At 65.6% G+C, this 57,671-nt stretch carries 53 protein-coding genes and 1 pseudogene; 14 read left to right on the top strand and 40 right to left on the bottom strand.

What is annotated here, in order from left to right; all coding sequences use genetic code 11:
- Positions 1–63 precede the first annotated feature (63 nt).
- Together ftrA and HLH36_RS16230 are read left to right on the top strand one after the other, a co-directional pair.
- Positions 64–1,065, top strand: coding sequence for a transcriptional regulator FtrA (ftrA, locus tag HLH36_RS16235; RefSeq protein ID WP_220792893.1), 1,002 nt, complete (start codon positions 64–66; stop codon positions 1,063–1,065).
- Entirely contained in the window at positions 1,059–1,526 is a 468-nt protein-coding gene (locus HLH36_RS16230; RefSeq protein WP_182987364.1) for a GH32 C-terminal domain-containing protein, read from the top strand. Before ftrA ends, HLH36_RS16230 begins: the two co-directional genes overlap by 7 nt.
- A 6-nt stretch (positions 1,527–1,532) precedes the next feature.
- Here the strand turns inward: HLH36_RS16230 and HLH36_RS16225 are convergent, their stop codons facing one another.
- The 21 genes from HLH36_RS16225 to HLH36_RS16125 all read right to left on the bottom strand — a co-directional run bounded on the left by HLH36_RS16225 (position 1,533) and on the right by HLH36_RS16125 (position 20,863).
- A complete protein-coding gene (locus tag HLH36_RS16225) occupies positions 1,533–2,792 on the bottom strand; it encodes a class I SAM-dependent methyltransferase (protein ID WP_182987363.1) in 1,260 nt (419 codons plus the stop codon).
- A gap of 51 nt (positions 2,793–2,843) precedes the next feature.
- On the bottom strand, positions 2,844–3,497 hold the full coding sequence (gene nfsB, locus HLH36_RS16220) for an oxygen-insensitive NAD(P)H nitroreductase (RefSeq protein WP_246376961.1): 654 nt from the start codon (positions 3,495–3,497) through the stop codon (positions 2,844–2,846).
- Between the two features lie 122 nt (positions 3,498–3,619).
- The gene (locus HLH36_RS16215) at positions 3,620–4,225 is read right to left on the bottom strand and encodes a hypothetical protein (RefSeq protein ID WP_182987362.1); all 606 of its coding nucleotides are present in this window, start codon (positions 4,223–4,225) and stop codon (positions 3,620–3,622) included.
- A complete protein-coding gene (locus HLH36_RS16210) occupies positions 4,222–4,680 on the bottom strand; it encodes a hypothetical protein (RefSeq protein WP_182987361.1) in 459 nt (152 codons plus the stop codon). The genes HLH36_RS16215 and HLH36_RS16210 overlap by 4 nt, the downstream gene beginning before the upstream one ends.
- On the bottom strand, positions 4,680–5,303 hold the full coding sequence (locus HLH36_RS16205) for a hypothetical protein (RefSeq protein ID WP_182987360.1): 624 nt from the start codon (positions 5,301–5,303) through the stop codon (positions 4,680–4,682). The genes HLH36_RS16210 and HLH36_RS16205 overlap by 1 nt, the downstream gene beginning before the upstream one ends.
- A complete protein-coding gene (locus HLH36_RS20120) occupies positions 5,303–8,923 on the bottom strand; it encodes a packaged DNA stabilization protein (protein WP_182987359.1) in 3,621 nt (1,206 codons plus the stop codon). Before HLH36_RS20120 ends, HLH36_RS16205 begins: the two co-directional genes overlap by 1 nt.
- A 5-nt stretch (positions 8,924–8,928) precedes the next feature.
- Positions 8,929–10,815, bottom strand: coding sequence for a hypothetical protein (locus HLH36_RS16195; protein WP_182987358.1), 1,887 nt, complete (start codon positions 10,813–10,815; stop codon positions 8,929–8,931).
- A gap of 10 nt (positions 10,816–10,825) precedes the next feature.
- Entirely contained in the window at positions 10,826–11,350 is a 525-nt protein-coding gene (locus tag HLH36_RS16190) for a hypothetical protein (RefSeq protein WP_182987357.1), read from the bottom strand.
- 13 nt (positions 11,351–11,363) lie between these two features.
- The gene (locus tag HLH36_RS16185) at positions 11,364–11,771 is read right to left on the bottom strand and encodes a hypothetical protein (protein ID WP_182987356.1); all 408 of its coding nucleotides are present in this window, start codon (positions 11,769–11,771) and stop codon (positions 11,364–11,366) included.
- Positions 11,772–11,825: 54 nt separating this feature from the next.
- Positions 11,826–11,975 carry a hypothetical protein gene (locus HLH36_RS16180; protein ID WP_182987355.1) on the bottom strand — a complete coding sequence of 50 codons (150 nt, stop codon included), beginning with the start codon at positions 11,973–11,975 and terminating at the stop codon, positions 11,826–11,828.
- Positions 11,976–12,127: 152 nt separating this feature from the next.
- A complete protein-coding gene (locus HLH36_RS16175; RefSeq protein ID WP_182967457.1) occupies positions 12,128–13,036 on the bottom strand; it encodes a phage major capsid protein in 909 nt (302 codons plus the stop codon).
- A 12-nt stretch (positions 13,037–13,048) separates the two neighbouring features.
- Positions 13,049–13,642, bottom strand: a complete 594-nt coding sequence (locus HLH36_RS16170) for a hypothetical protein (protein WP_182978407.1) — start codon at positions 13,640–13,642, stop codon at positions 13,049–13,051.
- 458 nt (positions 13,643–14,100) lie between these two features.
- Positions 14,101–14,595, bottom strand: a complete 495-nt coding sequence (locus HLH36_RS16165; protein WP_182987354.1) for a hypothetical protein — start codon at positions 14,593–14,595, stop codon at positions 14,101–14,103.
- A complete protein-coding gene (locus HLH36_RS16160) occupies positions 14,592–15,467 on the bottom strand; it encodes a hypothetical protein (RefSeq protein ID WP_182987353.1) in 876 nt (291 codons plus the stop codon). The genes HLH36_RS16165 and HLH36_RS16160 overlap by 4 nt, the downstream gene beginning before the upstream one ends.
- Positions 15,464–15,877, bottom strand: a complete 414-nt coding sequence (locus tag HLH36_RS16155; RefSeq protein WP_182978404.1) for a co-chaperone GroES — start codon at positions 15,875–15,877, stop codon at positions 15,464–15,466. Before HLH36_RS16155 ends, HLH36_RS16160 begins: the two co-directional genes overlap by 4 nt.
- On the bottom strand, positions 15,870–16,154 hold the full coding sequence (locus tag HLH36_RS16150) for a hypothetical protein (RefSeq protein WP_182987407.1): 285 nt from the start codon (positions 16,152–16,154) through the stop codon (positions 15,870–15,872). The genes HLH36_RS16155 and HLH36_RS16150 overlap by 8 nt, the downstream gene beginning before the upstream one ends.
- A gap of 236 nt (positions 16,155–16,390) precedes the next feature.
- Positions 16,391–18,283: a co-chaperone GroES gene (locus HLH36_RS16145; protein WP_275943823.1), complete on the bottom strand. Its 1,893-nt coding sequence runs from the start codon at positions 18,281–18,283 to the stop codon at positions 16,391–16,393.
- 2 nt (positions 18,284–18,285) lie between these two features.
- The gene (locus tag HLH36_RS16140; RefSeq protein ID WP_182987351.1) at positions 18,286–18,543 is read right to left on the bottom strand and encodes a hypothetical protein; all 258 of its coding nucleotides are present in this window, start codon (positions 18,541–18,543) and stop codon (positions 18,286–18,288) included.
- A gap of 1 nt (position 18,544) precedes the next feature.
- Positions 18,545–20,017 (bottom strand): hypothetical protein, encoded by a 1,473-nt coding sequence (locus tag HLH36_RS16135; protein ID WP_338030478.1) that lies wholly within the window; start codon positions 20,015–20,017, stop codon positions 18,545–18,547.
- 15 nt (positions 20,018–20,032) lie between these two features.
- Positions 20,033–20,266 (bottom strand): hypothetical protein, encoded by a 234-nt coding sequence (locus tag HLH36_RS16130; RefSeq protein WP_182987350.1) that lies wholly within the window; start codon positions 20,264–20,266, stop codon positions 20,033–20,035.
- 75 nt (positions 20,267–20,341) lie between these two features.
- Positions 20,342–20,863: a terminase small subunit gene (locus HLH36_RS16125; protein ID WP_182987349.1), complete on the bottom strand. Its 522-nt coding sequence runs from the start codon at positions 20,861–20,863 to the stop codon at positions 20,342–20,344.
- Between the two features lie 887 nt (positions 20,864–21,750).
- Here HLH36_RS16125 and HLH36_RS16120 point away from each other — a divergent pair.
- The gene (locus tag HLH36_RS16120) at positions 21,751–21,957 is read left to right on the top strand and encodes a cold-shock protein (RefSeq protein WP_114728710.1); all 207 of its coding nucleotides are present in this window, start codon (positions 21,751–21,753) and stop codon (positions 21,955–21,957) included.
- A 117-nt stretch (positions 21,958–22,074) separates the two neighbouring features.
- Here the strand turns inward: HLH36_RS16120 and HLH36_RS16115 are convergent, their stop codons facing one another.
- Entirely contained in the window at positions 22,075–22,821 is a 747-nt protein-coding gene (locus HLH36_RS16115; protein ID WP_182987348.1) for a glucose 1-dehydrogenase, read from the bottom strand.
- A gap of 142 nt (positions 22,822–22,963) precedes the next feature.
- Here HLH36_RS16115 and HLH36_RS16110 point away from each other — a divergent pair, with 142 nt between their 5' ends.
- Complete coding sequence (locus HLH36_RS16110; RefSeq protein ID WP_246376960.1) at positions 22,964–23,617, top strand: TetR/AcrR family transcriptional regulator; 654 nt, start codon at positions 22,964–22,966, stop codon at positions 23,615–23,617.
- 66 nt (positions 23,618–23,683) lie between these two features.
- Here the strand turns inward: HLH36_RS16110 and HLH36_RS16105 are convergent, their stop codons facing one another.
- Positions 23,684–24,592 (bottom strand): LysR substrate-binding domain-containing protein, encoded by a 909-nt coding sequence (locus tag HLH36_RS16105; protein WP_182967488.1) that lies wholly within the window; start codon positions 24,590–24,592, stop codon positions 23,684–23,686.
- 347 nt (positions 24,593–24,939) lie between these two features.
- Here HLH36_RS16105 and HLH36_RS16100 point away from each other — a divergent pair, with 347 nt between their 5' ends.
- The 6 genes from HLH36_RS16100 to HLH36_RS16075 all read left to right on the top strand — a co-directional run bounded on the left by HLH36_RS16100 (position 24,940) and on the right by HLH36_RS16075 (position 33,643).
- Entirely contained in the window at positions 24,940–26,664 is a 1,725-nt protein-coding gene (locus HLH36_RS16100; RefSeq protein ID WP_182987347.1) for an amidohydrolase, read from the top strand.
- Positions 26,665–26,751: 87 nt separating this feature from the next.
- Positions 26,752–28,026 carry an ArgE/DapE family deacylase gene (locus HLH36_RS16095; RefSeq protein ID WP_182987346.1) on the top strand — a complete coding sequence of 425 codons (1,275 nt, stop codon included), beginning with the start codon at positions 26,752–26,754 and terminating at the stop codon, positions 28,024–28,026.
- Positions 28,027–28,160: 134 nt separating this feature from the next.
- Positions 28,161–30,518, top strand: coding sequence for a TonB-dependent receptor (locus HLH36_RS16090; protein WP_246376959.1), 2,358 nt, complete (start codon positions 28,161–28,163; stop codon positions 30,516–30,518).
- 58 nt (positions 30,519–30,576) lie between these two features.
- Positions 30,577–31,860 (top strand): peptidase T, encoded by a 1,284-nt coding sequence (gene pepT / locus HLH36_RS16085; RefSeq protein ID WP_246376957.1) that lies wholly within the window; start codon positions 30,577–30,579, stop codon positions 31,858–31,860.
- A 74-nt stretch (positions 31,861–31,934) separates the two neighbouring features.
- A complete protein-coding gene (locus tag HLH36_RS16080) occupies positions 31,935–32,156 on the top strand; it encodes a DUF3311 domain-containing protein (RefSeq protein WP_182968846.1) in 222 nt (73 codons plus the stop codon).
- The gene (locus tag HLH36_RS16075) at positions 32,153–33,643 is read left to right on the top strand and encodes a sodium:solute symporter family protein (protein ID WP_246376955.1); all 1,491 of its coding nucleotides are present in this window, start codon (positions 32,153–32,155) and stop codon (positions 33,641–33,643) included. Before HLH36_RS16080 ends, HLH36_RS16075 begins: the two co-directional genes overlap by 4 nt.
- Before the next feature lie 106 nt (positions 33,644–33,749).
- On the opposite strand, the gene HLH36_RS16070 is transcribed toward HLH36_RS16075, so the two are convergent.
- Complete coding sequence (locus HLH36_RS16070; RefSeq protein WP_220790570.1) at positions 33,750–34,313, bottom strand: cupin domain-containing protein; 564 nt, start codon at positions 34,311–34,313, stop codon at positions 33,750–33,752.
- Between the two features lie 349 nt (positions 34,314–34,662).
- Between HLH36_RS16070 and HLH36_RS16065 the strand changes: the two genes are divergently transcribed.
- Positions 34,663–35,619: a LysR family transcriptional regulator gene (locus HLH36_RS16065; protein WP_182968847.1), complete on the top strand. Its 957-nt coding sequence runs from the start codon at positions 34,663–34,665 to the stop codon at positions 35,617–35,619.
- Positions 35,620–35,631: 12 nt separating this feature from the next.
- On the opposite strand, the gene HLH36_RS16060 is transcribed toward HLH36_RS16065, so the two are convergent.
- From HLH36_RS16060 to HLH36_RS16010, 11 genes are all read right to left on the bottom strand, one after another.
- Entirely contained in the window at positions 35,632–36,219 is a 588-nt protein-coding gene (locus HLH36_RS16060; protein WP_182968848.1) for a CoxG family protein, read from the bottom strand.
- On the bottom strand, positions 36,216–37,121 hold the full coding sequence (locus tag HLH36_RS16055; protein WP_220792892.1) for an NAD(P)-dependent oxidoreductase: 906 nt from the start codon (positions 37,119–37,121) through the stop codon (positions 36,216–36,218). The genes HLH36_RS16060 and HLH36_RS16055 overlap by 4 nt, the downstream gene beginning before the upstream one ends.
- 7 nt (positions 37,122–37,128) lie before the next feature.
- Positions 37,129–39,495 carry a xanthine dehydrogenase family protein molybdopterin-binding subunit gene (locus tag HLH36_RS16050; RefSeq protein ID WP_182987344.1) on the bottom strand — a complete coding sequence of 789 codons (2,367 nt, stop codon included), beginning with the start codon at positions 39,493–39,495 and terminating at the stop codon, positions 37,129–37,131.
- A complete protein-coding gene (locus tag HLH36_RS16045) occupies positions 39,488–39,964 on the bottom strand; it encodes a (2Fe-2S)-binding protein (protein ID WP_182968851.1) in 477 nt (158 codons plus the stop codon). The genes HLH36_RS16050 and HLH36_RS16045 overlap by 8 nt, the downstream gene beginning before the upstream one ends.
- Complete coding sequence (locus tag HLH36_RS20115; RefSeq protein ID WP_182987343.1) at positions 39,961–40,842, bottom strand: FAD binding domain-containing protein; 882 nt, start codon at positions 40,840–40,842, stop codon at positions 39,961–39,963. Before HLH36_RS20115 ends, HLH36_RS16045 begins: the two co-directional genes overlap by 4 nt.
- A gap of 33 nt (positions 40,843–40,875) precedes the next feature.
- Positions 40,876–43,248 (bottom strand): TonB-dependent receptor, encoded by a 2,373-nt coding sequence (locus HLH36_RS16035; protein WP_182987342.1) that lies wholly within the window; start codon positions 43,246–43,248, stop codon positions 40,876–40,878.
- A 36-nt stretch (positions 43,249–43,284) separates the two neighbouring features.
- The gene (locus HLH36_RS16030) at positions 43,285–43,587 is read right to left on the bottom strand and encodes an NIPSNAP family protein (protein ID WP_182987341.1); all 303 of its coding nucleotides are present in this window, start codon (positions 43,585–43,587) and stop codon (positions 43,285–43,287) included.
- A 27-nt stretch (positions 43,588–43,614) separates the two neighbouring features.
- On the bottom strand, positions 43,615–44,769 hold the full coding sequence (gene argE, locus HLH36_RS16025; RefSeq protein WP_182987340.1) for an acetylornithine deacetylase: 1,155 nt from the start codon (positions 44,767–44,769) through the stop codon (positions 43,615–43,617).
- A 149-nt stretch (positions 44,770–44,918) separates the two neighbouring features.
- Entirely contained in the window at positions 44,919–47,441 is a 2,523-nt protein-coding gene (locus HLH36_RS16020) for a topoisomerase (RefSeq protein ID WP_182987339.1), read from the bottom strand.
- Between the two features lie 82 nt (positions 47,442–47,523).
- A complete protein-coding gene (locus HLH36_RS16015) occupies positions 47,524–47,796 on the bottom strand; it encodes a hypothetical protein (RefSeq protein WP_182987338.1) in 273 nt (90 codons plus the stop codon).
- Positions 47,777–48,055 (bottom strand): hypothetical protein, encoded by a 279-nt coding sequence (locus HLH36_RS16010; protein WP_220792891.1) that lies wholly within the window; start codon positions 48,053–48,055, stop codon positions 47,777–47,779. The genes HLH36_RS16015 and HLH36_RS16010 overlap by 20 nt, the downstream gene beginning before the upstream one ends.
- A gap of 86 nt (positions 48,056–48,141) precedes the next feature.
- Here HLH36_RS16010 and HLH36_RS16005 point away from each other — a divergent pair, with 86 nt between their 5' ends.
- Both HLH36_RS16005 and HLH36_RS16000 read left to right on the top strand, forming a co-directional pair.
- On the top strand, positions 48,142–48,918 hold the full coding sequence (locus HLH36_RS16005; RefSeq protein WP_246376953.1) for a S24 family peptidase: 777 nt from the start codon (positions 48,142–48,144) through the stop codon (positions 48,916–48,918).
- A 118-nt stretch (positions 48,919–49,036) separates the two neighbouring features.
- A complete protein-coding gene (locus HLH36_RS16000; RefSeq protein WP_182987336.1) occupies positions 49,037–49,210 on the top strand; it encodes a hypothetical protein in 174 nt (57 codons plus the stop codon).
- 55 nt (positions 49,211–49,265) lie between these two features.
- Here HLH36_RS16000 and HLH36_RS19900 read toward each other — a convergent pair.
- From HLH36_RS19900 to HLH36_RS15980, 5 genes and pseudogenes are all read right to left on the bottom strand, one after another.
- Positions 49,266–49,370: pseudogene (locus HLH36_RS19900) on the bottom strand (thioredoxin); the annotation flags it as partial.
- Between the two features lie 10 nt (positions 49,371–49,380).
- Positions 49,381–50,847, bottom strand: coding sequence for a xylulokinase (gene xylB / locus HLH36_RS15995; RefSeq protein ID WP_182987335.1), 1,467 nt, complete (start codon positions 50,845–50,847; stop codon positions 49,381–49,383).
- A gap of 145 nt (positions 50,848–50,992) precedes the next feature.
- Positions 50,993–51,139, bottom strand: a complete 147-nt coding sequence (locus tag HLH36_RS15990; protein WP_182987334.1) for a hypothetical protein — start codon at positions 51,137–51,139, stop codon at positions 50,993–50,995.
- Entirely contained in the window at positions 51,136–51,699 is a 564-nt protein-coding gene (locus tag HLH36_RS15985) for a cytochrome b (protein WP_182987333.1), read from the bottom strand. The genes HLH36_RS15990 and HLH36_RS15985 overlap by 4 nt, the downstream gene beginning before the upstream one ends.
- 137 nt (positions 51,700–51,836) lie before the next feature.
- A complete protein-coding gene (locus HLH36_RS15980) occupies positions 51,837–53,069 on the bottom strand; it encodes a diguanylate cyclase domain-containing protein (protein ID WP_182987332.1) in 1,233 nt (410 codons plus the stop codon).
- A gap of 543 nt (positions 53,070–53,612) precedes the next feature.
- Here HLH36_RS15980 and HLH36_RS20110 point away from each other — a divergent pair.
- Positions 53,613–57,671, top strand: a 4,059-nt coding sequence (locus tag HLH36_RS20110) for a beta strand repeat-containing protein (RefSeq protein WP_182987331.1), incomplete at its 3' end; no start/stop codon positions are given.

Genomic DNA, 57,671 nt, shown 5'->3' with positions numbered 1-57,671 from the left:
GCTTCTCCCCGCCAGCATCCTTTCCCCGCGCCCCGCTTGCAATTGGCATAAACGACAATCATCATGCAGATCATGCCAAACACAACCGGCCCGCTGGTCGCCGCCCTGCTCTATGACGGCCTCTGCACGTTCGAATTCGGCATCGTGTCCGAAATCTTCGGCCTGCCCCGTCCCGAAATGGGGCCGGACTGGTACCGCTTCGCCAGTTGCGCGATCGAGGACGGCCCCCTGCGCGCCCATGGCGGTGTCCGCATCCTCCCCGACCACGGAGCGGAACTCCTGGACCAGGCAGACCTGATCGTCATCCCCGGCTGGAAAGATACCGAAACACCGATCCCCCCCGCTCTCATCGATCGACTGCGCCGCGCCCACGCGTGTGGGGCCCGCCTGGCGTCGATCTGTTCCGGCGCCTTCGTGCTGGCCGCTACCGGCCTGCTCGACGGCGCGGCGGTCACCACGCACTGGCGCCACGCCCAGGCCCTGCAACGCCGCTTTCCCGCCCTCCGCGTCGACAGCACCTCGCTCTATCGCGAGACCGACCGCATCTTCACCTCCGCCGGCAGCGCCGCCGGCATCGACCTGCTGATCGAAATCGTCCGGCAGGATTACGGGCCGGCGGCCGCCAATTCCGTGGCCCGCCGCATCGTCATGCCCGCGCATCGCACCGGCGGCCAGGCGCAGTTTCTCGAACGCCCCGTCAGCCTGCGCGCCGAAGCCGATATCGCCCCCGTCCTCGACCGTGTCCGCCAGGCACTCCATCAATCCTGGCCCATCGCCCGCCTGGCCGACGAAGCCGCGATGAGCCGCCGCAGCTTCGAACGCCGCGTCGTCGCGGCCACCGGCATGCCGGCCGGCGAATGGCTGGCCACCGAACGCGTCGAAGCCGCCAAGACGCTCCTGCAGGAAACGTCACGCCCGATGGAAGACATCGCCGAAGCCGTCGGTTTCGGCAGCGTCTTCGCCCTGCGGCACCATTTCCGCAGCCGCGTCAAACTCAGCCCCAGCGAATACCGCCGCAACTTTGCCCGCCGAAAACCACCGTCCACACAATCGACGGCATGCTGAAGCTGGATATCCCCCCCCCCGCCACCGTCAGCCAGTCGGACCTGCAACTGCGCTTCGACCGCCCCACCGGGGCAGTCCGTTGCGGACTGGTCTTCTCCAATGCGCGCGGCGAAGAACTCCGCGTCGGCTATGACGGCATGACCGGCCGCTATTTCAGCGACCGGCGCAAGGCCGCCGACCCGGCCTTCTCGCCCAAATTCGCCCCCCGGATCGACACCGCCCCGCGCACCGACGCGCGCCAGCCCATCACCCTGCGGCTACTGATGGACGCGGCATCCATGGAACTCTTCGCCGATAACGGACAGACGGTGATGACGGAAACAGTCTTTCCATGGGAAAAATTCGCCCGCGTCGCCCTGTTCAGCGAAGGCGACAGCGTGCGCTTCAAGGGGGGTACCGTCTATCCCATGCGCAGCATCTGGCCGGCACGCGCCCCCTCCGGCGGCCAGGATCACGACTGACACGCCCTACGCGGCAGCCCGCAGCAACAACCGGTTCAGGCTTTCCAGCACGGCAAACCCCTCGCGCCAGACCTTGAGGAACCGGGCCCGCTCCATCCCCCGCTCGGCCATCAGCCCGGCCAGCGCGCCCACGCTGCGCACGCCGTCCACCAGCGGCAGAATGGTCCGCATCTGCGGCGGCACCGGCACCGGCACGGTCAGCGTGCCGAAGGCAAAGGGCAGGATGCCATCGGGGCGGATCTGCCGCGCCAGCTCGGCGCCGGGGATTTCTCGCATCACCGGCACCGCATCCTCGTCGCAGCAATCGAGCGGCGCCACCCGCGCGCCCCGGCGCACCACATAGGCCACATGGGTGGCCATGTTGCCCGTCAGCGCCTCGGCCACGCTGGCCCGCTCCCGCCGGTCCAGTTCCGCCACCCGCGCCCGCAGGCGCGGATTGGGCAGGAACAGCGCGGGGTCATAGCGCGCAGGCTCCATCAGGCACGCCGGCTCCAGCCCCGCCGCGTCGAGCAGGTCGAGAAAGGCGGCAATCGTATAGGCCCGGTCGCGCGGGTTCAGCAGCAGGTCATACAACCCGGCATCGCCCCCGGTCAGATGGTCGCCGAAATTGCCGTTCTGCCGCAGCCACGCCGTGGCCGGCAGCGCGGCCATCACGCGCTTGGCGGTGCCCAGCCGCTCCGCCGGCTTTTGGCCATGCGGTGCCAGAATCTCCAGCGCCTCCTGCATCATGTACACGCCGGTGCGGCCATAGGGGGCATAGACCATCAGCCCCATCCCGCCGCCCGGCGCCAGCAAGCCCACCAGCCCGCGCAGCACCGCCAGCGGGTCGGGCAGATGATGCAGCACCCCGCAGCAGTCGATATAGTCGAATACGCCCGACACCACCCCGTCCAGCGCGGTCAGCGACCCCTGGACGAAGCGGATGTTCTCCAGCCCCCGCGCCTCGGCCCGCGCGCGCGCGATGCCCAGCGCATGGACCGAACGATCGACGCACACCACCTCCCCGGCCCGTCCGGCACGCGCCATATGCGTGGCCAGCATGATCGCCCCGTCCCCGGTGCCGCACCCCGCCACCAGCGCCCGTAACGGGGCCGCCTCCGGCCGGCGGGCACCGAACACCCAGTAGTCGATCTCCCGCAGATGGCTGGGGCTGCCGATCAGCAGCCGCTTCGCCTCATCGCGCGGGTCGCGCTCGGGATAGGGATAGGCCTCGTACTGGGCCGCCAGATCGGCGTCGCGCGCATCGGCGCCGGACAGGGTGGTCATGAACGCTTCCCGCACAGATAATCCAGGGACGCCCGCAGGCCGGGCCGGCCGTCAGGCGCGCGAGAACAGCACATCGTCCGCCAGACGCGATTTCGGCAGTTTCGCGTTGAAATCGCTCTCGGCATGATAACCCAGCGACACGATCACCGCCGGCGCCAGCCCCTTCTCCGTCAGGCCGAACGCCGCATCCAGCGCCCCGGCGTCGAAACCCTCCATCGGCGTCGCATCCACCCCCAGCGCGCCGGCCGCCAGCAGCAGGAAGCCCAGCGCGATATAGGCCTGCTTCTGCGTCCACATGGCCAGGTCGCCCGCTTCTTCATGCAGCGTCACATAGCCGCCCCGGGTCTTGCGCTGCCCCTCGCGGGCCTCCTCGCCGGCAAAGCGGCCGTCAGCCTGCTCCTGGTCCAGCACTGCCTGCAAATGCGCCGGCGGCAGGGTCGTGCGCGCGCACAGCAGCACCACATGCGAGGCATTGAGGATCTTCGGCGCATTATAGGCGAACGGCCCCGCCGCCCCCGTGGCCACGCGCGCCTTGCCGGCCGCATCGTCGGCCACGAAAAAATGCCAGGGCTGCGCATTGACCGAGGACGGGCTGAAGCGCAGCGCCGCCATCAGCTGCGCCACGACATCGTCCGGCAGCCGGCGGCCGGTATCATAGGCCTTAGCCGTATAGCGATGCTTGAGAATTTCGATCAGATCCATCATCCCGCCTCACCTTCTCTCGACGGGCAGAAAGTGGGCCGCCACGGGCAACGCGGTCAAGAGGCCAGGACGCGCGGCACGGATATGCACCCCACGCGGACCCCGTCCTCATTTCCAGACAGATTCTATTGAACGGCCTCGATCTGGAACCAGGTACTGACATCGGCAGAAAGCGTAAAAGCCGCCGCCGAGGCATAGGAAACACTGATCGCATCGCCCGCAGAAACAGGAATGACCCCCGACATGCCCGTCACCCCGTCATTATTGTAGCCCGCCGGCACCGAGATCCGGAACGATCCGGCCACCCGCACCCCGTTCCGATACACCAGGAACTGGTTGGACCCGATACCCGACTGCGCGATCGACAGCGCAACCCGCACCCGGCTCACCCCGGCCGGAATCGTGAACTGCCCCGGCGTACCCGCCGACCAGAAAGACGACGTATCGAGAATTTCGCTGTTCCATACCTTCATCTGCACGAAGCTGCCGCCGGTCGCCGCCATCGCCGCATCCGCCGACAGGCTCACCATCGCCCCCACCCAGGGCACACCCGTGGTGCCGCAGGCAAAACTTCCGCTCGCGGGCACATAATTCAGATGGCTGCCGCCGCTGTCGGGGCAGGACGGAATTTCACCATGCCCGACCGGCCCCACCATCTGCGCCCGCGCCGGGCCGGCAGCATACGGCGCCAGCACCAGCATGCCGGCCAGCATCAACAGGATTCTCTTCATTCCGAATACCATTGCGTTGCACTGTTCTGCCAGAACGTGGCGCCCCCGCCGGGCACGATCGCAACCGGCACTCCCGCCGCCAGCGCATCGATCACGCCCCCCACGGGCGGATAGACCAGCAGCGCGGAACCGCCCCGGTTCAGCACCTTGCGCCAGGTTCCCGCCAGCCCCGCCACCAGCACCGCCCCGGTGCCGGCCGCCACAGTGGTGAACAGATTGACCTCCGACGACACGGCAGCCGCCGTGCCCTGCCCGCTTCCCGCCGCCACCAGACTGCCGGAGAAGGAAAGGGCGGACGGCGTCCAATCCTGCCACGCCCCGTTCCACACCTGGATCTGCCCGGTATCGGTGGCGTAATAGACCCCGAGACACCCCGCCGGCAGGTTCGGCGCCACCGGCCGCGCGGCAAGGGTGCCGTAACCGAGATAATCGGTAATCAGCGTGCTGTTGCCCATCAGATCGGCACCCCGATTGTCTGCCCCGCCGGATCGGACAGCATGCCGACCGGCGCGATATTCCCGTTGACCAGCGGCAGCACGCCGCCCCCCGCGCCAGCCCCCTGCCCCAGCACCGCCCAGCCCGCCACCGTCCCGGCGCCCGACTGCTTGGCCCACACCGCCCCCGCCGGCCCGCCATCGCGTTGCAGGAAGACATCGCCCACCCACCCGGCGACACGCCCCTCCGGCCCGCCGAACCCGTCCATCACCCGCGCGCCATGATGCAGCACCACCACATCCCCCGGCCGCGCCGGCGCCACGGGCAACATTCGCGAACCCGGCACAACCGGGCGCGGCACGGCCGCCAGCAACGCCGACAACCGTTCCCCCCGCCCCGCCGGCACGGGTGCCGGCGGCGGAAAGGACGCCGGCAGGATCACCGAATCCGGCCCGCTGGCACCAATACTTGCCACCGGCACGCCCAGCGCCCCGGCAATCACCGACAGGTTGCGGATCGACCCGCTGGACCCGGCCTGAAGCCGCGCGAGAAACTGATAGGCCGACAGCGTCAGCCGCCCGGTCGCGGTGTCGACGAACGGCCAGTCCCCCACCGGCAGGGTCTGGCGCGGTACCGCCGGCATCACTCCATCCCCGTTTCGGTGTCCAGATAGAACCCGAGCAGATTGCGCCGCACCGGGTCCGTCACCTGCAACCGCAGCACCCGCTGCCGCGCCTGCCCCAGCTTCTGCCAGCGCAGCCGCGTCCGATACGCCCCCTGCCGCCCCATCGACCGCCAAAGCCGCAACGCGCTCCAGGTCCGCGCCCCGTCATCCGACCAGTCCAGCATGATCCGCGGGTCCACACCGGGCGGATCGTCGGCGACGGCATCAGCCGATTCCACAAACGCACTGCCCACCGGGTTCGAGCCTGCCGGCACGATCCCCCCCGTCACCGCAAAGCCACCACCCGCCCCGCCATTATCGGCGAAGGCCGCCACCGGCGCCCCCGCCGCCACGGTCAGGAAAACCGGCGGCGCCAGCCCCAGCGGCGCAGACCCGTCAGACGCCAGATAACGCGCCCCACCCGCATCGGTCAGGAACAACGCCCGGTTCGCCGCCACCGACAGATCCACGAAATCTCCCGGCGCCGCCACGAACAGATCGGCAATCCGCGCCGTGGCAAAGGCCAGGCTGCCGAAACGCGTCTGATACTGCGTGCCGGCCGGCACCGGATATGTCCCCACCGCCGTCTGCTTCATGTTGCCGCAGATCGTCACCGCCGATCCGCTCACATAGGCCACGGCATTGCCATCGCTCCACGGCCCGATCGTGTAGCCCGCCCAGTCGGTGGCGGCATAAGCCTCGCCCGAAACCGGCGCCCCGATCTGCGTCGCCCGCCCGGCGGAATACCGGAACACCCGCACCGTGTCCCACATGCGCGCATTGCCCCGGTTGGCCGCACTGTCCGACAGCCCCACCAGCAGAAACGACACCAGCCAGTCGCCACTCCCCCCGATCGGCGTCAGCCCCGGCTGGCCGCCATAAACATCCGTCCCTCCCGGCTGCCCGTCGGCAATGAACGCATATTCATCCGCAAACGGAATCTGCACCACGCCGGCAGCATCGATCCAGTTTTCATTGTCGATCGTGTACATCGGCAATGTACCGGTAGACGACGTCGCGCTATTCCCGGCAAACTGCGCCGCCAGCGCATCGTAGCTGACAGCCCCCATGGCAATCCGCACCATCGCCCCATGCGGCCAGGCCGGCCCGATCACCGCCTGCAATTCCGGATTGGCATTCCCCCCGGCCACCGCATTGGCCGCCATGTCGCCCCGGCTGAAATACAGATAATGGTTGGTCCCGCCCTGCCCGTCCGGCAGAAAGAACCCGACATTGCCGTTATAGCCGGACTGGATCAGCAGATGCGTCCCCAACTGCGCGGGATAGGCATATTTGATCACCGGCACCCGGCACGCCGCCCACGCCACCATGCTGCCCAATTGCGGATACAGCCCGTTGAGCCCACCCGACCGCGCCGCCCCGCTGATGATCTGCGCAATACTGGGAAAGACCAGCACCACACGCGGCACCGCCGGATAATCGACCTGATAGGACAGGATCGGATCGTCGATCGTCTGAGACCCGGCCAGGAAACATTGATTGGCGCCATAGATCGGCCCCGGCCCGCCAATGGCGTTATAGACAAATCCTAGAAAGACCGGCGCCGCCTGGCCATTGGCCTGATACAGCGCAATGCCTTCCCACACCGCGCCGTCATCCACCCCCACCACCAGATACTGGCCCAGCAGCAGAACCGAGACCGCATTCAGCCGGACATTCAGCATGTCCAGCCCCGGCGCCATGGTCAGGATGTCGGCCTGCACACTCGCCTGCTCCAGCGTCCACACCACCGTGCCCGAAGGCGAGACCGCATTCACCGCCCCGCTGCCCAGCGAAATCATGTTGCCCGACCGGTCCGGCATGCACGACATATTCGCCCACCCGTTATAAACGGCGGTCGACCCGGCCGTATGGCCGCCAAACTGCGGCGCCGCCAGCAGCCCCGCCCCCTCGACAACGCCGTTCCAGGGCGCAACGCGCCACCCCTGCCCCGCCATATTGCCCACCGGCGCCGCCGACGACCACATGACCGAGGCCGGCACCAGCGCCACCCCTCCGGCATAAAGCTGCACCTGCCGCGCCCCCGGCGACAGCGACAGCAGCAGATTCACCCACCCCGCCCCCCAGCCGGCAAAATCGTAAGACGCACGCACGATCTCCCCGCCCTGCATGTCGGTCGCCCGCACCACGATCTGCGCCCCGGCCAGCGTGTCGTCATTGGCCACGCCGATAAAGAAGCCCGGCCGGCTGCCCGTCGCATCCCCGCTGCCCAGCACCAGCCCGCGCGGCGCGCCGTCATCGGGCAGGTCCACCCACAGGCTGACCAGCAGACTGGCCAGCCCCACCGCCATGCCCTCCGGCGCCGTCGCCCGCGCCAGCGCGGTGGGCGTCGTCAGTTCCACCCCCTGCGGCTGATAGGTCACGTTCCGCACGCCAGGCACGCCCGGCAGGCCGATCCCCGTCTCCACATCCAGCTCGAAGCGCCGCATGAACACGCGCCCGCGCAACCCCTGCACCGGCGGCGCGGCCAGCAACCCGCGCATGGTCGCCCCCAGCTCGGTATAGACCAGCGGATTCAACGCCCCGACCACACCGCTCAGCCAATCGCCCACCAGCACCCTGCCATGGGCCATGATCGCGCAATTGGCCCGCCAGCGACCGATCGAACTGTCTGCCCCGCTGCCGGTCCAGGATTCCCGCTCGTGCCACAACCCGGTCGCCACATCATACACCCAGGTCGCGGTCGCCGAGGGAAACAGCAGGGTGACGAATTTATGCCCTTCCAGCGTGTAGCTGAAACAGCGCGCATCCGCCCGCGTCGCATAGGCCTGCCACGCCCCCTCGATCGCATGGGTCGAAACGCGCTGCGGCTGGTACCCCGCCAGGCGATAGAACATCCCGTCATCGCCCAGGAAAAAGAGCGTATTATCCTCCAGGCAATGCGCATGCGGCCCCGCAATGCCGCGCTGGATAAACGCCCCATCGAACCGCTGGAACGGAAAGGACGGCGCCGCAGTCCCGGCATCGTACCAAACCTCCGTCCGCGCCGCGCCGAACAGGTAGAGCTGCTCATGCGAATTCACGACCGCCAGCAAAGGGTCGGCCGTCGCCTCCTTCGCGGCGAACATCGTCCCGTCGAACGGCGTCACCGCCTCCTGCGGCGAGAGAAAGAATTCCTGCGTCCCGGCCCGGTTGAAAACGAAATAGGTATCGAAATAAACGACAGAATCCGCCGGATAGAAATTCTCATCCGTGATCTGCCGCACCCCGCCGGCCACCGAATAGGACCAGCCGGATTCCCCATCCACCCACACCAGATCGACGCCATTGGTATCCATCGATACCGGCCCCGTCACCCAGGTCGCGCCCAGCTCCACGCTCGACCCATCCGCATCCACCCGATACAGCGCCTGCCCCGAGACCACATACAGCGCCCCGCCCATCAGGCACATGCCCCACACCGGCCCCGCCCCGCACTGCGCGAACGCCACCATGCCCGGGCAACCCCACACCGGCACCGGCGTCTTGGCATCCTTCGGCGCGTATTCGGCATAGAAATTGACGCAACGCTGCGCATCCAGCGCCACCGAATGCGCCTGGTACGATTGCGCGGCAAAGGCCACCTGCTGAACCGCCATCGCCCCTACCCCGCCCGCCCGGCCGGCCCCGCGCCGGCACCAAACAACACCGATTGCGGCTCCCGATCCCAGGCCTGCGCCACCATCAACTTGCTGACGGCCTCCTGCTTCAGAATCGCATATTGCGCCGGATCGACCGGCCCTTTCCCCGATCCGTTATATTCCGGCCATAATTCCACAGCGAGGTTCCAGCGCATCGCCGCCAGCCACTCATCGGGAAAATCCGGCACCGAACCCAGATCGGCAAACGGCATCAGCGGCCGCTGTGCGGTAAACGCCACCGCACAGCCACTGTCCGAGGGCGCGGGCCATACATGCAGCACCCCCGCCCCCAATTGCGGATCGTAGAAGAACTGCGTCACCACGCCAGGCACGCTCTTGTTCGGAATATTGGCGTAATCCAGCCGCGACATCGGCACCAGCGGGACCTCCACCGCCTGCCCGTCGCCCGCGAACTGCCGCCGCCGCGCCGCCGGCACCCGCAACGGCCGCACCATCGGGCAAGGATAGGCCACAACCCGCGCCCCCGCCGACGCCGCGGACGGCAATGGCGCGGCCAGCGTCAGTCCACCGCCCGAAACCGCCACCACACCGGTCCAGAACACACCTCCGCCATCCAGCCAAAGCCCCACCCGCCAGCCGGCAGCGATCCCCGCCACAGCCCCAACCCTCACCTGCACCCCGGCACCCGCCGCCGCCAGCACCGTCTCGACACACTGGCTGCTCACCGCAACCGCATCCGCCGACCCGGCCCCGATCAGGTACCGCACCTGCCCCGGCTGCAGGAACAGCGTGCACTCTTCTTCGGCCCACACATGAATGCCCGAAGCCTGCCACGCCTGCACCATCGCATTCAGCGACGCGAATGCATTCTCCACCAGCCCCAGGCGCGGCACGTCCTGCGGCCCCACCGCCCCGCACAGCCGCAACGCGCCCGCGATCATCTGATAGACCGGCTGGCTGAACGGGCAGGTGGTCGTCCCCGCCGGCTCCCGATCCCACCGCGCCACCACGGCGAATTTCTCCGCCGCCATCGCCTTCAGCATCTCGAAACGCTGGGCCGGGCAGTCATATTCCGGCGCCAGTTCCACCGCCAGCGCGAAACGCAGCGCCGAGATCCATTCCTGCGGCACATCGGCACGATCGGCCGCACCACCCACATCCTGCAACGGAAGCTGGCAGGTCAGGGTCACCGCCACCTGCCCGCCGGCAGGCGCCGGATAGACGCTGAAAAGACCCGTCCCCACCTGCGGATCGTAAAAATACTGCATCGGGCTCCCACCCGGCGTCCCCTTGCCCGACAGGTTCGCATAATCCAGCCGCGACATCGGAATCAGCGGCGTCTCCACCCCCGTCGCCAGATCGACGGCCCGCGCCCCGATCACCGTCAGCGGCCGCACGAACGGCGCGCCATAAGCGACCACCACCGCCCCCGCCGATACCGGACCGCCCAGCCCCGACGCCAGATAGACCGTCCCACCGACCACCGACAGAACCGAGCACCAGAACAGCCCGCCCCCATCCAGCACAATGCCGATCCGGCAGCCGGCCGCGATGCCGGCAACAGAGGCCACCGTCACCTGCGCCGCCCCCGCCACCACCGGCGCTCCCGCAACCGTGGCCACATAGCCCTGCGCCACATTGTCCGCGCTGCCGGCGCCGATCCCATACCGGGCCTGCCCGGGCTGGAGAAACACCGTCCCCTCGCCCTGCGCCCAGACATGCACGCCCGATACCTGCCACGCCTTGATCAACCCGTTCAACGCGGACAGCGCGTCCTGATATTCGTTCGCCGGCGGCACCTCCCCGCTGGCGATCGCGCCGATCAGCCGCAGCGCGCCGTTGATGATGTCGGATGTCCCGGGGTTCCAGCCCGCGCTCCCCGTCATCATGCCGGCACCGTCACGCCCCGGCCCCAAGCGGCTTATCGCCCTCGACCATCAGGAAAGACGAAGACGATTCCCGCACTATCTTCAGCACCATGTTCTCCATCCCCCCGCCCAGCACCCCCACCGCACCCGGCAAAACAGGCACGATGGTCAGCATTCCGCCGCCGATCGCCACGATCGAGACCGCAACATTCTCACCCCGGTCGAGCATGATCTGAACCCGGTCGCCAACGGCGAAACCGAGCGTGGACGCCACCGCCACCACGCCGCTCCCGGCGGCGGCGGGCGCCGCCACGCAGGTTCCCACCACGGTAAAGCGGTTCTCCTGGCGCGGCCGGGCCACATCCACACTCTGCTCGTCCGCCACCCCGCGCACGAAATCCTGCGGCTGCTGCGCCTCCCACCGCCTTCCATCCACCAGGGCCTGCCCGGTCTGCCCGCCAGGGATGGTGCGCGCCCGAGACCGCCGGATCTTGAAACCCGACAGGTCGTCCAGCACATAATGGTCGCCAGGCCGGTACCGCCAGGGCTCGCTCACATTCGCTCTCCCGTCACGCCTGCGGCACACCCTTGATCATCTCGAGAACGATCGTGGCCGCGCTCCCCGCCCCGGCCCCCATCGTCGTCAGCAGGATCGATCCCGTCGCCCCCGCCGCTTTCGGATTGGGAATGCCCTGAAACCGACGAAAATCCAGATGCCCGAAGCCCGACAGCGTCGCCAGATCCACCGGCTCCGTCGCCTCCCATTGCAGCCGCGCCACCATCCCATGCACATCATAGGCAATGCGCCGCACCATCAGATGCACCCCCGGCACCTGTCCACCGACCGCAAAAGCCATGGATTGCGCATCCACGATCTTCATCGCTGCCAGCCCGGTCCCATCGCTGACATCCGTCACGCGCAAAACCAGATGACGCGGACCATTCGCGATCACCTGAACAGTCGTCACATCCGCCATGCCGTCCCTCCCCGCATCAGGGCGCAGCCGGCCCCACCGGCCGCGCCCACGCCATCAGCCCCGACGCGTCGTCGGCGCCGGCTTGCGGCGTACCGGCACGGTCTTCGCTTCGGCCGGCGCCTGCGCGGCACCATGGTAATGATGATGCACCTCCACCACGGCGGGACGGCGGGGAGTCGGAGGAGTCGGTTTGCGTTTGGTCATGAGGATTGCTCCATTGTCAGCGTTCTGTTCTTTTTTGAAAAAAAGAACCAAAAAACTTTTGATCAATTAAAGAAAAGACTCTTATCCGCGCATACAACACCAAACGAATAAAAGTCTTTTTGCTTCTTTTTCTTCAGAAAAAGAAGAGAACCTTAAACCCCAGGCGTCCCATACAACCCCCGCCAATCCGCCCAGTATCCGGAATAGCGCTCATAACAGGCCGCCTTGGCATTCCTCGTGTCGAAATCATTGTCCTGATCGAACGAGATCGGATCGCGCTCATAATAGGTCAGCGAATTCGGCACATTGGTCCGGATGAACCACGCCGTCTGGCTGGTGAAATAATGGTTCAGCTTGATGCCTTCGGGGAACGCATTGGTCGCCCGCAGCACGTTGATCGCATTGTTCGCCGTATCGTTCTGCAGCACCGAATTGCACACCCGGTTGGCCTCGAACCACAGCGCCGAAGGCACATTGAGCGTGCGCGGCAGCGCCGAGATCCGCATCCCCCGGTTGTTCTGGCACTGCATGATCTGCACCGTCAGATCCTCGATCGCCGCCTCCGACAGATCCGCCGCCGTCCCCAGCAGGTTCGACTGGCTGCCCGCCAGCGTCGGATGACCGGCCGAAATCAGCGGCGCCCCGTCACCCCCCAGCGCACTGGCCGAGAACGCCATGTTGTAGATGCCGGCCAGCACGTTTTCCTTGGTCTGGCGCATCGAAAACGCCAGCTGCGCGGCCCGGCGCTTCGACACCGCCTCATACAGATTGTCGCGCAGCTCCTCATAGGTCACGATATAACCCAGCGCATACGCCACATGCGTAAAGCGGCTGACCGCCCCCTGCGCTTCCGTGTCGTAATAGATCTGCTGCCCCTGCGGCTTCACCGGCGCCAGGCCGAAGCCGGTAATCTCGACCTCCTCCTCATACGCCTTGTCCGACGTCTGCTTGTCGAACAGATCCAGATATTCGACGCGGTGTTCGTCATAGCTGCGCCCCCACCACGCCTTGATACCGGGCCACAGAGCCTTGGGGTGCGCGCCCGTCGTAATTACGGCCATTGAACAGACTCCTCAGACGCCAAGCGTGCTGGTGATGGAATGAAGATTGATGCGGCACAGCCATTTCGCGTTGGCGCCGATCGCATTGTCGATCGCCTGATACGCCCGCAGAATGCGCATCTGCCCGGTCGCCAGCGTCCCCGCGCTGCTCGACTGGATCTGCCACCCGGACTGCGCCGACACGGTCGATCCCGCCCCCGCCACCAGGTTGACATTGCCCGACACCGCACCGGCCGGCAGTGCACCGCCCACCGAATCCTCCTGCACCGCAAAGACCAGATTCGGATCGTCGGCCACATAGACATAGGCCGCCTGCCCCGCCGGTAGATACGGCGCCTGGTTCTGCAACAGCGGCACCACCAGCTCGCCCGCATTGCTGGCAATGCCCTGCATCGCCCCGGTCACCAGGCCAGACGCCCCGGCCGTGGCAATCCCCACCGCCGGCACGCCATTGGCATCCGCCCCCGGCAGAACCACCAGCGGATCGCCCAGAAACAACGGCGTGGGATTGCTCGCCGGCACATAATAAACCTGCACGCCGCCGGCATACGGCGCACCGGACGCATAAGCCATCGGCCGCAGGCCAAATGGAGCATTGGAATTCATCGGGCAGACCTCTGCACGGGTGAAAAGGCAGCAGGCACGCCATGCACCCGCCGAATCGTCCTTGCCTGTTTGTGCTGCCTGAACTCTTCTTTTTCTGCAGAAAAAGAAGCAAAAAGACTTTCAGTCGTTTCTCGATAGCATATGGATGGAGAGGGAGTATTCCTAAAAATCCATAGTTTTATATATTAAAATAATCAGGACCCCATTCCAGACTCTGCCTCACCACGAGAAACCGAACCCAAAATCCAAAAAGTTTTTTGGTTCTTTTTTTCAAAAAAGAACGCCCTACTCCCGGAGTCTGGCTGGAAATGTGGGCTGGTGAGCGAGAGCGGCCCGCTACGGGCCGCGCCCGTCGCGTGTTTCCGAGCACCGAAGCGGAGCGGCCTCACTAGGCGTTAGCATCGGAGCGCAGGAAACGCACGTCGGATCGCCACCAGCGCGCATTTACGACCAGACGCCTAGCGTCGCTCTTCCCGGATCGAGATCCCCACATCCCGCGGCACATACTGCGCCTGCCGGTCCGCGCCCGTGGGGCCACCCGGCACACGCCCTTCCCGGATCTGGTCCATCAATTCCCGATGTCCCGATTCCTGCGCCGCCATATCCTCCCGATACCATTCGGCCGGGATTTCCATCAGATACGCAATCTGCGCCCCGCCGCCGCGCGCGACCCCAACAGTCATGCTCACGGGTTTTCCGGATTCATCCAGAACCTGCTTGTATCCCGCATCCCCGGCCCGCGCGATCCGCCCCGGCTCGTCATTGAACCAGTGCCGGTGGTACCCTTCCCGATCCGGATAGGCCAGCTTCTGTTCCCGCAGCCCGAACGGCCGGCGCGAGGCCACGCGCCTGACAGGCCCCACCCCCGGCGCGGCACCCGATGCAACATTCTGGGCGGCACGGCTCCGCGCCGCCTCGTTCAGCGGCACGCGCCCGCGTGTTTCGTCGCTCATGCGTCGTTCTCCCAGTAATATCCGGCCCATTCGTCCTTCGTCAGCGGCTTGCCCTTGCCCGCCAGCGCGCGGGCATAACGGTCATATTCCCGCCGCGCCTCCGCCGGCAGCGCCTCGAACCCGCGCGGATTCCCCCCGCGCCCGCCCTCACCGCGCGACGGACTCACCGGCGGCGGCGCCTCGCGGCGTTTGTTCTCGAACAGGGCAGGATGCAATTGCCGTACCTTGCGCCGCGTGATCTCCAGCCGTTCCGCCAGGCTCAACCCCGGATGCTGCCGATCCACCGCCGACTGGATCGCAATCGCATCCTGCCGCGCCTCCGCATCGCGCGAAAACCACGGATTCGCCTGCACGAAATCCATAATCTCCGGCGGCATGCTCTCCACCCGCTCCACCGGAGCCGGAGCCGGCGGCGCCGTATCGCGCAGATCCTGCAAATCCCGCTCGGCCACCGCAAACGCCGTCGTGTCGCCACTGGCCACCGCCGCCTGCCGCCGGCCCTCGATATCGCGCACCGCACGCTGATAGGCCCGCTCGTCGGCCCGCCGCGTGCGCTCCGTCAGGTCCGCCAGCGCCTTCTGGCTGTCGCGCAACTGCGCCTGCATGGTCGCATACCGCCCATCCAGCGCCCGATATTGCTGCTGCAACACCGGCAGCAAATTCATCCCCCGGTCCAGAAAGTCCCGTGCCGGCCGCCATTTCTCCACATCACCCCGAAAATCGTCACGCGGCACCCAGCCCATCCGCCGCGCCTGCGCCTCGACCTCCGCATCCCCCTCGACAGGCGCCCCACCCTCCGGCGCATCGGCCACCGGCTCGTGGCCCTCGGCCTCCGCGTGCAGCACCACGCCCTCTTCGCGCTCGTCCGTCATGCAAGCTCTCCCTCCTGCTTCGCCACTGCCGCAATCGCGGCAATACAGCGCTGCGACATCAGCCGGTACAGCCGCCCATCCTCACCCTTCAGCAACTGCCCGGCATAGCGTTCGAAATAAACCCGATCCCCCGCCGCCGGAATCGTCCCCACCCACTGCCGCGTGCCGTCATCGTTCCAGCGAAACGCCGCCGGCCCCACCGCAATCACCGTCCCATGCTCGGCCGCCAGCGTCTGGCGCTCCACATATTCCGCCGGCAACTGCACCGCCCCGCTGGTCATCTCGGCATGCACATCCGCCAGCACCAGGATCTTGTCGTCCAGCGGCACATACCCCGCCCGATTCACCCCGTCCCAATCGGAAACCACGAATTCCTGCTGGTCGAATTTCAGAATGCGTCCCTCACGCATTACCCGTCTCCTTCCGTTCCGGCACATCGCCGTAAAACGCCCGCATCGCCGCCCATCGCAGCTCGGCCATCTCGGCCGCCAGCGCCGCCCGGCCCCGCGCCTCATGCTCCTGCGCCAGCGTAATCGTCCCCGCCCGCCACTGGCCCAGCATCCGCTGCTCGATGCTTTCACCATAATCCGTCAGAAACAGACGCACCGCCCGCGTCACCGGATGATGCCGCCAGGCCAGGAACGCCTCCTCCGACAGATCCTCCAACATCGCCTGACGCTGCTCCATCGGGGGGGATCCTTTCTTTGGGTCTTCTTCTTTTTCTGAAGAAAAAGAAGCAAAAAGACTTTTTCGACGTTTCTCGATAGCATCAGGATGGAGAGGGAGTATTCCTAAAAATCCATAGTCTTCCATTTTTAAATCATAAGAATAAAACAAGCATCTCCACCCAACCCACCAACCCCACCGAACCCAAACAGATCAAAAGTTTTTTTGGTTCTTTTTTTCAAAAAAAAGAACATCCTTCACCCAAGCTCCACCTTCCGAGCCTGCGCCAACCGCAAAGCCGCCTCCGCCAGCGTCGAGACCTGCTCCACCGCCGCGCTCCCCGCCCGCATCTCCATCTCCCGCGCCTCACGCTTCGCGCGCAGATCCAGCTCCGCCGCCCGCGCCATCGCCGCCGGATCGGGCGTGGGCGCGGGCCGCAACACCTTGTCCACCATCCCGATGGCAGCAGCCTCGAAGGCACGGCGGCGGATTTCATGCCCGTCGCACCAGGGATCGTCCTTGAAGGCGAGCAGGAAATTGGCGCGTGCCAGTTGCTGCATGTCGGTGACGATCTCGGGGTCCGACACCGGCTCCACCCCGCCCCCCTGCTCGTAATCGGCGCGGGTGACGCGAAAGAACGCGCTGCCGTCCCGAAAGCCGGATTCATCGGGCAGATACAGCCGGTTCAGGCGGTAGAGCTTGCGAAACTCCCCGCCCAGACTGCGATGAATACGCTTAAAGATGGCGCTGAACACTTTCAGCCCCTGCTGGATCACCGCCAGCCCCAGCACACCGGACACATTCCCACCCGGCATGGCGCCGGAGAGGATATCCTTGACCGACGCAATCTCCCGCCCGGCATCGACCAGAAAGCCCAGCAACTGAAACAATACCGGATTGGGCCCCGGAAACTGCAACGGCACCAGATTCTCGCGCAATGTGGCACCCGGCGTATTCACCACCTTGTATTCGCCGACCTGAAAGCGCACGGACCCGCTGTTCAGCGACATGCCCGAGCCGACAAAGCCACCGCCGGCGTTGGCGAGATGCGCGGCATCGAACATCTGGTTCAGGCTGGTATTCACCGCCGCGTTCAGCGGATGCAGCAACGTGCCGAACCCGATATCGTAGATCGCGGAATCCGGCGACGGGATAAAGGAGAATTTGGTGTAATACGAAACCGCCTCGATCCGCCGGATGCGATGATCCTGCGCATCGAACATCACCCCATCCATGTCGAACCCGGCGGCAATGCGCGCAAGCCGGCCCGAATCGCGGGCGATGGTCACGATATAGGGCTCGGCATACCCGTCCCCATCCAGATCCAGCCGCCGATGCTGCTCCAGGAACGTCACCGGCGCATCGCTGTCCTCGCCGCCCTCATGATTGCCGCCATAATCCTGTTCCAGGAACAGCCCGGCCCGGATTCGCTCCTCGATCTCCCAAGGATAGAGGTCGATCTCCTCGGTTATCCGCGGCGCGGTGGCAAAGGATTTGGCATGGTAATCGATGCACAGCCGCAGCGGGTCGACCGTCTCGCTGACATTGCGCTGCAAGGCCGGGTCGAAATAGGTCTTGCGGAACATGGTGCCGATAATGGACAGCTTCAGCAGCAGCTTGTCGGTCTGCTCCTCCCACTCCGCCATCTCGTCCAGCAACTGCCAGCTCATATGCCGGCCGATCGCCGTCGCCCGCGCCCGCTTCGCCCCCGGCGGCACCAACCATAACGGCCCGCCATCCGGCCCCGTCAAGACCTGCCCCGGCCGCAGCGGATCGGGCACCGGCACACCGGAATCAACCCCCAGCACGGTGCCCCGCACCACGTCCCGGTCACGCACGATGCCCGGATAGGCCCGTGCCGCAAACTGCACCGCCGCCACCGTCAGCAGCGGATAGATGACGTTCGACGCCCCCGGCCAGGGATAGGTCTTGGGCTCGGCCACCTGCTGGGCCAGATCCAGCCAGCGGCGGCAATTCTCCTTCCATTCGGCCCGCGTGGCCTCGTCGGCCCGCCAGTCGCGCGCCACCCGGTCCGCCACCCGCCCGTGCGTCGCCTCGTCCAGCTCCTCCGCAATATTCGGGATCTCGATCCAGCGCCGCAGCCGCTCCGCCAGATCCATGTCGGGTCCATCCCGCTCCGCCGCATCCATGCTCAGCACCCCTCGCCGCCGGGCGAGAACTCGCCGCACACATGCTCGGGCACCACCGGCGGAAAGGTGGCGAAGGGCTGCGGCGCCAGTTGCCCCACACGCGGCGCCCCCTGCGGCACCAGCACCACCGTCACCTGCGGCGGATAGCGCCGGCACACCACATCGCCGCCCTCCACGCCATGATGGCGGCACTGGCGGCAGCTACGCCGCCCCAACCCCAGATGCGCCCCCAGATGCGCCGGAATCACCAATCCTGCCATGTCAGTATCCCGTAATGTGCGATCGCGTCCGCCCGTCATCGGGCAGCGCGCGCCAGATATCGTCATCCGCCTCCGCCCCGCCGGCCCCGCGCAATTCGCTGCCGAACAGCCGCGTGGCCACGTATTGCAGCGCGTCCATCACATGCGACCACCGGTTCTTCTCCGGCCGGTCGGTATAGCGCTCGCCACTCACCTGCACGCGCCGATACTGGTAGCCGCCCATCAGCGCCCGCCGCACGGTCGTGCAGCGCGGATGCAGCACAAAGCCCGGCGCCGCCCCGTCCAGCAGCGTGCGCAACGGCCGGCGCACACTCTCCAGCCGGATCGCCAGCGTCTGCATCCCCGGCGTGATGGCAATCCCCCGCGCATGCAGGATCTCGAAACAGGTCCGCTCGTCGGTCTGCGCCTTCTGCATCCCCGCCGGATCGCCGATATCCACAAACCGCGTATCGGGAAAATGCTGCGCCGAATGCCGCCCCACGATCTCGGCAAACCGCTCGATCCCCATGGCGTCCGACACCAGCTCGTCCACCACGATCCACTGCCCGGACGGCAGCATCTGCGTAAAGACACAGGCCGGCGTCAGCCCGAAATCCCAGCCCCGATAAACCGGCAGCGCCGGCACCGTCCGGCATTCCCGGCAATGGAACCCATCGTTATACTCGCCGAAGACCGGCCGCCCTTCCATGACGAACCCGTAATCCCCGTCGATATAAACCTTGTTCCACTCGTCGCTTTTCCCGACCGCCAGCCGCTGGTAATAACCCGGCGGCAGATTGTCCAGATTCTCCGCCATGGCGGCCCGCCCGCCGGGCTGGCGAAAGATCCGCGCGAAGCGTTCCACATTCATGCCCGGAATCACCTGCGCCAGCGCCGCCACCGCCTCCCCATGATCCTTTTCCTCGAAGAACCGGTACCAGTCCGATTCCGCATCCGGCGGATTGGTATCCATGATCACGCCCGACCATGTCGCCCCACCGTCCCGCCGCGCCGGATACCGCCCCACACGCCCCTGCACCGCCTCGATGATCGCCCACGGCACCTCGCGCGCCTCGTTCACCCACGCCCCGGTCAGCTCCAGCGACAGCAGGTTCCCCACCTGGTCCGGCCGGTCCAGCGCCCGAAACAGAAACTCGATCTCGGCCGGCTTCTCGTCCCCCTCCGCCACCATCCGGTCGATCACATAGGAATGCTCGCTCGGCTTCCACCGCCCGAAGCGCACCGGCGGAAACCATTGGTGCACGGTGCGGATCGTGGTGTCCTCAAGCTGGCGATAGGAATTGCGGATCACCGCCCAGCGCGAGCGCCGCACGCCATCCGCCCCCGGCGCCTGCCGCAACCCCCGCAGCACGATTTCCCAGACGCAGCCCGAGCTTTTCCCGGACCCGAACGGCCCCATCAGCCCCCTGATAAAGGCATCCGATTCCATAAACCGCCGGATCGTCGGCACCGACTCCCGATTATATCCCAGCACGCGCAGCCGGCGCCCTCAGCGCCCCTTTCCCACACGATGCGGTCCATGATCGGGCAGCGGCGCCACCCCCATCCGCCCGCCACGCGAACGCGGCGCAGGGGCCGCCGCGCGCTCATGGTCCTTCAGGACAACACCATCCGCCCTGCCGGCACGCACCCGGTCCTGCGCCCCCGCCAGCTTTTCCACGCCGAAATCCTGAGTCTCGCCCGGAATCATCTCGCCCTCGGCCAGTTCTTTATGCTGTCGCATGAATACTCTCCCCCGATCTTTCCGCAGGGCTCCGCCCTGCACCCGGAAGGGGACAGTCGTCCCCTTCACCCCTGTTCAGCGCACGACGACGGTGTACAGGCCCGGCGGATCGGCGGGCTTGCCGTCGCGGCCCAGATGCTGCTTCACATCCTTCAGCAGCCCGAAATGCCGCGCCAGCAGGTCCAGGCTCGGCGTACGCGCCGCCAGCCGCACCGTGAAATTCCCCGCCTTGTCCCACGACCACCCCGTCACCGCCGCACGCACCTCCACCGGCAGCGTCGCGATATCCTCCGGCCCCCTCAGCGGATGCGCCGCAATCGTGCCCACATCGTAGAAGGCCAGCCGCGTCAGCTCGGCAATCACCCGGTCCTGGCTGAACTTCGTCCGTTCTTCCAGCGCCAGCTCCGCTTGGCGGATCGCCTCGCGCACCCGCACCGACCGCAGCAGCTTCCACGCATGCTGGCGCGCATACCCCGCCCCATACCCGGCCCGCATCGCCGCCCGCGTCGTGTTCAGGTCGACCAGATATTCCGCGACGAACCGCGCCTGCCGCACGGTCAACCCCCGCGCCTGCTTCTCCCCCGCGTCCGCCGCCATCGCCTTCCCCCCGGTCTCACCGCACCGACCATATCGCCCGATCCGGGGGGCCGGATATCCTTATTCACCCCCACATTCCCTCGGGATGGTTTGGTTTGTTTTTTATAAAAACAAACGAAAGCCGGAATCGCTGGCGCCATCCCCCTGCATCACAAACTGGCGAAGCAGGGCACGTTCCATGCACCACTGACACTTTCACTGGCTGCGCGCCACGGCCGAGGAACGGTTCGACCGCATCACCCGGCTGGCGCGCAGGACTTCGGCGGCATCGAAGGGCTGCGCAAGGATTCCTGTTGCCATTACACGATGATGGACAACGGCATCTGCCTGATTTCGCGACGCAAGGCTGGACGCCCGCATGCATGACAGCGTCCTGGCCCGCAACTGGGTTTTCTACGCCGGCGCCCCCTGCATTTCGAGGGCGAGCGTGTCGGCGTGCTGTACGTCGGCGACGGCAAACCCCGCGATTTCAGGCACCGTCCCCATTGAAGCACAGGCGGTGGTTAGGGTGGGAAAGCCGGGTTCCCGTCGGCCAGCCCTCCCTCATTGGCACAGCCAGTCTCCCCCATCTGGCGGCCCCAACCTCACCATTCCCACCTCTCCCACCATCCCGTCCGGGAGAAAATCTCCATCACGAAATCTTGCCGCTTTCTGATATTTTCGGGATAACGACAGGCATAATCAACGCCGTAGAAAATATTTCCATGTAATAATGACGGAAGGAAGAATTTTTAACTTGATTCTGAAATTTATTCATGTGCAGATGGTGGCGGTGGATGCTTTTATGAGGACCCCTGGCGCGCGTTGTGTCGGTGTTGTTCCGTGACAAGTTACGATTGCGTACACGTTTTGTATGCACCACCGCACTACAGTAAAGGAGCCTCGTTATGACAACAGGCACCGTAAAATGGTTCAACGGCACCAAGGGCTATGGCTTCATCCAGCCGGAGGACGGAACCGCCGACGTGTTCGTCCACATCACCGCGCTTGAGCGCGCCGGCATGGCCACCCTCAACGAAGGCCAGAAGATTTCGTATGAAATCGAGGCTGGCCGCAACGGCAAGAAGTCCGCGGTCAATCTCAAGGCTGCGTGAAGGTTCCGCCAGCGGCACCCTCGGAAACCGCCCCGCTCTTCGGGGCGGTTTTTTTATGCGCCGGCCACAACCGGCGAAATCCCGGCCCGGCGCTGTCGCGCCAGGCCGGTCCCCATATCAGCGCAGGCCGCCGGACGCGATCAGCGTTTCCCCCGTCAGCCACCCGGCATCGTCCGACGCCAGGAAAACCGCCAGCGGCGCAATGTCGCGCACCTGCCCCGTGCGGCCCAGCGGCGTCTGCGCGATGATGGCCTGCTCCATCTCCGAGCCGACGACCTGCGCGGTCTGTGTTCCCTCGGTCTCGATCAGCCCCGGATTGATGGCATTCACCCGGATCTTCTTCGGCCCGAGTTCCCGCGCCAGCGACCCGGTAATGGCATCGACCGCGCCTTTGGTGCCGGTATAGACCGCCGAATTGGGCGGCGTGATGCGCGAGACGACCGAACTGATATTGATGATGCTGCCCCCGGCCCCCAGATGCGCCACCGCGGCCTGGGTTGTCAGCAGCACGCCCAGCACGTTGACGTTGAACTGCCGGTGGAAATGCTCTTCGGTGATCTCCTCGATCGACCCGAATTCATAAACGCCCGAATTGTTCACCAGAATATCCAGCCGGCCGAACTGGCTGATCGCGGCATCGACCAGGCCCTGCGCGTCGGCCTTGCGCGACACGTCGCCCTGCACGGCAACGGCCTTGCCACCGGCTTCGGTGATTGCGGAGACCACCGCATCGGCCCCCGCCCTGCTGGACGCATAATTGACGATGACGGCAGCCCCTTCCGCCGCCAGCGCCTTGGCGATCCCGGCCCCGATCCCCTTGGAGGCGCCGGTGACGATCGCGACTTTTCCTGAAAGCTTGCTCATTGGTCCATGCCTCTTCTGGGCCGGGAAGCGCCTCCGCCCCTCATGCCCGGTTTGCAAAACGGATAGGTTAAAATGTGGAGCGCCCGCTCCAACATGAGGCATATTGAGAGACGCATCCCCGCGTTCAAGGATTTATGGAGCGATGACTACAAAAATAATCGCCGACACGCAGGCCGCCCCGCAGACCGCCCCCACCCGCCGCGGCCGGGGCCGCCCGCAATCCTTCGACCGGGCGCAGGCCCTGTGCGCCGCGATGCGCCTGTTCTGGGACCGGGGCTATGACGGCACCAGCTTCGACGACCTGACCGCCGCCATGGGCATCAGCGCGTCGAGCTTCTACAACGCGTTCGGCAGCAAGGAAGCCCTGTATCAGGAGGCCATCGAGGCCTACATCAAGCTCGTCGGCACCTGGTTCTTCACCATCCTGAACGCACAGACCGACACCCGCAGCACCTTCGCGCACCTGCTGACCACAGCCGCCACCGAATTCACGCGCAACGACCTGCCGACCGGCTGCATGATCGCAGCCGCCGCCACCCAATGCGCCCCCACCCAGGCCCGCCTGCGCGACCTGCTCGCCACCCAACGCATCCAGGCCGAAACCGCCCTGGCCACCCGCCTCCACCAGGGAATCGAGGCCGGCGACCTCCCCCCCGACACCGCCATCAAGGCCCTGGCCACCTTCTACAGCGCCCTCCTGCGCGGCATGGCGGTGCAGGCCCGGGACGGCGTACCGCGCCAAAGACTGCAGGAAATCGCCCGCATCGGGATGCAGGCCTGGCCGGTGCCGGCATAGCCGCCCAACCGTCCGAACGCGCCGACACCCGCGCCACGCTCCGCAATTATAGAGAACGCGGCGATCTCAGGATTTGCGCACTTCCTCCACCAGCCACGAGGCAAAGCTCGCGATCGGAGGGTGCCCCCAATTCTTGTCCGGTGCCCGCAGGACATAGGCCCCGAAGGATACATCGACGAAATCCTCGGACAGAGGCCGGATTTTGGTCAGGGTCCCCCGGGCCAGGTCGGTTTCCACCAGGAAGCGGTTGGCCAGGGCAATGCCCGCGCTCTCCCGCGCGGCCGCCAGAACCATGTGGGCCTGCCACAGCTTGGCCACCGGCTTGTAGGAAAGATGCAGGGAAGGACATTGCGTGGCGAACCAGCGGTTCCAGCTCTGGTCGCTGCCTTCTTCCAGAAGAGGCAGCATGGCGAGGTCCGCCGCACAGACGGGCTGGAAGGGCAGGGCCCTGACGCAATCGGGACTGGCGACCGGAAAGACGCTGGGGCGGGTAATTTCCATCTGCCGCATGGTTCCGGTGCAGCCGTCGCGCACGAAGCGGATGTCGGCGTCGGCCCCGTCGTCGCGGAACATGGCCGGCGTCTCGGACGGCCGTATGACCAGGTCGATGTCCGGATGGCTGGCCCGGAAATGCTGGCAGCGCCCGGCAAGCCAGTGGAATGCGAACCCCGGCACGCACCAGATGGTCAGCGAACGCTCGGCGACATGGGCACGCGTATCGAGCGTGGCCCCTTCGATCTGGTCCAGTGCCAGGGCGACGCGATCGTGATAGGCGCGTCCGGCCGGCGTCAGCCGGCCGGACGCGCGGTCGACCAGCTCACGGCCCAGGAAGCGTTCCAGATCGCGCAGATGACGGCTCATGACCGCATGGTCGACCATGAGCGTCTTCGCGGCGCGCCGGATTCCCTCTTCACGTCCGATGACGACAAAGGCGCGCAGCAGCGCCATGGATGGCAAGAAACGACCATATGGCATGCGTTCCTCCAAAAGTGGGCGGTGATCATTCGTCACCACAGCACAACGAATAAAGCATCTTATTGCCGTATCGAATCGTCATGTATGACAAATGCATGAGAACCACCAGTCAGGATATATTTGAGAGAAAATAACAAAAATAATAAGTTACATTTCACGTATCAGCATAAAATTTACGTATATGTCAATTTATTTTTATTATATTTATAATAATTATCAAGTTTATGTTTTATTTTTGAGAGAATTTATATCTAATTGTCAGTTTTGAAAGGTTTTTTATTTTGTTTTATGAATTAAATGCTTTCCGTTTTGTAAAATTGCTCCTGGAGTGAAGGACAAGGATGTCGATGACCAGATCGTTTCGGGACCAGATCGCCGGCGCCATCGTCGCATGCATGGTCCTGCCGTCCCCCTCCGTAGCCCGGGAGGGCGCCGACATCATCTTCCACAATGGCAAGGTGCTGACGGTCGACCGTCATTTTTCCGTCGCCGATGCCGTCGCGATCAGGGGCGATCGGATACTGGCGGTCGGCGACGAGTCGATTTTGGATCGTTTTGATGCCCGGCAGGTGATCGACCTTCACCACCATGTCCTGATGCCGGGCTTCACGGATACGCATGTCCATATGCTGCCCATGTCGCACCGTCAGGTCAGTCTGGAAGGAGCGAAATCCATCGCCGACATCCAGGCTCGGCTGAAGCAGAAGGCGTCGGTGTTGAAACCCGGCGAGTGGATCACCGGAAATGGATGGGACGAAGCCCAGTTGGCCGAGCGGCGGGTCATCACGCACGCGGACATTGATGCCGCTGTGCCGGACAATCCCGTGCTGCTGACACGGGCAGGCGGCCACTCCGCCGTTGGAAACGCGCTGGCGATGAAGCTGGCGCATATCGGCCGTGCGACCCCCGACCCGGTGGGGGGCATCATCGAGCACGATGCCGCCGGCGAGCCGACCGGCATCGTTCGCGAGCGCGTCGATCTGTACCGCCGGCTCATTCCCCTGGATTCATGGGAGGAATTGAAGCCGACCTATGTGGCGTCCATCCGGCGGCTGATTCCGCTGGGCATCACGAGCTTTCATTCCGCGACGACCTCGATCGACGACGAACCCGTCGGCCTGGGCGGGATCGCCGATCCGCCGCCGACCCTGACCTTCCGCCGCCTGCAGGCCATCTACCGCCAGCAGGGCGAGGCATTGCCCCGGGTGACGACCTATATCGCCTATCCCGGGGCGCGACGGCTGGCGGAATACCCGCATCATAGCGGCTATGGGGACGATCGCGTGCGCCTGGGCGGCATCGGCGAAAATCTTGTCGATGGCGGCTTTACCGGCCCCACGGCATGGCTGCTGGCGGATTATAAGGGCCAGCCCGGCTTTCGCGGGCGAGGCTTCTTCACCGATGCGCGCTTGCAGGAGATGGTCGATACGGCGGCCAGGACCGGATGGCAGATGGCACTGCATACGATCGGCGACGCGGCCATCGTCCAGACGGTCAGGGCTTACGACAAGGCGTTGGCCACCATCCCCGGTCCCGACCGCAAGGGCCGCGACCGTCGCTGGTTCCTGTGCCATTTCACGATCATGCCGCCGGAGGCGACCATGGAGACCATGGCGCGCGACGGAATCATGATCGTACAGCAGCCGAATTTCCTGTATGATCTGGAGCGCCGGTACGAGGACAATCTGGACGACTGGCGCCTGGCCCACAACAATGCCGTCGCCACGCCCAACAGGTTCGGCCTCCGGATCGCCTTCAGCAGCGACAACCTGCCGATCGGCCCGATGGTGGGCCTGTACGCCGCGATAACGCGCAAGGGACCCGACGGCCGGGTCCTGGGCGGCGGCGAGGCCGTCTCGCGCACCGAGGCCATCCGGCACTACACCATCGATCCGGCCTATTTCTCGTGGGAAGAGAACAGCAAGGGCAGTATCGAGCCCGGAAAGCTGGCCGACATGATCGTCCTGGACCAGGACATCATGACGGAGCCGGAGCAACGGATTCTGGATACGCATGTCCAGATGGTCATGATCGGCGGCAGGATCGTCTATCGGCCCGATATCCCGCTTTAACAACGACATTTCCATTCACGTGCCATCATGGCCGCTGCCAGCCCGCGCCCGCCCATGAATGGCCCACGACGAGCGACAGGACGGACGATGCTGAAGACCGACGATATCAGGAACGCGGTGGCGGAAAACTGGTCCAGCCAGATCGCATGGCTGTCGGAACTCGTATCCTTTCCCAGCACGCGGGGAGAGGAAGCCCCCTGCCAGGACTGGCTGGCGCGCGAATTCCGGTCGCGCGGGTGGGCGGTCGACCGCTATACGCTGGACGATGTCGCGATCGCCCACCTGCCCGGATACTCGCCGGTGCACGACACCGATTACGCGCGGGCGGTGCAACTGGTCGCGGCCCTGCGCGCGCCCGTCCAGCGGGGACGCAGCCTGATCCTGCAAGGCCATGTGGATGTCGTGCCGACAGGGCCGGCGGAGATGTGGTCGTCGCCGCCCTTCCGCCCCGTCATCCGGGACGGACGCCTGTATGGCCGCGGCAGCTACGACATGAAATCGGGCGTCTGCGCCATGGTGTTCGCCCTGGACGCGCTGCGGCGCCTGGGAAAGGCGCCGGGTTCCGACGTGTACGTCCAGACGGTGACCGAAGAGGAATGCACCGGCAATGGGGCGCTTTCCACCCTGGCGCGGGGATATCGCGCGGATGCCTGCCTGATCCCGGAACCGACGGGGCAGAATATCCTGCGGGGCACTATCGGCGTCATGTGGTTCCGGCTGGTGGTGCGGGGCAATCCGGTTCACGTCCATTCCGCCGGCAGCGGCGCGAACGCGATCCTTTCGGCCTATCCGATCCTGTCGGCCATCCAGCAGGAGGTGGCGCGGCTGAACCGAACTCTGGGAGACGACCCGTGGTTCTCACGGATCGAAAACCCGATCAAGTTCAACGTGGGCAGGATCAGGGGCGGGGACTGGGCCAGCAGCGTTCCCGCCTGGTGCGCGGTCGACTGCCGGATCGGCGTGCCGCCCGGCCGGGACCTTGCCGTCTTTCGCGCCGATATCGCGGCCGTCGTGGAGGCAGCGGCACGCCGCGACCCGTTCCTGCGCGACAACGGGCCGGAAATCGTCTGGAACGGCTTCCAGGCCGAGGACTATGTCCTGCCGCCGGGATCGGCTTTCGAGGACACGGTGCGTGCCGCGCATCGCGACGTCACCGGGACCGAGGCGGAGGAAATCGTCCTGCCGGCCGTCACGGATTGCCGGTTCTATGGGCGCTATTTCAGCATTCCCAGCCTGAGCTACGGCGTTTCGGGCGCCAATGCGCACGGATATGACGAATATGTCGACCTGGACACGCTGAAGTCCGTCACCTGCACACTTTCCGTATTCATATCGAAATGGTGTGGCCTGGAAGAGATATGACTCCGTATTCGTCGATATTTTATTGAAAAATACAACGAACAACAAGTAATTAAATACAGAAATTCTTTACCGAATACACGTCAGGGGACAAAAATATCCTGACGAACAGATATGCACAGGAAAAGGACAGACATATGACGATCGATCCCGGTACCCCGGCCCTCCCCCCGGCCACGTGCAGGACAGGCACGGCGCCTGGCCTGAAGATCCTGCTGATGGCGGGTGCCTGCTCCCTGTATCTGGGCCAGGGCGATGCCCGGGCAGCGTCCGCGCCGCAGGACAGCCCGCACGCCAGGACGACCGGCGCGCCCGGGGCCAATGGCGGGTCCAAGGCGGGCAGCGCGTCCAGGGCCGAAAACATCACCGTCAGCACAGTGCGCCGCTATTTCCATTTTCAGGAGGCGCAGACCCAGCCGGACTCCGCGACCCGCCTGACGGGCGAAACCCTGACCAGAAAGGGCGTGGTGAGGAATACCGACCTGCAGAACCTGGCCCCCAACGTGACGATCCAGTCGCTGATGGGCACGGCCAGCACCAATTATTTCATCCGCGGCATCGGCATGAGCGATTTCACCCAGAACAATATGTCATCGGTCATGACCTATGTGGACGGAGTCGCCTTTCCACTCAGCACCATGTCCAACGGCATGATGTTCGACCTTGCGAATGTCGATATCGTGCCGGGCCCGGTGGGCACGACGCATGGCATGGCGGATTCGGGGGGCGAGGTGAATATCCATACCGCCGACCCGACGGATACCTGGCATGGCGGGGTGACGGAGGATATCGCCAGCTATGCCCGCAGCCGGACCGACCTGTATGTGTCCGGACCACTGGCCCGCAACCTGTCCTTCCGCATCGCCGGCCAGACCATGCATGGCGGCGGATGGCAGTACAGCCCGATGAACCACACCCATCTCGGCGATGCGCAGGAGGGCGGCCTGCGGGCCAAGCTTCGCTGGACGCCCGACGAGAAGACCGAAATCATGCTGACCGGGCACTGGGTCCAGGACGATTCCAACGTCATCGTGGGCCGTCCGGTCAAGAACGTGCTGCCCGCATTCTCCAACCCCATGCCGTCCTACCAGCAGGCGAACTGGAACATGACCCGGCCGTTCGCGCAACTGGTCGGCCGCCCGTCGACGCTGTATCCCAGCGAACACAATACGTTCTGGGGCGCAGATCTGAGGATGCGGCGCGACCTGGGCTTCGCGACGCTCCAGAGCATCAGCGCCTACGAAACCGAGCGCGAGGGCGAGTTCACCGACCAGGACGGCCTGACCTACTCGACCGGCAACGCCTATCGCAACATCGTCGCCAACTCCTTCTCGCAGGAACTGCGCCTGGCGTCGCAGGCCCGTCAGGCGCCCCTGCAATGGGCGGTCGGGGCGTTCTACAACCGGGTCAGGGTGTTGCAGAGCTTCTACTACGATTTCCTGGACTACCGGGGATTCATGACCGAGACGCCATTCCGGCAGAACCAGCAGACCTTCTCGCAATATGCGAACCTGTCCTACCGCCTGCCGGCGCATGTGACGCTGTTCGGCGGCATCACGCATGAATCCGACGACCGGCAGATGCTCGGCCTGGAAACGAACCATTACAACGCCAGCCTGCAGCAGATCGCGTCCCTGAAATTCCACGACGAGGGGGCGGAGGCCAACCAGTTCAGCGGCAATGCCGGCATACAGTGGCAGGCGCGCCGGAACCTCCAGCTTTACTTCAAGGTCTCCAAGGGCTTCAAGCCGGGCGGATTTTCGGCCAACGACACGGTCGTCCAGGACCAGTTGACGCCCTTCAAGCCGGAAACAGTGCTGGCGTACGAAGCCGGATTCAAGAGCGACATCATTCCCAACGTCTTCCGCCTGAACGGGGCCGCGTTCTATTACGATTACCACGACCAGCAGATCCTGGGCATCTATGTCGCCCCGAATTATGGAACATTAGGTCGGTACACCAATATTCCCAAATCCGAAGTCTGGGGCATCGAGTTCAATACCGAAATCCACCCAGTGAAATATCTCTTCATCCAGCAGAATTTCGGCTACGAGCGCGGAAAATTCCAGCAGTTCCAGCAGGTCAATCTGGCGACGGTCGATGCGTACTATGCCGCGACGGGGGTGTGGAAGCCCTTCTACCAGGATTATGGCGGCGTCGATTCCGGCATTCCCAAGCTGACCCTCAACGGTTCGGCCGACTACCGGCTGCCGGTGTTCACGCATTATCAGTGGGAAACCGGCCTGGACTGGACATACCGCGATTCCCAGGCCCTGACGCCAGGCGGACTGGGATATCAGCGGCTGCCCAATTATTTCCTGCTGGGCGCCCATATGACCTACCGGCCCCTGAAGGGGCCATGGTCGGCGACGGTCTATGCCACCAACCTGCTGAATCGCCAGTACGCGGTGGCCGGAGGACAGACCACGACGACCTATCTCTGGTTTTCCGGCGAGCCGCGCTTCATCGGCGGCCGGGTCAGCCTGCAATATTAGGATCGCCCCCAGGTTCGTCCGCGCCCCGCCTGGCATATCCAAGGAAAGTCATCCAACAATGTGCGAGAACCCTCCGGACGCGGCGCGCGATCCGGACGACATGCTGCGACATGAGCTGACAGGGCGCTTTTTCCGCTACCTGTCCATTCCCAGCCAGAGCGACGCGGCGGCGTCCGGCCTGCCCAGCACCCCCGGCCAGCGGAAGATGGCCGATGCGCTGGCGCGGGAACTGGCCACGCTGCCGGGAATCCGCGACGTGCATCTGGACGACGACACATGTTGCGTGACGGCACGCCTGCCCGGGACCGTGCCCCAGGCCCCGGCCATCGGCTTCGTCGCGCATCTCGACACCGTGGATGTCGGGCTGGCGCCGGAGATCCGGCCGCAGATCCTGCGCTACGAGGGGGCGGATCTGTGCCTGAACGCACGGGAAGGGATCTGGCTGCGCGCGGCCGACCATCCCGAGCTGGATCGGCATGCCGGCCAGGAGGTCATTTTCGGTGACGGCTCTTCCGTGCTGGGGGCCGACAACAAGGCGGCGATCGCGACGATCATGACGTTGCTGGCTCGCCTGCCGCACGCGGTTCCGCTGCGGGGGGACGTCGTCGTCGCCTTCGTGCCCGACGAGGAAATCGGCCTGAATGGTGCGCGGGCGCTGGATTTAGCCCGTTTTCCCGCCGATTTCGCCTATACGATCGACGCCTGCGCGCTGGGCGAGATGGTTTATGAAACATTCAATGCGGTCAACGCGACGATTCGCATTACCGGTGTCCCGGCACATCCCATGTCGGCCAAAGGGCGGCTGGTCAATCCGGTGACGCTGGCGGCCGAATTCATGTCGCTGTTCGATCCGATGGACGTGCCGGAACAGAGTGACGGCCGGCAGGGCTATTTCCTGTTCACCGCGATCGAGGCGAACGGCGCGGAGGCGGTCCTGTCGCTGTCGCTCCGCGATTTCGACTGGACCGCGATGGCGGCGCGCCGCCGGACGGTGCTGGCGCATGTCGAACGGATGGAGCGGCGTCATCCCAGGGCGGGATTCTCCTGCGTCTTTTCCGAGCGATACAGAAACATAGCGGAGAGCCTGCCCGGCGACGATCGCTCGGTGAGCCTGCTGACGCGCGCCATGACGGCGCTGCGCATCGCACCGAAGGTCATCGCCATGCGCGGATCGACGGACGGCGCGGTGATTTCGGCGCGCGGTATTCCGACTCCCAATTATTTTACCGGCGCCCTGAATTTCCATTCCCGCTTCGAATGCCTGCCGGTGGCGGATTTTCTCTCTTCGTACCGGGTCACGGAGCAGCTTGTCCGCCTTGCGGGCGCGGACGCATGCGGGTAGCCGGATATGGCCGGAATCGAAACGAAACGACAGGATCGGTTCGGGCCTGCGTGGCACCGGACCAAGGGGGCGGCATGAAGACCGGAAGCAAGGGCGTGCGGACAATCCTGCGCCTGGGACTGGGCGGCGGGGTTCCCGCCTGCGGGATCGTTCTGCCTCTACCCTGGCTGAACCGGTTTTCCGGCCAGCTTCTGCTGGGGCAGCCGGTGCTGCTGCTATGGATCTATCTGTGGTTTTTCCTGACATCGGCCAGCCTTGGCCTGTGCTGGCTCCTGTTCGATCGCGACGCGCCATGACCGGGCAGCCTGGCGATCCCCTTGCCTTCCCGCCCCACGCCGGCCATGCCATGCCGATCGCGGCCTTCTGCGCGATCCTGCTGTCCTCGCTTGTCGTGGCACTTGTGTCCGGGCGTGGAAACGCCCGCGACGACGCGAAGGACTTCTTCGTCGCCTCGGGAAAATTCGGCGGATTCCTGGTGTTTTTTCTCTCCGCCGGAGAGAGCTACAGCGTCGGGAGCATCCTGGGATTTCCCGCCGGCGTAATCGCGAACGGAACATCCTTCGCGGTGTGGTTCCTGGGATATATCGTCCTGGCCTATCCCGTCGCCTATTTCCTGTCCCCGGCCCTGTGGACGATGGGACGCCGCTACGACGCGGTGACGGTCGCCGACCTGTTCGGGGCCCATTTCGGTCATCGGGGCCTGGAACTGGTCGTCGCGATCAGTTCGATCCTGTTCCTGATTCCGATGGGCGTGATGCAGTTCACCGGATTCCTGGTCGCATTCCACGGGCTGGGCTGGCCCATCCCGCCCTCGGCGGCGGTATGCGGGGCCGCCGTCCTGACCTTTGCCTATGTCATCGTCTCGGGCATCCGTGCCCCGGCCTATGTCTCCATCATCAAGGACATCCTGCTCCTGGCGGCGATCGTCGTCGTCGGGGCGGTGTCGCTGCGCGCCATCGGGCATCTTCCGCCGCAGGCGCGGCATGCCCCGGCGGTCCTTTCGACGCCTCTCTCCCCGCGCCAGATGCGTTTCGACATCTCCACGATCCTCCTGCAGGCTGTGGGCTTCTGCCTCGTCCCCCAGGCATTCGCGTTCAACTTCACCAGCCGGTCGGCCCGGATCGTGCGGCGGACCCAGATCATCATGCCGCTCTATCTCGTCATGTTCCCGTTTCTGATCGCCGTTGCCAGCTTCGCGATCCAGTCGCGGGTCGCAGCCGGCACGCCGAACGAGGTTTTTGTCGCGGTTGCCGGCGCGCTGCTTCCCGGGGCACTGTCCGGTATCGTCATCGCGGCGGTCACGCTAGCGGCCCTGGTCGTCTCGGCGGCCGCGTGCCTGACGATAGGCGCCCTGGTATCGCGCAACCTGCTGCACGGCCTGTCGGACGGCCGGCAGAGACAGGGGGCGCGGATCGTCATCGCGATCTATCTGCTCTGTTCGGTGGCGGGCACGCAATTTGCCAACGGAGTCATGACCACGCTGAACACCATGTTGTATCTGGGCGTTCCGCAATTGCTTCCCTGTGTCATATGCATGCTGGGCCGCGTCGCAGTTCCCCCGCCATTCCTGGCGGCCGGGATCGTCGCGGGGGATATGACCGCCATGTCGCTCTATTGGGCGGGCATCGCCGTCGGCGGCGTCAATGTCGGCTGGGTGGGGCTGCTGGCGAACGGCCTGGTCGTACTCGCCGGAAAAGGGTTCGCCTGGCTGCACAGCCGGGGCACGGTTCGCATTCCGGGGATCGCGCTCCCGGAGCATGAGGGCGGAATTCGACCTGAATGAATCTTCAGTGGGGCGGGGACGGTTTCTCGGTTGCCCGCCGCACGATCACGCGGCCGAAGCGCGGTCCGGGGGTGACAGGGCATCATCCGGGGCGGTTCATTCCCCCTCACCCGAACCGGCAAGGCCGATCCACCGTCGGCACCTCATCCGTCTGGATCACCATCAACTCCACCGGCCCATCCCCCACATTCCCGGCATCGTGCCCCACACGCCCCTGCGCGTCCTTCCGGCTCAACTGGTCTTCTCCCAGCGAGACCTCCCCCGGCCCCATCACCACCTTGTGCCCATCCATGGCAGTCACATACCACGTCCCCCGCAGTGGAATGATCCATTGCACCGTCGGGTCCGGATGCCAGACGCCATTCCAATGCGCCGGCTGCACGGTAAAGATCACCTGCGCATGGCCGCTCTTCAACCGGTCCTGCCATTGCGGCCCGGCAGGCGCCGACATGGTCTTCAGATCGAAATCCCGCACCGGACATTTCGTCATGTGGCTGATGCCATCATGATCGGTCCAGTTATGCCAATACCACATCGTCGGACGCGGCGGCGCACGCTCCGCACGGGCCGATCCGACGGCGGGCACCTGCCCGGCGAGAAGGGCAATCCCCATCACCGCACCGACTGCCTGCCGGCACGCGCGCGACCGCGGGCGATCATCGTTCCTCATGACATCCCCTCCTGGAAGCCGCCCGAAAACGCACGCCAACGACGACCCGACGCGCCCTTCCCGTGCTTCGCGGCGCACCGAGCGAAGAAAACGTTGCCGCCCGTCCCGTCGGAAACCCGCCCATCGCGGCCGAGCGTATCGTCCGACACGACGCGCATCAATACCGGACGCCCCGTCATCCAGTATCCGCCCGGGGCGGCGGGCTCTTCGCACAAGAAAATTCTGGACAGAAACAGGAGAGTCTGGTCCGATCCGTCATCGAAATAGAAATCGTCACGCTGGCCCGCGTCGAAAAGCGGGTCGCCATATTCACCTCCAGGACAGGATATCCGGGGGGAAAGGACGGATCATGGACACCATTCAGTCGTTCGATCGCTGCCTGGATGCCCGCTTCTTGCAATGCGTGCTGGAGGTGACACGCCTGGGATCCGTGCGCGACGCCGCCAGATCGCTCGGCCTGCCGGCCTCGCTGATCAGCCGCAAGATTTCGGATGCCGAGATCCGCTATGGCGTGCCGCTGTTCGAACGCACCGTACGCGGCATCATCCCGACCGAGACGGGCATGGTCATCGCCGAATATGCCCGCCAGCAGATGGACGAAAACAAGAAACTCCTGGCCTATCTGTCGAACCAGAAACGGCACCGCATCCACCAGATCTCGGTACATTGCGGCGACGGCTTCGTCGAGGACCTGACAGACCGCGCCGTCCTGCCCTTTTCCGACCGGCATCCCGGCATCCGCGTCCGCGTCACGGTCGGCAGCACCGACGACATCCGCCAAGCCGTGTCGGACGGCGTGTCCGAGATCGGGCTATCCTACAATATGGAGGATTTCAACGGCATCAACATGATCCTGCATACCCACAAGCCGCTCTATGCCATCCTGTCGGCGCAGGACGCCCAAAGTGCCGGCAGCCATATGACGATCGAGGACATCCTGGACCGCAAGCTGGCCCTGCCGACCCGCAGCCACGGCATCCGCAAGTTGCTCAAGAGCATCGAGGTCAATCACGGGGTGCACATCTTCCCCGAACTGGAATCGAACGCCTTCCGTATCCTCAAGCGGTTCGTCCTGTCCGGGCGCGGCATCACCTTCCTGCCGGTCTTCGCCGTCCGGGCCGAAATCGATGCCGGCACACTGGTCGCCCTGCCGATCGAAAACCGGCTCTGCACCGAGGCATCGGTCCATCTGTTCACCCGGGCGCAGCCCAACATCTCCCTTCCGGTCCAGCAATTCGTGGCCTTCATGCGCGAACGGCTCGAATCCCTCTCCAACGGCAATACCGCGCCGCAGGCGGTCGCCTGACCGGCCGCCTGTCTAGCGGCGACGCCCCGCCCGCAGCAACGCCGCCAGCGCCAGCAGCAGCGACATGCCGGACAGCACGAGCGCGATCTTCGATATCGTCCCTCCCTCCATCGCCGCGCGGCCTGCGGGGCCGGGCGCGGGCTCGGGCGCGGCGGCCTCTCCGCCGACGACGATCGCGGAAAAGGCCCGGAAGAAATCCTCCGTCCTGTCCCGCGCCAGCCCGTCGATCATGCGCGCGCCGACCGAGGCCAGCTTGCCGCCGACATCGAAACTGCCCTCGTAATGCAACAGCGTCGCCTCATCGCGCGCCTCCAGGCGAACACGCGCCATCCCCTGGGCAAAGCCGGCGGCCCCGCCCTGCCCCCGGCCGGACAGCACATACGAACGGCCCGGCACGATATCGGAAATCTGCGCCTTGCCCCCGAACCGCGCAGAAAGCGGCCCGATACGCGCCTCGACCTGGATTGCGTATTCGTCGGGTCCCGACAGTTCGAACAGCGTGCAGCCGGGAACGCTGCGCCGCAGGATCTCCGGATCGTTCAGCGCCCGCCATACAATGTCGACAGGTGCCGCGATCTCGTGCTGCCCTTCGATGTTCATGGATGATGTTCCTTCTGCATCATGCTCTCCGGCCCGTACAAGGTCGCCAGGGCCTGGGTCCCCAGCGCCGCGCTGCCCTCCTTCTCCAGGCGGGCATACAGGCGGTGGGCCAGTTCGGTCGCGGGCAGCACCAGTTTCAGCCGTTCGGCCTCGCGCAGCGCAATGCCCAGATCCTTGAGGAAATGCCGGACATAGAAATCGGCCCGATAATCCCCGGCGACGATGCGCGGCCCCATATGCTGCACCAGAAAGCCGCCCGCCGCGCCACCCGCCAGCATCCGCAGCAGGTCCTGCTGCTGCAGGCCGGCCCGCCCGGCCAGGGCCAGCCCTTCGCAGACGCCCATCATCGTCCCGGCGATCACGATCTGGTTGCAGGCCTTGGCCCGCTGGCCCGCGCCGGGACCGCCGAACCGGCAGATCGTGGCACCCACCCGCTCCAGCATCGACCGCATGCGCGCGAAAGCCGCCGCATCGCCGCCGACCATGATCGACAGCGTACCCGCCCGCGCCCCCGGCACGCCGCCTGAAACCGGGGCATCGAGTACCGCGATCCCTATCGCCTCGGCGCGGGCCGCGATCTCGGCCGCCAGACAGGCGCTGGAGGTCGTCAGGTCCAGACAGACCTGCCCGGCCCGGCCATGGGCCAGCAATCCGTCATCGCCCAGGTAGATTTGCCGCACATCGTCGGGCATCCCCAGCATGGTCAGGATCACGTCGGCCGCGCGCGCGACCTCGGCCACGCTGTCGACCCAGCGGGCCCCGGCCTCCTGCACCCGCGCGGCCGAGGTCCGCGTCCGCGTGTGAACCGTGACCCGATATCCCGCTTCCAGCAGGCGCACGGCGATCGGCGCGCCCATCTGCCCCAGCCCGATAAAGCCGAGCCGCCGTTTCTGCTGCGACATTCTCTTTCTATCCTTCCTGTCCCTGTGCCGCCCGGCCGATCCCGTCATGGATCGCGGCATGCAGCCGCATCGGCGTCAGCGGCAGGCACGTCACCTGCGCGCCGACAACCGACAGGGCGTCGTTGACCGCGTTCGCCACGGCGCCGATCGCCCCCATGACGCCGCCTTCCGCCATCCCTTTCAGCCCCAGCGGCGTACGGGATGACGGCGTCGCACGTGCGATGATGCGAATGGCGGGAATGTCGGCCACGGTGGCGATCGTGTAGTCGGCAAACGTGGCCGACAGATTCCGGCCCGCCTGGTCGTAGACGACGTTCTCCAGCAGCGTGCCGCTCAATCCCATCGCCACCGCGCCCGCCTGCTGCCCATGAACGACCAGCGGGTTGATGACGGTGCCGCAATTCTCCACCACCAGATAATCGAGGATCTCCAGCCGCCCGGTCTCGCGCGCGATCCGCACCCGGCACGCGTGGGTGGAGTTCGAGAACGTCATCGGCGGCGGATCGTATGTGCGATAGAATTCCAGCCCCGGCCGCATCCCCTCCGGCAGGGCCAGCGGGTCGAAATAGGCCGTGCGCGCCAGGTCGGCCACGTCCAGGCCGGTCTCCTCGCTCCCGCCGGCGCGCACCCATACGATCCTGCCGTCCCGCAGTCCCAGCCCATCGGTGGCGTTCAGACCCAGCCGGTGGGCCGCCAGCCGCAGCAGATGCGCCCGCACCTCCGCCGCGCAGAGATACAGCGCTCCCCCGCCGGCCGTCGCCCCCCTCCCGCCCCGGCTGCCCATGCCATAGGGCGAGGTGTCGCTATGTCCCAACGTGACGGCCACGTCGTCGGGGCGCACGCCCACCCCGTCGGCCACGACCTGGGCAAAGGTGGTCTCGTATCCCTGGCCCGCGGCCGCCATCCCGACCGAGGCGCTGACCGTGCCATCTGGTTCCACGATGATGCGCGCGGCCTCGTGCCCCGAGCCGCCGATGCCGGAATTCTTGTAGAAGCGCGACCCGTAGGTCGTCGATTCCACGACATTGCACAGGCCGAGCCCGTAGAGGTACCGGCCATCGTCATGCGGGCGATGCGCAGCATAGCCGATTTCGTCCAGCGCAGTTTCCATCGTCTCGGCGCAATTGACGTCGAGCAGCGTCTCGCCGCCCGGCATGACATAAGGCAGCGCCTGGTCGGCCAGCATGTTTCGGCGCCTGACCTCGGCCGGATCGAGCCCCAGCCGCCGGGCGATGACGTCCAGCGTGCCCTCCATCACCCAGCTCGCCATCGCCATGGGGGCCCGCATCGGGCCGACCCCGCATTTGTTGGTCAGGGCGACCCGGATCTCGTAACCGTAATCCGCGATCCCGTATTGCCCGGTCAGGATGATGCCCACGACCTCGGAAATGTAGTTCGCGGGATAGAAGCAATAGGCCCCGAAATCCTCGACCATCTCCAATGTCAGGCCCAGGATGCGCCCCGTATCGTCCACCGCCGCCCGGGTGCGGCACCATTGCTCGCGCGCATGGCAGGCCGCCAGCAGGTTCTCCATGCGGTCCTCCTTCCAGCGGACCGGCCGCCCCAGCCGCCGCGCCAGGGCGCATATGGCCAGCTCCTCGCGATACAGGGCGATCTTCTGGCCGAAACTGCCCCCGACATCGGGCGAGGAGACGCTGACCTGGCTGTCGCGCAGTCCCAGCCGTCGGACGATCTGCGTGCGCAGCGGATGCGGTACCTGCGAGCCGATCACCAGTGTCAGATGTTCGCGGCCCGGGTCCCACTGCGCGATGCAGCCGCGCGTCTCGATCGGCGCATGGGTCTGGCGCTGCTGGTGGAATTCGGCCTCGATCACCCGGGGCGCGGCGGCCAGGCGGGCTTCGGGATCGCCGGCGCGATGGACGCGCCGGGCCACCAGATTGGTGCCCAGCGCCTCGTCGACCAGCACGCTGTCGTCCCGCAAGGCGGCGAACATGTCGGAAACCGCCGGCAATTCGGCATATTCCACCACGATGCGCTCCATCGCCTCCTCGGCGACGTAACGATCCGCGGCAACCACGCAGGCCACCAGGTCGCCCTGAAACCGCACGCGGTCCACCGGCATGACCGGCATGCTGGTGGGCCGCAGACCCTCGATCGGCGGGGCGACGGTCAGGTCGGTCACATCCTCGGCCAGATCCTCCCCCGTCACCACCGTCACGACGCCCAGCAGCTCCAGCGCGGCCGTCACGTCGATCGAGACGATGCGCGCATGCCCATGCGGCGAGCGCAGGAAGGCGGCATGCAACGCCCCCGCGACCTTGATATCGTCCACATAGCGCGCCAGCCCGGCCAGTAGCCGGTGGTCCTCGCGGCGCGGCCGCGGCTGCCCGACATACGCCTCGCGCTCAGACATCCGCCACCTCCCGCAAGGCGGCGGAAGCCGCCATGATCGCCCGCACGATGGGCCCGTAGCCGGTGCAGCGGCACAGATTGCCGCCCAGCACCGCGCGAACGCCCGCTTCGTCGCAATCGGGATGGTCGCGCAGATAGGCGGCGAACGTCATCAATATCCCGGGCGTGCAGAACCCGCATTGCTGGGCATGATGCGTATGGAAGGCCGCGCGCAATGCCCGCAGTTCGACCGACGGAGCCCCTCCCTCCAGCGTGGTGACGGCATGGCCCTCCATCTGCACGGCAAAGAGCAGGCACGCCCGCGCCGGCTGCCCGTCGACCAGCACGGTACAGGCCCCGCAGATCCCCTGCTCGCAACCGACATGGGTCGCCGTCAGGTCCAACCGGTCCCGCAGCACGTCCGACAGCAGGTAATGCGGCTCGACCGCCACATCCCGGACCTCGCCATTGACCGTCAGGCTGATGATCATGCGCCTGCCCCCTCCTTCGTATCACCGGCCGCCCCGGCCAGGCACATGGCCATGCGCCCCTCCAGCACCGACAACAGGTAGCGACCGGCCGCGTCCTGCCCGATCAGCCCGCCCATATGCGCCACGACCCGCCGCACGACCTCGCCCCGCAGGGCCGCATCGGGACGCACGCCGCGCAGATCGTCGAACATGCCCTCCATGACCGGCGGCCGCACGGCCCCGGCCGCCACCACGATCGTCAGCCCGGCCAGTCCCCCCTGCGCATCGGCAACCAGCCGGACGGCGCAGATCAGGGCCGGAAAACTGCCGGCCGTGACATGGAACATCTCCGCCACCGCCCGCATGGCCTCGGGCTGGCGCGGAAAACAGACCGACACCACGACCTCCCCGGCGTCCAGCGCACAGTTCAGGGGCGAGCGATACAGATCGCGATAGGCCGCGGTACGGACACCCCGCGCCGAACGCAGCACCAGCCGCGCATCGAACAGCAGGGCGGCCAGCGGCATGTGCGCCGCCGGATCGGCCAGGACCAGGCTGCCGCCGATGGTGCCGCGCTGGCGCACCGCGTAATTGCCGACCCCGCCGGCCATGCGCCTCAGCAACGGCAGGTGCGTCGCCACCACCGCACTCTCGGCCACATGCTGATGCCGGACCAGGGCTCCGATCCGCAACCCGTCCTGCTCGGGCAGAATGTGGTCCATCTCCACGATGTCGTTCACGTCGATCACATGCTCCGGCCGGGACAGGCGCAGGGTCAGCATCGGCACCAGGCTCTGCCCGCCGGCCAGGATGACAGCCGCATCACCCAGCCGTGCCTTCAACCCCACGAGTTCGGCCACGGTCTGTAGCCGGTGATAGGAAAAAGGAGCTGGTTTCACCGCGTCATCCTGCCGTTCCTGGACCTGCCGCCCTCAAAACCCCGTGCTGACCGACGCCACCGCCGCAAATCCACCGCCGATCGTATAGAGCGGCGCGGAGGCGTTGATCATGTGCCCATGCAGGCCCATGACGGGGCGGGCATTCGTTCCGACACTATACAGACCAGAAAGCCAGTCATTGGCACCGATATTCATGAAATTGAGCTGGATCTGCGGATGCTTGGCAAAGCCCACATTCCGGAACCGGTAGCCCAGGCCCAGATTCGCGGTCTCGTAAGCCGGGATCTTCTCGTCGTTCATGAAGGTCGAATATTGCGAACCGACATAGTTGAACGTGAAGGTTCCGAACAGGGACCCGTCATCGTACGACAGGCCCACCGCCGCGGTAAATTCCGGGCTCTGGATCGCGACCTTGCCGGCCGTCGGCAGCACGTCGCCGCCGGTGACGAAATTGTTATCCATCGTCGCGTGCAGGTACTGGGCCGAGACATAGGGGCTGAAATGATGCCACGGGCGCAGCCCCAGTTCGATCTGGGCCCCCCGTATGGTCTTGCCGCCGGCATCCAGCACGGTCGGAATCGGCACCTGGTCGATAAACGTCGTCGACTGGACCTGATAATTCACCAGATTATAATTGAACAGCGCCAGTGAGACATTCACCAGCCCATGATGGCGATAGCCGATTTCCTCGCCGATCGCATATTCGCCCTTCAGCCGGTTCACCACCGTGACCGGCCCCGGCTTTGCGGTCGAGAATAATTGCGCATAGGCCTGCAACGATTGCGGAGCCCGGTAGGACGTCGTCCCGTCGACGAAGATCTGGTCTTCCGGCGTGATCATGTAGCTGACCGAGACCTGCGGCAGCGGCTGGGAATAGCTTCCCCCGCTGGTATAGTCGGCACCGGGAATGTTGTTGGTCAGATGCCGCGACAGCATCATGTATTTGAAACCCGCGTTGATCTTCAGCTTCCCGTTCAGCAGCGACAGCGTATCGTCCAGATACAGCGTGTTCATCTGCTGCCAGATCACCAGATCCAGCGTGCGATAGGTCCGCCCGTCCGGCAGGCGCACCGGATACTGCCCCCATTGGTTGGAGACATTGCCCTGATAATCCGCCAACTGGTATTCGATCGGCTCGGACATCGACATATAGGAATAGATGTCGCCGAACCGGAAGGTATTGATACCATGGCTCCAGGTCAGGCCGGTCGACAGCGTGCCCGTGCGCTGCGGCACCGGATTGACGTATTTGGCCGTCACCATCCCCGACGCGTTGGCATAGGGCAGGTTCAGATTGCCGGCCGGCATGGTGCCGAACCAGCTCCTGGCGTTGCTGAATGTCGTACCTGCTCCGTAATATTCGAGATAATGCAGGTAGGACGGCGTGGCATCCAGCGTCAGCCCCTTCGCCAGCGTGAAGTGCAGCGGCGCCATCACCATATAGGTCCGCCGGTCATAGGTCAGGAACTTGTAGTAGTTCGTATCGCCGAAGCTGTACTGACCGTCGTAATTCAGCGACGGCCCATATTGCTTCCATTGCGCCATCGTCACGGGCCGATAGCGGTTGGTATCGTTGTTATCGAACGAGAAGACGACCGAAGCCCTGTTGCCGTCTCCCCATTCCTTCAGTGCCTTGGCATCGATGTGCATCTTGCGCTGGGTGCCCACGCCCCGCCACTGGTCCTGAGTCCCGTTCGAGAACGAGACGAACGCCTTGACTCCGCTATGCCCCAGATAACCGGTGTCGATCCGGCCGAATTCGCGCTGCAGCGATTTGGAACCATAGCTCAGATTGACCATCCCCCCCGCCTTGTCGGCAGGGTCGCGCAGCGTCATGGTGATCAGGCCGCCGACATCGCCATAGAAGGGCGCGCTGATGTCGGGCGCCCCCTGCGACAGGGTCATGGACTGGATATTCTCGGTATCGGCCGCGTTTTCGGTATACGGGATATAGGTTAGCGAATCGTTCAGCGCCACCCCTTCATACACCACGCCGATTTCGGTCTGGTTCAATCCACGGATGGAAACATTGTCGCTCGACGCTCCCAGCGGGTCCTGGCTGGAAAAGACCACGCCAGGCAGGTTGCCCAGCAGCGCCATCCCGTTGGTCGTCGGGCTCTGGCGGGCGATATAGTCGCGGGTGATGCCGCTCTGGACCCTGGGGGCCGTCTGCATGGGCATCAGGCCGCCGCCCGGCGTGGTATTGGTCACCCCCTGATTATTGCCCAGATTGGCGTTGACGACGATGCTTTCCGCGGATGCGGCCGGCGCGGCGGCGGCCGGACGAAGGGGGGCATGCGCCGGCGGATGACGGGGCGCCGGCTTCCGCGGTGCCTGGGCCTGCACGCCGCCGCACGCCAGACAATACATTGCGAATACAAAATAATAAATCCTCGACGTTTTCATGTTTGCAACTCCGCTGCATAAACCCGCGTCATTCCGTTATGATAGAGATATCGACTTCAGGAAGATGCTTTCCTGGAAGGTGATGAATCCGATGATCTTTCTGTTGAAATCCTGCCATTGCGGATTCGCGGCCAGAAGCTGGCGCTGGCGGTCCCTCTCGACGAAACTGTCATAGGACCAGATGAAGGATATCGTGTTCAGCACGCCGCTTTCATGCGTCCAGCATCCCACCAGCGTCGCGTAGCGGCTGATGATGGGATAGCCCTCGGCCTTGTAGAGCGATATGAATTCCGCCATGCTGCCGGGAACAAGGCGATATTTTCTTTCTTCGCTGATCATGCTGCCATTCTTTCCATGAATCGTGCTTCACCCGTCCAGGGCGCCGAAGGCGGCGCTCAAGGCGGGAATGGCCCGCGCGCAGGCATCGAGCTGCGCTCCGTCGATCCATTCATCTGGCTTGTGCGCCTGGGCGATGGAGCCCGGACCGCATATGATCGTGGCGATTCCGGCCTGCTGATAGACGCCGGCCTCGGTCGCATAACTGACGCCGCCCTCACGTTCCACGCCCAGCGTCCGGCACACCCAATCGGCAAGGGCCGCATTGCCGCCCCGGCCCAGGGGCGGATACCAGCCGACTTCCGAGATCGAGAAGGCGCATTCCCCTCCCTCTCCGGACGTGGGAACGATCACGTCATTGATATGATCAGACAGCTTCGCCAGGCTGCGCTGCGGCACATCCTGCGGGATGCCCCGCCATTCGACTTCGAATCCAGCCAGTTCCGGAATGATATTGACCGATATCCCTCCCCATATCCTGCCGACATTCATCGTCGAATAAGGCGGCGCGAACAGCGTGTCGAACGGTCCGTCCGCGATGGCGGCACGCGCCTGCGCACCCAGCCACGCCACGGCCCGCGCGACGGCGTCGATCGCATTGAGCCCCGCGGCCGGGTTACTGGAATGGGCCGGCCAGCCGGTCGCCTGCACCAGCGCCACCAGCTTGCTCTTCTGGTCCGTCACCACCCGCATGCCCGTCGGCTCGCCGACAATGCACGCCGCCGGCAGCAGGGACTGATCCGCCAAGTCCGCCGCCAGCAACCGGGCGCTCTCGGCATTGACCTCCTCGTCATAGGTCAGGAGCATATGCACCGGAAATGGAAGATCCATCCGGCACAGTTCCGGAATCGCCGACAGGCAGCAGGCGACGAACCCCTTCATGTCGGTCGCTCCGCGTCCCTGCAGCCGCCCCTCCCGCCGCGTCAGGATGAACGGATCGCTCGTCCAGGCCTGCCCCTCGACCGGCACGGTATCCAGATGACCGGCAAAAGCCAGGCCGCCGCCACGCACCGCACCCACCACGATATGCAACGCGTGCTTGTCCATGTCGGGATGCTTCAATGTCCGGACATGTGCCCCCTGTGCGTGCGCATATTGGGCGATGAAGCGCGCAAGGTCGCGATTGGAACGGGAACTGACCGTATCGAACGCCACGAGCCTTTCCAGGATGTCCACACAATCCATTCTCATCTCCATCCCGATCGGAATTCGGTGGCGATCAGGAACAATCCACGTCAAGAACCATTGCGGCGACGCATATCCGGTTCAAGGTGAATTTCGAGAACGGTTGTTGCTGTTCCGCTACCCGTCCACCCCGCCCCTCGCTCCGCCGATCACACCCGCTCCACCGCCCAGCGCTTCACCCCACCATGCGCCATCCCGCATTCCACAATCCGCAGCCCGTCGATCACCCGCCCTCGGCGGGCGAGAAACCAGCGCCCCAGCCGGCGGGAATTGACGCGTCCGGCCGGCGTCCCGGCAATGCGCAGCAACGCGTCCCGCAACTCCGGATGTCGCATGCCATCGCGATACCCGGCGGCATCCTGCCGCTCCAGCGCCGACAGATCCTCGATCTCCCGCACCGTGCGCCCGCAATGCCGGCCCACCCCCGCCGCCTCGGCCAGCAGCCCCAGCATCTCGCGCAACTCGCCGCGCTCCGGGTCGTCCTCCCGCGCCGCCTGCATGCTCAGGCACGGATCGGCCCGCCCCAGCCACACCAGCGCCGCCCGCACGGTGCGGCTCCACCCTTCGAACGAGGCCAGCGGCGGCAGATCCACCTCCGCCCCACTCCCCATCCACGCACGCAGGATCGTCAGGCACGCACTCACATACGCCCCCCGATCGGCCATGATGTCGGCCACCGGGTCACGGGCGAAACGCCGCAGCTCCGGCTGCTCGATCCCGGCATCCAGCGTCGCCAGCAGCGCCCGGCGCGTCATGTCGCCGCGCACGCGCAGCGCATTGCCGGTGGCAAAGATCACCGCCCGGTTCTCGATCTCGACGCTGGAAGACGCCCCCAGTTCACGCAACCGCAGGATCGGCCGCTCCGTCGCCTGGCACAGCAGGTCCCCGCCCAGCTCCTCGTTCACATTGTCCAGCGACATGATCGGATAGCCCGCCAGCAACAGCCCGGTCAGGCGCTTTTCCATCTCCGCCACGTCTTCCCCCGCGCTGGTCACCGGGCACACCCGCCCGGTCGCGATCACACTGGCCAGGTCGACCAGAAAACTCTTGCCCGACCCCGGCGCATTGGCCCGAAAGGCAAAGAGCGGGCTGACCGGCATCATCCCCCGCACCACACTGGTCAAAATCGCCGCCAGCGCCACCGACCGATCGGCCTCGGCCGCGAACGGAAACTCCACCAACAGCCCCTCCAGCCGCGCCAGCCCGTCCCTGGCCGCCGCCCGCGTCGGCTCCGGCAGCCTCAGCTCCAGCGTCGGATCATCGACATGATACAGCCGCGTCGCCGCGTCATAGCCCGGCGCCATCAGCACCGATCCGTCGGGCCGCAGCGTCGGCGTGGTAATCACCCCCGCCAGCACCGGAAAGGGCCACGTCCCCGCCCGGCTCAGGATCACCTGCGCCGCCGCCGCCGGCGGGTCGATCGCCTTCCACCCCTGGCTGCGCCGGTCGAACCGCCGCCACTCCACCACCTGGCACAGCAGGTCGGTCAGCGCCGGCACGCCGATATCCATCAGGCATGCTGCCTGCGTCAGCCGCCCATCCGCCGCCGCCACCTCGCGCCGCCCCGGCCGCGCCAGACGGGTGCCACGCTGATAAACGGGCGCATTCGCCGCCACCAGCGCCCGCTCGCCCGCGCTGGCCACCAGGTCGATCTCCCCGCCCCGCACCGCGATCGGCTCCAGCCCGGCCACCCGCCGCGCCACCGCCGGCCCGCCCCGCGTCCCGGCGCGCTTCACGCTGGTGCCGCACAGCACCGGCCCCACCCGCTCGCACAGCCACGCCCGCGCATCCGGCACGCGCAGGTCCGCCGCATCGTCCCCCGGCTCCAGGTCGCCAACATCCACCAGCCGCACCGTCGCGGCAATCCCGCCCAGAATCGCCGCAATCTCGGCCGCCGCCTTGGCCCCCGGCGCGTCATGGTCGGGCCACAGAATCACATGCCGCCCCGCCAGCACGCTCCAGTCGGCGCGGCCCACATGCCCGCTGCCCGCCGTCCAGGTCACGCACGCCATGCGCGGAAACAGGCATTGCGCGGCATCGGCCGCCTTCTCGCCCTCGCACACCAGCACGGTGCGCGCCCGCATCACCCGCTCCAGCCCGTACAGCGATCGCGGCACGGCGGCATGGCGCGGATGCCAGCCCGTCCGCTCGCCCCCCTCGCCCCGCAGCGTGCCCCAGGTCAGCGGCATGATCCGCTTGCGCGCATGCGCGGTGGCATCCCGCCGCACCACATAGCGCATCACCCGCCCGGCCGCATCGCGATAGGCATAGACATGGTCCCACCCATCCAGATCCGGCATCGGCGCCCCCGGCGGCGGCACGGCCGGGCGCCAGTCCTCCTCATCCGACGCACCCCGGACGACAGCCGCCCCATCCCCTATCCCCAACAATGCCCCCAGCTCCCGCGCCGCCCGCACCCGGTCATCCCGCGCATGCAACGCCGCATACAGGCTGATCGGGTCTCCCCCGCGCGGCCCGTCGGCAAAATCCGCCCATCGTCCCGTGCGCAGATTGATCGACAGCGACCGCCCCGGCGCATTGTCCAGGCCGCCCACCACCCATTCATCGCCACGCCGCCGTCCCGCCGGCAGCCAGTCCGCCACCAGCGACGGCCAGTTCGCCAGCGCCGCCGCGTTGATCGCGTCGAACGGAATTCCTGCCGTTCCGGTCATGATTTTTCCTTTTTTAGCAGCAGGGCTCCGCCCTGCACCCGGAAGGGGACAGTCGTCCCCTTCACCCCTGGTCGTTGGGGGATCAGCATTCGGCCCGGCAGGTTGGGCACAGGCGCAGGAAGGGTGAGGCCACCTGAAATGCCGCCCGGCAGTTCAGGCACCTCCGGTCGATCAGCTTCGGCGCCACCCGCTTCTTCCCCGCCCTCGGCGCCCGGCGGCGATAACTCAGCCGGTCGCGAATGGTCTGCACCCGCATCTCCAGCGCCTGCGCCACCTGCGTCACCCGCAGCCCCTGCGCCAGCAGCGCATCCACCTGCGGGTCCAGCCGCGCCCAGTCATATTTCGATGGCCTCATCACGCCCCCCAGCCTCATTCGGGCAGACCGGCCGGTTTTCCCCATCCCGCGCACGGGCATCGCGCATACAGGCCACGACACGCACCCGCGTGGCCCGCCGCACCTCCCGCCCCGCCCGCATCTCATGGACGAAGCGCGGATCATTCATCGCCAGCACGCCGAAAGCCGTGGCCGACAGGCCGCTCTCCGTCAGGAAGCGCTCGATGACCGCCAGCAGGGGATCAGGCCGATAGGAAGAGAAAACAGGATCAGTCTGCATGAATAGGGAGAATAATAGGCATATTCCTGCCGTCAAGAGGATATATCCTATTGGGAATTCCCTATTCCGCCCGGTATAATAGGGGCATGTCGGTCCTGACCCCCTCCCGCTACGCGCTGCTCAGGCTGATCGCCGACGCAGGCAGCAACCTGAAGGCGGAATCGCTCGCGCTGGGGCGCAACCACGCCTATCTCCAGCAATATATCCACAAGGGCACCCCCCAGCGACTGCCCGAGGACGTGCGCGAGGCCCTGGCCCGGCGCTTCGGCGTCAGCGCCAACGTGTTCCGCGACGATACCGACCCGAACTGGGAACCCCTGGCCCCCGGCGCGCTGAACGGCACGGACCAGTCCCGCCGGCCGCACCTGGCCGCCCCCCGCGCCCCGTTCGGGGCCGCACCGATCGAGCACGATCCCCCGCCGACCGAGGGCCTGTTCCGCATTCCCGAATATAATGTGGCCCCGCAGGCCGGCCCGGGTGCCGTGCCCAGCCATGTGGCGGTCGAGGACGGCCCCCAGCCGGTCGATCACTGGTTCCTGCCCCGCCGCTTCCTCGGCGCCTTTACCGACAGTCCGGAATCCCTGGTGGTCCTGCGCGTCGCGGGCGACAGCATGGAACCCGACTACCAGGCCGGCGAACGGGTCCTGGTCGATATGGGCCACCGCACCCCGTCGCCACCCGGCGTCTATGTGCTGTGGGACGGGTTCGGCCTGGTGCTGAAACGGCTGGAAATCGTCTACGGCGCCACCGACCCGGTCATGGTCCAGATCATGAGCATCAATCCCGGCTACCCGACCTACACCCGCGCATTGGACGAGGTGCATATCAACGGCCGCGTGGTCGGAAAATGGGTCTGGAAATGATCCCACCATCCGATCGGACGTTTCCGCCCCGGACTGGCCATGATTCCCTGTCAGCCTGATCGGGCGCGGATATCCCCGATCCGGCGACTGATGGAGATCAGATGAAGGAGATCAGAGCATGACAAGAATGATCCGTTCCGCCTGCGCGCTGCTCGCGGTGCTGACGCTGGCAGCCTGCGTCTATGAACGCCCGCCCTATCGCGGCTGGCATCGCGGCCATCACGACGGCCATTACGGCTGGTACGACGATCGCGGCGGCTGGCGCGGCGATTACTATCACCACCGCTACTGATCGGATTTTTCCGATCGGACCGGGCGGCAGACAGGCCGCCCGGACATCGCTCGCTTCAAACCAATCGTGCCACCCAATCGGCAACCGCATCCCCACTCCAGATCGCCGGCTCAACCAGCCCGTCGATCATGAAGGTCGGCGACACATGAATGCCGTTCTGCCAGCCCACCCTACGGAGCCGGCGGCGGCAGATCCGACAGCGCGGGATACAGCGCCCGATAACGCGGCAGCAGCGCGCCATAGGCCGCCTGCAACCCGGCATCCGGGTCGACCGTCCCCACACGCTCCGGCGGCAGGCACAATTCGGCCACCGCCTCCCCGGTCACCGCCAGCCGCGCCAGCCGCGCGGCACCGAACGCACCGCCCTGCTCGCCATGCGCCAGACGATGCAGGCGAATGCCCATCACCGCCGCCAGAATGGTCAGCCACGCAAGACTGCGCGAGCCGCCACCGATCACATCGGCCTGCGCCAGCACCGACCCGGCCCCGGCCAGCCCGTCCAGCGCATCGCGCAGCGAAAACGCGACCCCTTCCAGCACCGCCTGCGTCATCCGCGCGCGCGTGGTGCCACGATCCAGCCCGACAAACGCCCCCCGGATGGCGGCATCATTATGCGGCGTGCGCTCGCCGGACAGATACGGCAGAAACAGCAGCCCCGACGGCCGTTCGATCACCTCCGGCAGTTCCGCCAGCAATTCGGCCTCGCTCCGCCCGGCAACCGAGGCCCACCACGCCAGCGAGGACGCCGCCGACAGCGTCACCCCCATCTGGTGCCACATCCCCGGCACGGCATGGCAGAAAGCATGGATCGCCGAGACTGCCCCCGGCCGGAACCGGTCCGTCGTCGCCCACACCACCCCCGACGTACCCAGCGAGACAAAGGCATCCCCCGGCCGCACCGCCCCCAGCCCGACCGCCCCGGCGGCATTGTCGCCCGCCCCGCCGGCCAGCACCGGCGGCACGTCCATCCCCCACCGTTCCGCCAGATCCCCACGCAGCGTCCCGGCCCGATCCGTCCCCTCGCACAATGCCGGCATCGCCGCGCGCGAAAGGCCGGTCGCCGCCAGCGCCGCCTCCGACCATTGCCGGCGGCCGACATCCAGCCACAACGTGCCGGACGCGTCCGACATCTCCTCGATCATCTCGCCGGTCAGCCTGTAGCGCAGCCAGGCCTTGGGCAGCAGGACATGCCGCGTGGCACGAAAGATATCCGGCTCATGCCGCGCCACCCACAGCAGCTTCGGCGCGGTAAAGCCGGGCATGGCAATATTGCCGGTCACCGCCCGGCTTTCGGGAAAACGCTGCTCGAACACCGCACATTCGGCGCTGGCCCGCACATCGTTCCACAGGATGCAGGGCCGCAGCACCCGCCCGCCTCCATCCAGCAGCACGGCACCATGCTGCTGCCCCGACAGGCCGATGCCCCGCACGGCGGCAACCGCGCGCGGATGGCTGTCGCGCAACGCATCGATGGCGGCCAGCAGGGCCCGCCACCACGCCTCGGGGTCCTGCTCGCTCCAGCCCGCATGCGGCGACTGGCTGGTCAGGGGCTCCGTGCGGGTGGCCAGCACAGTCTGCGCCTCATCGACCAGTACCGCCTTGATCCCGGATGTCCCCGCGTCAATGCCGATATACATCGTCCCGCTCCCACCCTGTCCGGACAGCACGCGGCCCGACGATAGCCCACCCACAGCTCGACACAAAATCCGCAATATCCAGACGGGATCGGAGGACTCTACAAACGCACCACCCGTGGCTCACCTCGGGCAGAAGACCGACCCCTCACGGCGCGCCATAACCGGCCCCGCCATCCAGATAGGGCCCGGCCGCGCGATGCCCATGCCCCATATTCCCCCGCCCCCCGCATGCCGCCAGGGCCAGCAGCAGCGTCAGGACCAGCATGCGTGGTGCCATCCGCATCGGCCTCACGCCCACATCCGGCGCAACACGCCGTCCCGTACGACCCGCACATGATACAGCACCGCCGCCACATGCCCGGCTGCCAGGATCATGATCGCCCAGGCCAGCCAGCCATGCGCGCTGCCGAACAGATGATGCGTCGCCTGCGACATCGGCCCGAAGGGCGAATGGATCACGGCGCCGAACGCCGTCACCGGCCTGCCGCCCGACCAGCGGGCCAGATAGCCCAGCCCGATCTCCGCCCCCAGCGCCAGATACAGCACGCCATGCATCGCCGGGGCCGCCCATCCGGCCAGCCCGTCCCCGACCGGAAAGCGGATCGCCCGCCCCCCGGTCACGCGCCAGGCCACCCGCATCACGAACAGCGCCGCCAGCAGCACCCCCAGCGACAGATGCGCCGACACGATCGGCCCATGCAGCGCCAGCGGCACCCGATGCATCAGCTCACCCAGCACGAACTGCGCCAGGACCAGCCACGCGCACGACCAGTGCAGCCACCGCGTCTCGATACTGTAGCGAACCGGCGCGCCGGCCTCTCCGATCGATCCCGGCATCCCCATCCCGTCCATGCGTCCACGCTCCCGCTGCCTCGGCTCCGGTCGAGGGGACAGGATTCCATGAAACCATCATCCTGGGAATGATCCGCGAAAGGCACGAAACCAGCCCCTCAGAGCCTGTTTGGAACTGCGCGGTTTGGTCACTCTATTTATAATATCCCATTCCGATATGCCAATTGCACTGCCTCCACTCGGGTATCAACCTCCAGTTTCTGGTACACGCGCCGAATAAAATTACGCACCGTATGTCGCGAGACCTCCATTTCATGGGCGATCTCATCGACGGTACATCCTCGGGACATGTGACGAAGCGCCTCCGTCTCACGCGGAGAAAGGGGGAGCATGCCTGGTTTTGTCCGGCCAGGGACTGGATACGCCGGCGATTCAAGGCCGATGGCGGGGTGCTTCCCGCCATTGAACGTCGACGCCATGACGCGCGGTGAACGCCCTTCTTTCCTTTTGGCTGTCTGCAGCGCCAGATCCGCCTGCGCATACACCGCTTCAGCCTCATGATCCTGGAACTGCCGCACGAATACGATACCTAGGGAAACGCTGAGGGGAACAGGCACGCCGTTCCAGAAGACAGGCTCTCCCAGATGAGAGAACCGATCGCGCGCACGCACTTCCAGCAACGGCTCGTTCGCCCCATTGCCCAAAACCATGGCAAATTTGCCACCGCCAAGGCGTGCCGTGAACGTCCGATCCGCGTAAGCGGTCAGCAACCGTCTGGCAAACGCGATCAGACAGGCATCTCCGGCAGCAAGGCCCCAACGCCGATTGATTTCCCCCAGATTGTCCAGATCCAGCAGCACCAACGCCCCCGGCGGCGCAGACATTTCGGAACCATCGGAACGATCGAGAAAACGCGCCTGAAAGTGCGTCCGGTTAGCAAGGCCCGTCAACGCATCATGCTCGGCCAGGCGACGCAACTGCTCCCAATGCTGCCGCTCGGCGGTAATATCCTGCTTCATGCCGTACAGCGTAACCGCACGGCCATTTTCCACCTTCGTGCCCGCTTTCAAGCGAATCCACCGGTTCGTACCATCCGGACGAACGATCCGCGCCTCCAATGCAAATGACGTCCTGCTCGCAATCGCGGCTGAACGCAACTGCTCCAGCATGAGCCGACTAGGCTCCGCATACATGGCAACGGCATCGCCCCGCTCAACACTCTTGTCACGCGGCAAGCCAAAGATATCGAATACCGCTGGCGTCCACGAGAGCCTTTCAGTGCGCAAATCGCAAGACCACGCCCCTATTCCCGTTAATTCCAAAGCGCTTTTCAACAGGTCATCAAATGACTCTTCATGTATTGTCTGATCATTTGATAATGGGCACATATGCAATCCACAATTTCTTACAGAACTCTGCCTGAAATCCATCCACAAGCGTCAAGATTCCCAATCGGGAGGTCATGTTACGTGCAAAAATTCTGCCGCATGTGGCCTGATCGGGCCATATACAAGGTCTCCATCCGCACGTAACCTCTTTAAGGCTAATCAACTAGAATATAATGGAAAAAATTTTCATCTTTTCCACCGGGAACCGACCCGACAGGAAATCGAAGGACGAAATATCGCATCCTTCTGCCACTCTTCACGGTGAACCCACCTTCAGAGGGGTCGGTTTTCGGCGCCGATCCCGCCTCCAGCAGGGTTGATGTTCCATGCCGGCCCCCATTCCGAGGCAGGAATTTCATGAAAGCCATCATTGCAGATTCCCCCATCAGAAGCCACCAATGGGCATTCCCCGCACCATTGCGAAGAATACTTGTGTCGCAACAGGGTAACCATAAAGTTCATACAGCATGAACTCGGCTTGAACGAACGATATTTATTTTCATATGGATAAATTATACTGCAATTTATCCTTCAATCCGCAGAATCTTTCTTCTACTGGACCACAGCCCGATGCACGCCCCTTGCATGATCTCCAGGCCGACGGCCACGCTTACCCTTGCGCGCCGTCATCAGACTTCGCTTCGGCTTGCGCTCATCGGCTTTTCCATCCTGACGCCGGTTTCGGCCTTCGCCCAGGCCCTGCCGACAGGCGGCGCCTATGTCGCCGGCTCCGGCACGATCGCATCGGCCGGCGCCACCACCACCATCACCCAGTCCTCGGCCCGCGGCGTCATCAACTGGCAGGGCTTCTCCATCGGGGCGGGCGGCACGGTCCAGTTCAACAACGGCAGCGGCGCCACGCTCAACCGGGTGACCGGCAGCCAGATGTCGGCCATCCAGGGGCGTCTTGGCGCCACCGGATCGGTGTTCCTGATCAACCCCAACGGCGTGGTCATCGGGCCGAAGGGCACGGTCGTCGCCGGCGGCAGCTTCGTCGCCTCGACGCGCGACACGCCCGACAGCGCCTTCATGAAAGGCAACGCCGTCACCCTGTCCGGTACGTCGTCGGGCACGGTGAAGAACGAGGGGCACATCACCAGCACCGGCGGTAACGTGGTGCTGGTGGGTCGATCCGTCACCAACGGCGGCACCATAGAGGCGACAGGCGGCACGGTGGCGCTGGCGGCGGGCGACAAGGTGGTGCTGAGCGAGGCCGACGGCCCCGACGGCATCTATGTGGTTGCCGACGCCAAGGCCAAAGGCGACGTGACGAATACCGGCCGCATCAGGGCGGCGGCGGCCACGCTGGCCTCGGCCGGGGGCAATGTCTACGCGCTGGCCGGCAACCGGCAGGGCCTGGTCCAGGCCACGGGCACGAAGACCGTCGACGGCCAGGTATGGCTGACCGCGCCGAACGGGTCGGTGACTGTCGACGGCACCACGGCGACGGCGACCAACGAAGATGGGTCGGGGGGAACGATCCGCGCCAATGGCGGCACGGTCACGGTCGGCGGCCAGGCCACGCTGTCGGCCTCGGCCGCCCGCCCCGGCGCAAAGGGCGGGCGGGTCCTGGTCGGCACCGACGCACCGGGTGGCGTCAACCTCGCACGCCGCACCACCATCGCCGATGGGGCGACGGTGGCCGCCACCGGCAAGGGCGGCGGCAAGGGCGGCATGATCGAGACCTCGGCCCACACGCTGGCGCTGGGCAAGGCGTCGGTGAATGCCGGGGTGGGCGGAAGCTGGCTGCTGGACCCCGACGACCTCACGATCGACACCTCGGCTGCCAGCACCATCGACGCCGCGCTCAATGCCGGCACCGATGTCACGGAACAGACCTCCTCCAGCACTGCCTCCAACATCAACGGCGCGGGCACGAGCACGTCCGGCAGCGGCGACATCAATGTCAACGCGCCCCTGAGCTGGAGCGGCGCGGGCGCGTTGACGCTGTCCGCCTACCATTCCATCACGCTGAACGCCGGCATCACGATCAGCGGCTCGGGCAAGCTGACCCTGACGACCAACAACAATGCCGGCGGCACCAGCAGCAGTGACGGCACGGTGAATTTCGGCACCAACGCCATCCAGTTCACCAGCCCGACCATCACCGCCGCCACCGCCACCGGCAGCAACAGCCCGCTGACCATCAACGGCACGCCCTACACGCTGGTCGCCAGTGCGACCGACCTCCAGGGCATCGGCACCACAGGCAATTACGCCCTGGCCAGACCGCTCGATCTGAGCAGCTTCGGCACATTCACCACGATCGCGTCAAACTACGCCACCCCTTTCCTCGGCACATTCGACGGCCTGGGCAACACCATTGCCCATCTGTCCATCAACGGCGGATCGAACACGTATGCCGGCCTGTTCGGGTTGGTCGGCGACGGCACAGGCAACGGCCTCGGCGTGGTGCAGAATGTCGGGCTGGTGGCCGCCACCATTACCAGCTCGAGCGCGAGCTTTGTCGGCAGCCTGATCGGATGGAATAACGGCACGGTCAGGAACGTCTACATGACCGGGTCGGTCTCAGGTGCGAACACGGTCGGCGGCCTGGTCGGGCACAGTTCCTATTATGGCACGATCACAAATGCCTACACAGCCGGAACCGTCTCCGGTTCAAGCACCGTCGGCGGCATGGTCGGAGAAAATGACGGCACGCTCAATAACGCCCACGCAACCGGAAACGTGACGGGCACAGGCGCATACGATGTCGGCGGCCTGGTCGGATACAATACCGGCCAACTCAGCAATGCCTACGCAACCGGGGCCGTGTCGGGCTCGGGAACCATCGGCGGCCTGATCGGACAAAACCAGAACTTTGTCAGCAACGCCTACGCAACCGGGTCCGTAACGGGCTCGGGCACAGGCATTGTTGGCGGACTGATCGGACAAAACGACAGCATAATCAGCAATATTTACGCAACCGGCACCGTGTCGGGCTCAGGAGCCATCGGCGGCCTGACCGGACAGAACGACGGCATGATCAGCAACGCCTACGCAACCGGAGCCGTGTCGGGCTCAGGAACCATCGGCGGCCTAGTCGGAAAAAACACCACCTGGGTCGGCTCCAGCGGCTCGATCAGCACCGCCTACGCGAGCGGAACCGTATCGGGCTCGGGCACCCTCGGCGGCGTGGCCGGAGAAAACGACGGCACGATCACCAATGCCTATTTCGATACGACCCCCTCCGGCTTGACACTCGGCGTCGGCGGCGACGGCTCCTCCGCCCTCATGGGCCTGACGACGGCACAATTGGCCAGCGCTCTGCCCGGCGGATTCGATCCATCCATCTGGGGCAATCTGAACAACCAGACGACGCCTTATCTCCTCGGATTCACCGCCAACCAGCAGACTCTGTCGGGCAGCAACACGGTCTTCGGCGCCACGGCCGGTGCGCCCGTGACCGTCATCCTGTCCGCCTCGGGCCTGCGAGCAATCGACAGCAACCTGTCCCGCAATTACGGACTGGGCAACGATATCGACGCCACGCCTCTGGGAAATTTCAATCCTCTTGCGGAGAGCACCCCGTTCACCGGCATTTTCTATGGGGCGAACCACACCATCGCCAATCTGACGATCAATGACGCGACGGATCAGTATGTAGGTCTGTTCGGGCAGATCGGCCCGACCGGCACCGTGACGAATGTCGGCCTGGCAGGCGCGTCTGTCGCGAACACGTATTCCGGCTACGCCTCAGTTGGCGGGCTGGTCGGATATAACAATGGCACAATCAGCAATGTTTTCGTTTCAGGAACGATATCGAGCCCAGGTAACGGTTATTCCGATAGTGGCGGATTGGCCGGAGACAACGCGGGCACGATCAGGAACGCTTATGCGACGGCTTCGGTATCGGCGGCAGGGGATTACACCTATGCCGGTGGGCTGGTCGGAGGGAATGACGCCACGATCAACAACGCCTATGCGACAGGCTCCGTCACAGCCACCGGCTCCAGCAGCCTTGTCGGCGGCCTCGTCGGAGAGAATGGCGCCACGATCAACAACGCCTATGCGACAGGCTCCGTCACAGCCACCGGCGGCGGCTCTGTCGGCGGGCTCGCCGGACAGAGCACGGGCACAATCACCAACGCCTATTTCGATACAACCACCTCTGGCTTGACGCTCGGCGTGGGCGACGGATCGTCGTCGTCCGGCATCACTGGTCTGACGACGACGCAATGGGCATCCGAGGGGCCCACGGTCGCAGGCAGCCCATACAGCTTCAGCACCCCAGGCGATTGGGTGTCCGGCTCTCCCTATCCGGTCCTCAGAGCGCTGCCTTATGTCGTTATTACCGCTCAGGGAAGCCAGACCTACGGACAGAACGCGGTAACCTTTGCCCTCACCTCCATTCTCGACCAGAACAATCTGGACGCATCCGGCAAGGTTGACGCGACGGCGCTGACCTGGAGCAGCACCGGTCTGACCAGCACCAGCAGCGCCGGCAGTTCTGTCCCGCTGATCGGCCATGGCGTGACAGCCCCAGGCTATCAGATCGCCTATGCGGGCACCGATACGGTGATAAAGGCCGCGCTGACCATCACGGCCGACGGTCAGTCCTCCACCTATGGCCAGACCCCGTCGCTCGACCAGGGCAGGTTCACGACCAGCGGACTGGTCACGGCCAACCACGACACCGTGACC

The organism is Gluconacetobacter aggeris, assembly GCF_014174395.1.
Taxonomy (GTDB): Bacteria; Pseudomonadota; Alphaproteobacteria; order Acetobacterales; family Acetobacteraceae; genus Gluconacetobacter; species Gluconacetobacter aggeris.
Note: the sequence above shows the minus strand (reverse complement) of the source record. Positions and strands in the feature narration are given on the sequence as shown.

Coding starts and splice junctions, on each gene's coding strand:
- ftrA (WP_220792893.1), top strand. CDS start 64: ATGCAGATCATGCCAAACACAACCGGCCCGCTGGTCGCCGCCCTGCTC.
- HLH36_RS16030 (WP_182987341.1), bottom strand. CDS start 43,587: ATGATCAGCGAAGAAAGAAAATATCGCCTTGTTCCCGGCAGCATGGCG.
- HLH36_RS16140 (WP_182987351.1), bottom strand. CDS start 18,543: ATGGCAGGATTGGTGATTCCGGCGCATCTGGGGGCGCATCTGGGGTTG.
- HLH36_RS16095 (WP_182987346.1), top strand. CDS start 26,752: ATGCTGAAGACCGACGATATCAGGAACGCGGTGGCGGAAAACTGGTCC.
- HLH36_RS16120 (WP_114728710.1), top strand. CDS start 21,751: ATGACAACAGGCACCGTAAAATGGTTCAACGGCACCAAGGGCTATGGC.
- HLH36_RS16160 (WP_182987353.1), bottom strand. CDS start 15,467: ATGACGGACGAGCGCGAAGAGGGCGTGGTGCTGCACGCGGAGGCCGAG.
- HLH36_RS15980 (WP_182987332.1), bottom strand. CDS start 53,069: ATGGATTTCAGGCAGAGTTCTGTAAGAAATTGTGGATTGCATATGTGC.
- HLH36_RS16130 (WP_182987350.1), bottom strand. CDS start 20,266: ATGCGACAGCATAAAGAACTGGCCGAGGGCGAGATGATTCCGGGCGAG.
- HLH36_RS16150 (WP_182987407.1), bottom strand. CDS start 16,154: ATGGAGCAGCGTCAGGCGATGTTGGAGGATCTGTCGGAGGAGGCGTTC.
- HLH36_RS16210 (WP_182987361.1), bottom strand. CDS start 4,680: ATGGGCAACAGCACGCTGATTACCGATTATCTCGGTTACGGCACCCTT.
- HLH36_RS20120 (WP_182987359.1), bottom strand. CDS start 8,923: ATGGCGGTTCAGCAGGTGGCCTTTGCCGCGCAATCGTACCAGGCGCAT.
- HLH36_RS16050 (WP_182987344.1), bottom strand. CDS start 39,495: ATGTCTGAGCGCGAGGCGTATGTCGGGCAGCCGCGGCCGCGCCGCGAG.
- HLH36_RS16215 (WP_182987362.1), bottom strand. CDS start 4,225: ATGAAGAGAATCCTGTTGATGCTGGCCGGCATGCTGGTGCTGGCGCCG.
- HLH36_RS16110 (WP_246376960.1), top strand. CDS start 22,964: ATGACTACAAAAATAATCGCCGACACGCAGGCCGCCCCGCAGACCGCC.
- HLH36_RS16155 (WP_182978404.1), bottom strand. CDS start 15,877: ATGCGTGAGGGACGCATTCTGAAATTCGACCAGCAGGAATTCGTGGTT.
- pepT (WP_246376957.1), top strand. CDS start 30,577: ATGTGCGAGAACCCTCCGGACGCGGCGCGCGATCCGGACGACATGCTG.
- HLH36_RS16145 (WP_275943823.1), bottom strand. CDS start 18,283: ATGGATGCGGCGGAGCGGGATGGACCCGACATGGATCTGGCGGAGCGG.
- HLH36_RS16180 (WP_182987355.1), bottom strand. CDS start 11,975: ATGACCAAACGCAAACCGACTCCTCCGACTCCCCGCCGTCCCGCCGTG.
- HLH36_RS16005 (WP_246376953.1), top strand. CDS start 48,142: ATGTCGGTCCTGACCCCCTCCCGCTACGCGCTGCTCAGGCTGATCGCC.
- argE (WP_182987340.1), bottom strand. CDS start 44,769: ATGGATTGTGTGGACATCCTGGAAAGGCTCGTGGCGTTCGATACGGTC.
- HLH36_RS16035 (WP_182987342.1), bottom strand. CDS start 43,248: ATGAAAACGTCGAGGATTTATTATTTTGTATTCGCAATGTATTGTCTG.
- HLH36_RS16105 (WP_182967488.1), bottom strand. CDS start 24,592: ATGCCATATGGTCGTTTCTTGCCATCCATGGCGCTGCTGCGCGCCTTT.
- HLH36_RS16070 (WP_220790570.1), bottom strand. CDS start 34,313: ATGAGGAACGATGATCGCCCGCGGTCGCGCGCGTGCCGGCAGGCAGTC.
- HLH36_RS16185 (WP_182987356.1), bottom strand. CDS start 11,771: ATGGCGGATGTGACGACTGTTCAGGTGATCGCGAATGGTCCGCGTCAT.
- HLH36_RS16100 (WP_182987347.1), top strand. CDS start 24,940: ATGACCAGATCGTTTCGGGACCAGATCGCCGGCGCCATCGTCGCATGC.
- HLH36_RS16010 (WP_220792891.1), bottom strand. CDS start 48,055: ATGCAGACTGATCCTGTTTTCTCTTCCTATCGGCCTGATCCCCTGCTG.
- HLH36_RS16125 (WP_182987349.1), bottom strand. CDS start 20,863: ATGGCGGCGGACGCGGGGGAGAAGCAGGCGCGGGGGTTGACCGTGCGG.
- HLH36_RS16080 (WP_182968846.1), top strand. CDS start 31,935: ATGAAGACCGGAAGCAAGGGCGTGCGGACAATCCTGCGCCTGGGACTG.
- HLH36_RS16115 (WP_182987348.1), bottom strand. CDS start 22,821: ATGAGCAAGCTTTCAGGAAAAGTCGCGATCGTCACCGGCGCCTCCAAG.
- nfsB (WP_246376961.1), bottom strand. CDS start 3,497: ATGATGGATCTGATCGAAATTCTCAAGCATCGCTATACGGCTAAGGCC.
- HLH36_RS16055 (WP_220792892.1), bottom strand. CDS start 37,121: ATGTCGCAGCAGAAACGGCGGCTCGGCTTTATCGGGCTGGGGCAGATG.
- HLH36_RS15985 (WP_182987333.1), bottom strand. CDS start 51,699: ATGGACGGGATGGGGATGCCGGGATCGATCGGAGAGGCCGGCGCGCCG.
- HLH36_RS16165 (WP_182987354.1), bottom strand. CDS start 14,595: ATGAGCGACGAAACACGCGGGCGCGTGCCGCTGAACGAGGCGGCGCGG.
- HLH36_RS16045 (WP_182968851.1), bottom strand. CDS start 39,964: ATGATCATCAGCCTGACGGTCAATGGCGAGGTCCGGGATGTGGCGGTC.
- HLH36_RS16170 (WP_182978407.1), bottom strand. CDS start 13,642: ATGAATTCCAATGCTCCATTTGGCCTGCGGCCGATGGCTTATGCGTCC.
- HLH36_RS16075 (WP_246376955.1), top strand. CDS start 32,153: ATGACCGGGCAGCCTGGCGATCCCCTTGCCTTCCCGCCCCACGCCGGC.
- HLH36_RS16230 (WP_182987364.1), top strand. CDS start 1,059: ATGCTGAAGCTGGATATCCCCCCCCCCGCCACCGTCAGCCAGTCGGAC.
- HLH36_RS16060 (WP_182968848.1), bottom strand. CDS start 36,219: ATGAACATCGAAGGGCAGCACGAGATCGCGGCACCTGTCGACATTGTA.
- HLH36_RS16090 (WP_246376959.1), top strand. CDS start 28,161: ATGACGATCGATCCCGGTACCCCGGCCCTCCCCCCGGCCACGTGCAGG.
- HLH36_RS16015 (WP_182987338.1), bottom strand. CDS start 47,796: ATGAGGCCATCGAAATATGACTGGGCGCGGCTGGACCCGCAGGTGGAT.
- HLH36_RS16000 (WP_182987336.1), top strand. CDS start 49,037: ATGACAAGAATGATCCGTTCCGCCTGCGCGCTGCTCGCGGTGCTGACG.
- xylB (WP_182987335.1), bottom strand. CDS start 50,847: ATGTATATCGGCATTGACGCGGGGACATCCGGGATCAAGGCGGTACTG.
- HLH36_RS16225 (WP_182987363.1), bottom strand. CDS start 2,792: ATGACCACCCTGTCCGGCGCCGATGCGCGCGACGCCGATCTGGCGGCC.
- HLH36_RS16020 (WP_182987339.1), bottom strand. CDS start 47,441: ATGACCGGAACGGCAGGAATTCCGTTCGACGCGATCAACGCGGCGGCG.
- HLH36_RS16205 (WP_182987360.1), bottom strand. CDS start 5,303: ATGCCGGCGGTACCGCGCCAGACCCTGCCGGTGGGGGACTGGCCGTTC.
- HLH36_RS16195 (WP_182987358.1), bottom strand. CDS start 10,815: ATGATGACGGGGAGCGCGGGCTGGAACCCCGGGACATCCGACATCATC.
- HLH36_RS16065 (WP_182968847.1), top strand. CDS start 34,663: ATGGACACCATTCAGTCGTTCGATCGCTGCCTGGATGCCCGCTTCTTG.
- HLH36_RS16175 (WP_182967457.1), bottom strand. CDS start 13,036: ATGGCCGTAATTACGACGGGCGCGCACCCCAAGGCTCTGTGGCCCGGT.